This is a genomic window from Sphingobacterium sp. BIGb0116 (genome assembly GCF_024808035.1).
Lineage (GTDB): Bacteria > Bacteroidota > Bacteroidia > Sphingobacteriales > Sphingobacteriaceae > Sphingobacterium > Sphingobacterium paramultivorum.
This window is the reverse complement of record NZ_JANUDT010000005.1, coordinates 288,357-346,027: the sequence shown is the minus strand read 5'-3', so window position 1 is coordinate 346,027 and position 57,671 is coordinate 288,357. Positions and strand designations below refer to the sequence as shown.

Here is a 57,671-nt window from a genome sequence, read left to right as displayed (position 1 = left end):
CTTTATAAAACAGGTATTATTCAACAAACTGCTTATTGGTCTGCAGTAAAAAAAATGCAAGGTATACAATCCAAGGCATTTAATTTTAAATCCAAACAATCCGATCTGTATGTTGGGATCGACGACGATACCTATTTTATCGGCGATCTATTAATTATCATACAAGCCATAGATCAGGAACATAGCATTGCCTATGTACCTTATGGACCTGAGATTGAACCTTCAGATGAAAACCAGGGCTATTTTTTAGAACAGTTATCGGAGAGTTTACGTTCCCATCTGCCACCAAATTGTATAATGATACGCTATGATCTATCTTGGGAATCACATTGGGCTAAAGAGGATGATTGTTATGACCTTCATGGCAATTGGCTAGGGGTGCCGGAGAAACGTATTCAGGAAATGCGCTTTAATTTTAATACAGAAAACTGGAACTTTCATAAAGCCAATACAGATATACTGCCTTCCAATACTATTTTTATGGATCTTAGAAAGGGTGAGGATATGTTGCTTGGAAATATGAAATCTAAGACTCGATATAATATTAATTTAGCAGAGCGAAAAGGAGTACGTGTGCATTCGCTGGGACTTGAAAGTTTGGAGATTTGGTATGAGCTTTATCGGCAGACAGCTCTTCGAAACAACTTTTTCTTACATGATATAAGCTATTTTAAGATCGTTCTTTCTGCAAGGGCAAGTGATACATTATCTCCCGCAGATGTATATCTTTTAGTAGCCGAAGTGGATAGCAAGCCTTTGGCCGCTATGTTTTTGGTAATTGCGGCAAATCGGGGGACTTATCTATACGGAGCTTCTGCTTCCGAAAATCGTAATTATATGGCGACATACGCTTTGCAATGGCGTGCGATGCAGCTTGCGAAAGAAAAAGGTTGTACAGAATATGATTTCTTTGGAGTATCGCCACACGCAGATCCTTCACACCCTTTATATGGACTTTATCGTTTCAAAACAGGATTTGGTGGTGAAATCTACCACCGTATGGGCTGTTGGGATTATCCCTTGGACAATAGGAAATATCAGTACTATGCTTCAATGGAGTTTAAAAACCAGAGCTATCATTTGAGTTAGAAATTAGAAGACCTCACCCAAGGTGAGTCTAACGCCGCGGTGATTCTTACTGATACCATAGTCGATTCCAATGTTGGTGCCCGAGTTTTTGTTAAACTTAATTCGTGCACCAGCACCAGTGCCGACGTTCCAGTCTTCGAACATGGAATTCTTTGGCCCGTTTAATGTCGTAAAGTTCATAAATGCAACAAATCCAAATAAGCCATTTTGGGTGATATCACGACGATATTCCGTTTCTAAATAGTAAAGTGATTTGCCACGAAAACGGCTGACTGGAAAGCCTCTTCCCGAACTATTGTATGGATCCCATCCTAAATTAGGAAGATCAAGATAGGGCGCTTTACTATTAAATACGGTCCAGAAGAAACTTCTTATGGCAATCATATTTTGGCGGTTTCGGTCTTGGGTAAGCCTATGGTATCGTCTAACTTCAAGAAATAGCGATTTCCAATTCTGATCACTTCCTAAAAATGTCGGATTTACACGGAACTGTAAATTGGCATAGTTACCCGACCAAGTATTGATCGAATTGGCGCGTGTATCGTAAATTAAATTGAAGCTGACTCCTGAAGACATGGTATTGTCTTTTAAATCTGTTCCATAAGGGTAGGAAGTGTAGTCTTCGAGCTTGGTATTGCTCGTAGACTTAATATTCATTCTATAATCCAGGTCATAACCAATTCCCATAAAAAGGCCCCCATGAATTCTTTTTAATGCATGTTGGTATAAACGAAAGTAGGTGTAATCTAAATTAATCTGCTGGTCGCCATGATGCTCTTTGCCAATTCCCCAAGTTTCGTGCGGGTATTTTAGTAGGCGGATATCGCCATCAATCACCCATGCATTCTCTTTTAACCAAATGTAAGAACGGATTGGCAGACCAAATCGTTTGCCAAAATTTGTGTAGGGAGTAAATGTCATTTTGGACATATAGGTATCGGAACGATCTCCTAAATAAAATCCTGCGGTTGTACTTGTAATTAAAGCATGCCCTCCTCCAGGAACATTTGTCGAAAAGGGTAAAAAGGAAAAATAGATTTTCTTTCCTGTACTATCGACAGTTTGGGGTGGCTTGATATTTAATATTTCTTTTCCAATATCAATCAGGTCCCGTTGTTTACTTGTATCAGCGAGATGTTTGGTGGTTTCTATTTCATTGACGGGACGTTGTGCATATGCAGTATCGGCAAGTACAAGTAGAACCATCAAAATAGACCATTTAATATAAAAAAGGTATGCGCTATCGTAGTGTGTCATGAAAGAATGCAATCTAGCAGGAAATAGACAGAATAACAATATTCAAACCAATAATTTATTCATTCTGTCACGTTTTGGCTATAAAGAGAATTGATTGGAAATTTCATTCGCCTAGAAAAAAATATCATTTACCGATTTTAATGTAATGTTAATCTAAATGTAATGAAATCAATATATGAGTTGTCTTAACTTTGAATCAGAAAATAAATAAAAAAAGTACGCAACAAATTTATATAGTAAGCGACAATAAAATAAGAAAATATACTAATACATTATAAAATTGAAAAAGATATGAAAACTTTAGTAAAAACATTTGTAGCAGCGGCAATGATTGCAATCTCTACTTGCTCAATGGCTTCAGTTAAGCCAGAAGAACGCAATTTAATTACTGCTGATTTAGCCATCGATGAATACGTTGGTGCAATGACCGAAGGTCAAGTAGCTAATTTGGACAAGCTTTTTACAGCTGATTTTGACCAAAAAATTTGCGGTAAACAAGATTTGAAACATAGCCGTCATGAGATGATTGAATTTTTGAAAAAACAAAAAGGAATCAAGATGAACTGCAGAACAACAACACAGATCGTTGAAGAATTACCTGATTATGCAATAGCGAAAGTTACGATGCAATTTGATGGTTTTGCGAAAACAGATCTGATCACACTTGTTAAAGAAAACGGAACCTGGAAAATTTCTAAATCTGTAAACTCTTATAAATAAGAATTTGCCGTCAAAACTGGTCGATTAAAAATAAGAAAAGGGTATTTAGAATAGAGTAAGTACCCTTTTTTTGTGGAGCATATCAGATTCGAACTGATCACCTCTTCACTGCCAGCGAAGCGCTCTAGCCAAATGAGCTAATGCCCCAGCTTTATTTGGTGTCGCTAAGATAGTACTTTTTTGGATAAACAAAGCCTCTTTTTTATTTTTCTACATATTTTTCTACGCATGTTATTTAGTCGCTTTTTTTTATGGTGTAAATACTTTAGAATCAAGGATCTGTATGTTTGTCTGTTTCAAGATATTTCAATCCTATTGAAAAACAAGTACGTTTAACGAAGATATCTTAAGACCTACCTACTTACGCTCATCCAGATGTATTATTGTTTTTCTGTAAGAAGAGCTTCGGTTCGCTTTATCTGACCTTTATCTTTCCAGGCATCATGGCCAGGAATAACCATGTTAATTTTAGGATATTTTGCCAATAACCTCGCTAGGGATGGCTTCCAGGATTTTATATCCCCATCTGCCGTAAATCCTAGATCTTGGGCTTCGGAGCTTTTTATAAAACAACCACCATCTAGGATCTTATATTCGGGAAACCAGACAACAACATTGTCCATGGAGTGTCCGGCACCAAAAAAGTTCAAAACAAAAGACTGTCCGCCGACGCTGTAGGTTTTATTGGTGGAAACAAGATGAGTGGCCTGGGCTTTGTGATTTGCCTTTAGCAGGTCGTTCGTCATTTTTGTTGCATAGGTTGGAATTCCAATGCGGTTGTAATAAGCAAAGCCACCTGCCCGGTCTTCGTGCCAGTGTGTCGCGTAAACGGCAATGACGGGTAAATTATGTTTTTGTTTGATACTGTCCAATAAGGGTTGATATTGTGTGGAATCCCATGGTGTATCAAAGAGGATAATGCCTTTTTTCGTAATTAGATATACAGCATTAGCAGCATATTTGGTGCCTCCAAATGTATTAAAGGTCGTGTAAAGATACAGTTGCGGATTTATCTTCTCTATTAAAAGAGGTTTTTCTTGCGCTTGTAGAGATGGAGAAAGACCGAGTAAACCAATGCTCATGCACAAACCAACGAGTTTTGTGCGAATATAGGGTGAAAAAAGTGAGATCATATTTTTGAATGTTATAGCATTAACGTTAGAACAAAATGATTATTATTTTTTCAAGACCTTATTAATACATTTTTTAGGTAGACTGAACAAAGTCTTCGCGATAAGGAGTGAACGAATCGATCAGTTCTCCTTCTTCAAGACATTCACATCCATGAATCAATTGTGAATCAATGATACAAGAGTCGCCTGCAGTTAGGATGCTGTCGACACCATTAATATGGTATCGGAATTTTCCTGCACTAACATAAGAAATCTGTGTGTGGGGGTGTTGATGAAGGGCACCGATGGCTCCTTTTTTAAAACGAACTTTCATGAGCATGAGTTCATCATTAAAAACGAGTATTTTTCGCATAACGCCTTCGCCGAGGTCTGTCCATTGCTGCTCGCTGTCGTGTAAGAATATTTCGCTCATCTAATTATTGATTTATGGATGTTTCGATTGAAAAATGCTCTGTTTTTCAATTATAGCAAATAAATATGAATTTACGGCTAGATCCATTGCTTCTTTTGTAGAATATCAACTTGCTTTGCAAAATTTGATAAAAGATGTGGCGAATTAAAAACCAAAAGACTCAAATAAGTGAAAAAACAGTTATTTTGTGCCTGAGCAATATGTATATTACACGATGAATTATTTCGACGAGCTTATTACTTTATTACAAGAAGAGCAGCAATTTGATCGATTACAACATGAAAATTTGTTGTTGAAAAGTAGTTTGAATGAACGAAGAATGCAAGGTGTCACCTGGTTTCCGATTCAGATAACAGATACGGAGCTTGGAAGAGGAGACTATTTGTCCGTTAATTTAAATCGAACAAATCATTATGAGGTCGAACATAAGTTTCGCTTTGGTATGCCAGTTTGCCTGTTCTCAAATCACGATCCCGACCGAGATCGAATAGAGGGCATCATATCTGCGATCAATAGGGACGGGATGCGAATTTCATTTCGTGTCGATGAACTTCCAGAATGGAGCAGAAGAGGGAAGCTTGGTGTTGATTTGTTATTTGATGAGTATTCCTATCGGGAGATGTTCAATGCATTGGAGAAAGGAAAGGAATTGAGCCGTGATGCAAAGCAAGGTAGTTTTGTGAGAAGATTAATCGGTGAAGAGGTGATTCCAACTGAATCTATTGGAAAATTCTATGAGCATCCCAGTTTAAATACGGGGCAAAATAAAGCGATCCAACAGCTATTGGAAGCAAGTACTGTGGCTCTTTTGCATGGGCCGCCGGGGACAGGGAAAACAACAACATTGGTTCAGGCCGTGAGGGCATTGCTAAAACAATACAACAAGCAAGTATTGGTTGTTGCGCCGAGCAATACGGCCGTTGATCTGTTAACCGAACGTTTAGACGCTGCTGGAGTTGCAGTAACAAGAATAGGAAACCCCGTTAAGGTTTCGGAACATCTTCAAGAATTGACACTCGATGCAAAGATTGATCGACATCCCGCAAATAAGGATATTAAAACACTTCAAAAGCAAGTGCGGACGTATACAGAGATGGCTCAAAAATATAAGCGTAATTTTGGAAAGGCTGAGCGGGAGCAAAGAAAAGCATTGTTTGATGAAGCCCATCGAATCAGAAAAGATGTCGATAAGATTCAGGATTTTATCAGTGCAGATGTTTTGGATAAATCCCAGGTAATCACTGCAACTTTGGTTGGATCGAATCATGAGGTTATTCGCAATCGCAGCTATGAAACAGTCATTATTGATGAGGCCGCACAAGCATTGGAGCCTGCTTGCTGGATACCGATATTAAAGGCACATCGGCTTATTTTGGCCGGTGATCACAATCAATTACCTCCAACAGTAAAATCTAGTAGGGTATCTAACCATGGTCTGAGTCATACATTATTCGAAAAATTGGTGGACCATAATCCGCAATTAGTTTCTTTGTTAGATGTGCAGTATCGCATGAATGAACAAATTATGGAATACCCGTCCGCAGCCTTGTATAATGGTTTGTTGAGAGCAGATAGTACAGTGGCACAGTGGAGCTTAGCAGTGGATACCGAGCCGGTCTTATTTATCGATACAGCGGGAGCGGGGTTTGAAGAAACAGAAAGTGACGGCGCAATTTTCAATCTAGGAGAAGCTCATTTTATTAAAGCCCATCTGAACGACCATATTGGGGCTTGGAAAGCTTCCTTGAGCCTAAATGAAAGCCTGAGCATCGGGGTGATCGCACCTTATCGAAAGCAGGCCACTTTATTGAAGGAGGTATTGGATGGGGAAGACGCGCTACGACCTTTTAATGACTTGATTAAAATACAGACAATAGACAGTTTTCAAGGACAGGAGAAGGATGTTATTTATATCAGTTTGACAAGAAGTAACGCCGAACAGCAGATTGGTTTTTTGTCTGATGTTCGCCGGATGAATGTGGCAATGACGAGGGCTAAGAAGAAACTGCTTGTTATTGGAGATAGTGCTACAATAGGTTCACATCCGTTTTACCGAGAATTTATAGCCTATACCGAGTCGATAGGGCACTATCATAGTGTGTGGGAATGGGATATTTCAGCAATATAACGCGAGATGCCACTTCATAGGAAGTGGCATCTTGCTTTTATTGAAACTTACTGACTAGATTGATTCCTGTAATCTCTCCTTATTAAGAAGTGAATTTCATCCAATCTGTGTTTTCGTCGTAGTTCATAAGTGGTTCGGCATTATTATTATTCGATAATTGGCCTACCAACATATAAATATCCATGCTCACGTGTTGACGTGTTATTTCTGTCATCTTATCATTGAACCCGGCGTTGTTAATTTGTAAAACATACTGAAAACAAATGACGCGGGCGATTATCTTTCCAAGTGTAACCAGTTCGCGCTGTTTCGGCTGTAGCGGAAAGTCAAAATTCAAGATTGATGAGAAAAATGGTGCTGCAAATTCAGTTGAGCTATATTTTTTTAAGAAAGACAATAAGTTGCTTTCTTTGGTTTTGCGCATAAGTTTACCGATCGCTTCAGCAACTTGAGAATAAAGCATTTCATTTGACCCCTCAAAGATTTGAAAAGGTCTACTGTCTATGAGGCCACGACCGGCAACATGGTCTAACCTGTAACCATTTGCACCGGATAATTGCACACATATTTGCGCGGCTTCATGCATTAAGTCTGTCACAAATGCTTTCACACTATTGGCATCTACACCATAGGCTGAAAGGTCATTATGGATAGAACTGATCGAGACACTGTATGAACACATTGCAGAACATAATGTAAATGCAGCCTGTATGCGCGACAACTGAAATTTAACAGCGTCTAATTCATTTAAACTAATACCCGATACACGACGTTCGGAACAATGCTTCATGGCCTCATCCAACATACGTTTTATAAAACCCATGCCCATTCCAGGGAATTGTAATCTACTGCGATGGAGGGTGTCTAACATCAATTTAATTCCTGTACTTTCCGGATTTAGTTTGTGGTCCGTGGGAACATTGATGTCGATGTCGTTCACACCATAAGGAATCGCATAGAGACCAAGGCTATTGTATTTCTTTGTAACAACAATCTTTTGTTCTTCGACGGCGTTCTCTGTGACAAAGAAATCTATATCCCGCACCAGTTCTCCGCTTTCATTTTTCTTGCGTGCTGTCACGAGCCAAAAGTCTGCAGCTCCAGTAAGACCTTGCCAGTGTTTTTCACCTTTTATATAGTACTTATCGTCCTTTTGTTCGTAAGATGTTCGCATATTGAGTGCGTCGCTGCCGTAAGCTTGTTCGGTAATCATTAGTCCCCCCATAGCTTGGTTTTCCAAAAATTGAGGGAATACCTTCTCTTGAAGTAAGGTGTCGCCGTATTTGGCAAAAGGTTCCAAAAATAGCGCAATATTAATCCCGAAGATTAGCGATAAAGATAGTGATTCATAAGAAGCTGCTGCCAGTACACCCAAGCATTCTTTTACATGAAGGCCCCGACCACCGTGGTGTTCTGGAATAGCAACCGACAAGGGTTGCATTTTCATGATCTCTGCTAAAAACTCAGGCGGTAGCCCTCGCGTTAAACTGAGCGAGTTGTAATCATACTCTTTATTAAATAAGCTTGATAGCCTAGTTTTAAAATCCGCAATAAACAAATCGAAATCTTGGGTTATATTGTTGTGTTCTGAAACCTTAAGCATCTTTAAATATGTAATTAAATGATGGAACAATTTATTTGAAACATCGAGAATAAAGTGTACTACCGAACTGAAATTCTCTTTTTGCTTCAATCACTTACACAAAAATAACTGCAATCAATTTGATTCTCTTGTGTACTTCAGTATAAAAGATAGGACAAATCGTGCATATTGAAAACCTAAGTTGCTCTGTTTCGATAAGAAGTAGGAGAAACGCCAACTATTTTTTTGAAAAGCCGTGAGAAATAAGAAGGATCAGAAAAATCCAATTCATAACAGATATCTGCAATGCTTTTAGTGGATTCAAACAATAGAAATTGACTGTGCATAATCAGCACTTCAAGAATGAGTTCCTTCGACGATTTCTTGAATACAGAAAATACGCATCGATTAAGGTAGTTTGTAGATACTGCGAGTTTATCCGCGTAGAATGAAATATTTTTTTGCTTTTTGAAGTTTTTGTGCACAAGCTGTTTGAACATCATAGCAATTTCCTGTCTCCGATTGAGGGCTAGGTTGGATGAAGATAGCTTGATGATTTTTAGAATTGCCGATTTTAATAAATTTTCAAATAGTTCTCGATAAGGTAATTCCGAAAGCAGTTCATTATAAAGCAATCTAAAAAGCTCTTGAAGATCGCTGCTGTCTCGCGCAGTTAAGTTCAGTAAGGGCGAGATATTAAAGATATTCAAAATCTCCTGTTCCCTGAATATGGAAGTCATTGCATTGTCGTTGATCAAAACGCAATGTCCTTTCGCGGATTTATCGACCGACTTTATTGTTGAGATATTGCCGTAATTGCTGATAAGAATTGCCGGAGCTGTTACAACGTATTCCTTAGCTCCAATTTGATGTTTAAAATAACCTTCAGTTATATGAACGAGGAGGTTATAGCCCAAGAAAATAGGTGGGGTAGGGAATTTAATGTAAGGAGCGATTTCACTGAGCTGAAATATCTTGATCGGCGATTGCTGGTAGCGAAGATGCTCCAAACTACCTGTCATAAAACGATCTACAAATTCACCCGCATTTACCTGCTTTTCCATTATCAATTATTATTATAAAAATTTAGTATGCCACAGCTTCTGAATGTCATCTATTGTTTCATGTGTAAATCATGCTCCCAATAATACTCCAAAGGTAGCTGGATAAAACTTGTTTATCAATTTTAACAAATGATTTGCTAAAATAAAGCTTTATCCTTAGTTTAGTTTTTGCAATCGGATAAATAGCCTGATGCTCAGGGGCTATATTTTAATATTATAAACCAAATGAATATGAAACCAGTGCTCATTTTTATATTGACTCTATTCCTGTTCAGAAATGCAACAGCACAGATCTCGTTGAATTATTGTAATGATCGTATACAAACTGGAGCCGAGCAGACCGAGCGTTATCTTCCTTATTTAATGAATAAACGCATTGCAATATTGGGCAATCCATCTACGGTTATTAAAGGGAGACACCTTGTTGATAGTCTACTTGCACGCGGGGTTCAGATTGTGAGAATCTTTGGGCCTGAGCACGGATTTCGAGGCAATGCAAGTAATGGAACTAAAGTGGGGGACGAAATCGATCCGACAACTAAAATTCCTATTGTCTCTTTATATGGGAATAAGAAAAAGCCAACAGCGAAGGATCTAAAAGATATCGATCTGTTTATTTATGATGTGCAGGATATGGGGGTGAGATTTTATACCAACATTAATACCCTTCGGGATATTATGGAAGCCTGCGCAGAAAATGATAAGGAGCTCTTGATCTTAGACCGGCCCAATCCCAATGCCTACCTAATTGATGGTCCTATTTTGGAGACAAAACATAAGTCGGGTATCGGGCAATTCCCAGTTCCTATTGCACATGGGATGACTACAGCTGAATTCGCCCAGATGATCAATGGAGAAGGTTGGATGGATACTAAAAAGAAATGTAAATTGAAGATTATTCCTGTAGCAGATTATGATCATAGTATGCTTTATAAGTTACCAGTCAATCCTTCGCCCAATTTAAATACGGAACAAAGCATACTATTATATCCCAGTACCTGTCTCTTTGAAGGTGTGAAAGTGAATCATGGCAGAGGCACCGATTATCCCTTTGTTGTAATTGGTAGCCCAATCTATAAAGGTATATATGACTTCTCATTTGTCCCCGTCAGTAAAAAAGGGATGAGTGAATCGCCACTGTTTATGAATGAAGAATGTTATGGAATAGACCTGCGTAAATATGATCTGCAGCAGCTTGTAGATAGCAAAAAAATAAACCTATCCTGGATGATAGCGCTTTATCGGAATTCTCCGGAAAAAGACAAGTTTTTTGATCAATCATTTTCGAAACAGATTGGAAGTATCGAAAAGCTCGTGGGCGTAGATTTATTTCGCAAGCAAATCGAAGCCGGTGTTTCGGAAGAAGAAATCCGAAAAAGCTGGGAGCCGGGCATAAGTCATTATAGAAAGACTAGGGAAAAATACCTTATCTATCAATAATATAACCTGAATAAAAGTACATCGATGTTTGGACTAAAATATGATTGGCGCCCAATTATTATCCTATGTATTGCAGTGGGATGTTTTTGTCAATTACGGGCGCAGCACCTGGCTAGAGGCCTAGATCGTCAAAATTATACAGCACAATCCAACATTAGGTTAAATCCCGCGTTGAAATGGAAATTCAAAACAAAGGGAATGCTGTTTTCTTCGCCCGTCGTTTGGCAGGACATCGTTTTTGTCGGGTCTTGCGACAGTAATCTTTACGCATTGAATAAAACGAGCGGTAATATACTTTGGAAGTATAAAACTACAGGTGAAATTCGGTCAACTGTTGCTCTTGATGCCGGAACAGTGTATTTTTTAAGCACTGCTGGCTACTTGTATGCCCTGGATGCCCAAACAGGTCGAAAATTATGGCAGTTTTCAACAGATGGTGAAAAGAGTTATGATGTATGGGACTATTTCCTCTCATCTCCTGCGGTTGCAGATGGTGTAGTCTATTTTGGGTCTGGGGATCATCATGTCTATGCCGTAGATGCTAAATCGGGAAAACTTGTTTGGAAATTCCTAACTGGAGGTATTGTGCATGCAGCCCCAACGCTGACACAAGAGCGTGTTTTCATTGGTAGTTTTGATGGTTATTTTTATTGTTTGAAAAAAGATGGTACCCTTCATTGGAAGTTTAAAACGGTTGGCGAACGTTATTTTCCAAAAGGTGAGATTCAGTTCCATGCAGCAGTCGCCGACAGTACAGTCTATTTTGGTGCTCGTGACTTTAATGTATATGCGCTAAATGCCACGAATGGAAGTGGATTTTGGGTATATCATCAACCGGGAAGCTGGACAAGTGTTCCTAGTATTTTTGACGATAAGCTTGTTGTAACCATGTCGGATTCCTATAGTATACTTGTTTTAAATAGAATGGACGGCGTGAAAATAGTTGAACCTAAAGTACCTTTAAATACATTTAGCAGTGCCTCAATTGCTGGTAATGAGGCTTTTTTTGGAACGCTGGATGGTGTAATTTATAGATTGGATATAAAAAACGGAGAAGTTGTGCCTATTTTTCAAACGGAGTCGAGTAAAAAGAATAGGCAATTGTTTATAAATGATGAAAATATGCTCCGCGCCGATCTGCAACAAAAATATGAGGATAATATTACAAGACTCTTTGCAGACTACCTGCAGATGGGAAGTATCTTTTCAACAATATGGATTGATGGAAATCGGCTTTATTTTAGTTCCGCTGATGGTGCCATCTATGCATTGGAATAGTAAGTACGCGCTATTTACAAATCGTAGCAGGTCTTACTTTCTCAATATTTTTTCCATGGATCTACCTTTGGCCAGTTCATCAATTAACTTATCGAGATAACGAACTTTCTGAACTAGCGGATCTTCAATATCCTCAATGCGATAGCCACAGATTACACCAGAGATCTTTGAAACATTCGGGTTTAAGCAAGGTGCTTGTTTAAAGAAATGTTCAAAGTCGATTTTATCGTCAATCGTTTGCTGTAGGGATACCGGATTATAGCCGGTAAGCCAGAAAATGATTTCGTCAACCTCTTCTTTTGTGCGTCCTTTTCTTTCGGCCTTTTGTATATAAAGCGGGTATACACCAGCAAATGACATGCGATATATTCTTGTATTATCCATTTTTACACATTGATTTTATTAAAGGTATTCATTTTGAATGAAAATAAAAACAAAGGATAGTTGGCTAAATTAAGCAAAAACATCGCTAATTGGTGCTACGTAACTATAGAATTTACTTAGCAATTTCTTTAATAATAATATAAATTATAATTCTATTTTTATGTGATACAAAATTATTGAAAGATTATATATGGATTTGAGGTATATTCGAAATAACATACATATTAAAGAAGAGGATCAACAACGTATCAAAGACTTTCCTGTGCTGATAGGAGGTTGCGGAATAGGAAGTTACATTGCAGAGTGCTTATTGCGTATGGGTTTCGAAAATTTCACAATTGCCGATGGTGATATTGTCGAGTTGTCAAATCTAAATAGACAAAACTATACAAACAAGGATATTGGTGTAAAGAAAGTAATTGCTTTACAGGATCGCTTACAGACAATTAATCCGGAAGCCAAAATAACAGTATTTCCAGAATTTATTGACAAAGATAATCTATTTGATATCGGTATTAACCATAAGGTTGCTATCAATGCGCTGGATTTTTCTTCTGATATTCCTTTTGTTTTTGACCAGTATATGGCAAAAAGAAATATAACGGTAGTACATCCTTATAATTTGGGCTGGGCAGGATTTTTAACAGTTCTTCCACCTGAGGGTCTTAATCTACATTCATTGGAAAAGGCCCACAAGACATTTGAATTAAATGTCGGGAAATTCATTGTGGATAGTTTAAAAACAAAAGGTATAGAAACGAAATGGTTCGAGGAATTTTTGGAAGAATATGGTAAGATTGCGTTGACGTCACCTCCGCCGCAGCTATCCCTAGGTTTATACCTCCTATCTGGCATGGTAAGTCACGTCGTATTCAATTTGGCAACAGCAAAACCTGTGAAATTCTTTCCAGATTCCTATTATTTATCCATGATTCGCTGATTATAATATAAGATAAAGAATCGATTGTTTTATTACACTTTTGTGTAGTAATTTTAATGCTGCGGGAATTTAGGAGGAAAGTGCTTATTTTTATTGCTCTTGAATACCATCTACATGAATTGGACATCTGATAATTATTATTTCACTAAACTTAAAAAGGAAGAACTTTTTGAACTCATTCATTTTTATTTAAGGACGACAGCTGAATATTATAATTTGGATGATTCTCTTAATGAAGAATATACTCATCATTATAAGAATTTATTAGGCGAAGATTTAAGTTTTTTTGATACTTCAATTTATTATGTTCTGCGTGACCGAAAAATGCATAATATCCATGCATCAATTCGCATCACCTATTGGGATAGAGAAACAATATTACCCATTCAAAAATTATTTTCCGTATCAAAAGAAGAGCTTTTGTCGCAAAAAGTAAATCACTATTGGCATATCGGACGATTTATTATTTCGAAGAAGATTGAAGGTCAACGGATCAGCATTTTAAAAAAAATGCTCTTTGATGCATTTTTTCCACCTCATTTTTTGGATAACGGCTTAATCATCGCCGAGTGTGACAAAAAATTGGTTAATACGCTGCTAAAACTTGGCATACCTTCGTATGAGCTTGGCAGTCCAATCATCTATTTATATTCAGAAACCCTGCCTATTTATATTAGAACTGAATGGCTCGATTACTTCATTCAGAAAAATAAAGTCGCTCAATATTGTTTAGCTAATAGTGATGATTCGGATAGCTTTGCTATTAAAGCAAAACATATGGGTTTTAATGATAATAATGGCGGCAAAAATAGAGTATCTAATTAGAATAGAGATAGCTCAATAGCTAATGCTGTTGCTTCAGTAATACTCTTCACCTTTAATTTTGAGAATATTTGCTTTTTGTGAAACTTAATGGTATCAATTGAAACGTATAATTTATCGGCAATTTGTTCCATTGTGAATCCCTGAGCTGAAAAAAGAAGAATATCTTTCTCGCGTGGTTTTAGTTTGACATGAGGAGATTCTACCCAAAGATCAGTATCTAAATTATATTCAAATTGTTTGCCCGCATCGTCAGATTTAAACTTAATATTCCCCGCATTGGCATGTGAAGAAATGGAAACTACACATAGTGCAATCCAGGGGTTTGAAGATTTGTCTAAAAGAATAGGCTTCAGTTTATGGTTTATAAGAAGAGGTTTTCCTTTAGCTTGCTTCAAATGAAAATCATAGGATATTGAATGCGTTAATTTGTCTTCAGTCGGAAGATTTTCGAAAAATTCGAATCCGACTTCATTTATTTTCTTTAACAGCAGTAAGTCTCCTTCAGGTACATTATCCAAATAATGCTGATATCCTTTTTTTTGAACTTCAGAAGGAGTATTTCCACATAAAAATATAGGGTTATCAGACACGAACAGAAAGCTCTTTTTTGAATAATCAATTAAATATATGCTTTGGTAAGTTAATTTGCTGAGAGACTTTGCAAAATTAATATAGGCATCTACAATTTCGTAGTCATCCTTAGTAAAATTATCTTTAACATATACCGGCTTAAAAAAATCTTCAATCTCAACTTTCATATTGTAAACTACAAAAAGGATTTACTCTAGTATCTAAATAATAAATTAGCGTAAATTTTACGCTAATTTGTAAGGCAAAAATAATGACTTAAATTCAAATAAAATATTTAAAATAGCCGTTTGTTAAGTATTTATACGTGTTTTATGTTTTTCTAGAACTAAAAAATGACGTATTTCAACACTTTTTGTCTCTATTTTACTTGATAATAAATGTCCTACACAAATGTGTAGAATATTTATTAGATTATAAATCTAATAGTTTTACTGCTTACCTTTGCCCAATATTGCAATTAAATTATATAAATATAACCTATTGAAATCAATTTCCCAATAATAATTTTTAAATAAATAAGATATTTGACAAAGTTTGGAGCAAATATAATAACAATTCCCGCTAATTTCCTATAAAACTATTTCTCTGAGTAGCTATTCACTGGACTATATTTTGCCCTTTTTTGCAAAATACAGCTCTTTTCCATCTAAGAATCAAAACCTTTCATTTTCCCACGCTTGTGTCAATTAGATTCAGTTTATTTTTTTCTTTTTATATGTATATACATTTTGATTTTATTCGTTTGATATTTGTTTTTTTTGTAGTAATATTGTGCTTAAAGTTTTGCTTTTAAACGTTTTTTGTAGATTATTAATGTATGTACAATGTGATGTGTTTTGTGAATTGTTTCGTATAGTTTACGAGGAAAGCAACTGATGTAATTAAAAATTATAAAATCTGATACTTATGAAATTACGTTTCTCACTTTCTTTTGCCACCGGTCTGTTGTTCATGTGTGTGCAGTCTGTTGTTGGTCAGGAGCACGCAATTTGGCAATTGGGAAATTCAGACGGTTCAAGCAGCGAATTTGCCTTGTCTCCGAATGGATATAAGAAATTTTTGGAACATGATTTTGGTTATGAAGACAATGCGTTTATCATCGGTCAATCTTCTTTAACAAAGGATTTACCCTATGTATTGCCCGGTCCGGCCAATGAATGGGGGGGGACTGGAGGAACCTCTGGTCTGAGAACACATTTTTTAAATCTATACTATGTGTTAAACAATGGTATAAAAAATGGTCAGTGCACACTCCAGGTTAAATTAGCAAATAGTGACCCTAAAAATAGACCTACGCTACAGATCGCAATCAATGGCAAGCCCTATAATTTTGAGGTGGAGCGGGGAGCAGGAAATGGTGAGCCGCTAGAGAATCCTTTAAAATCTGGAAATTCTACGATAAATATACCATTACCAGCTAATCTCATTAAGAAAGGAGGAAATCAGATTACCATGACTGTCATAAAGGGAGGTTGGGTTGAATTTGATTCCTTTAAACTGCTGGGTTCACAGCAAGTAAAGTTAATAGCTAATCGCTCTGTAATTGTTAAAAATGTACAGCAAGCTGATTTTGAGATCCTAAGTGCAGGGAAACCCGTCCAAAATATGCTGGTTGATCTCTTGAAATTGAAAGATGATGAACAGTTGAAAGTAGTCTTAGATGGAAAGAAAATTTATGAGAAAACACTTGAAAAAGGTACAGCGAAACTTGAAATACCAATGCCTTATGTCGCTAAGGATATATGGAGTAAGTATGAAATTTATAGTAATGGGCAATTAATACAGTCATCAACAATCAAGCGGGGCCCAAAAAGACTAGGTGGAGTTTCAGATTATGTGAACACGATGATGGGTGCAGGACATTCCAGATGGATGATAGCCCCGGGACCGTGGATGCCTTTTGGCATGGTAAAGATAAGTCCAGATAACCAAAATATTGGCTGGCAGGCTGGTTATGAGCCTTCTATCGAATCTATTGGTACTTTTAGCCATATTCACGAATGGACAATGGCTGGATTGGGAACATTTCCGACAGCAGGTCAATTGAAAACTCGGGTCGGAGATCAGTATAGTACAAATTCAGGATATCGATCAGCAATAGATAAAACCAGCGAAAAGGCTCCATTGGGATATTATGCTGTTCATCTCCTTGATCACGATATCGATGTAAAATTGACGGCTGGTACACGTTCCAGCTTTCAACAATATACTTATCATAAGTCGGACACAGGACGTATTATGATTGATCTTAAGGTTAATGGAGAATATGATTATAAAATTAAAGATTTCTCGCTGAAAAAGGTTTCTGACTATAAGGTTGTGGGATACAGTAATCAATTATCTGAAAACGTTTGGTCCACGGATGCAAAACAGGATTATGTCGTATACTTTGTGATGGAGTTTGATAAACCGATAAAAAACTATGGTACATGGCATAATGATAAGATAACAGAACGGACCGATTTGGTCGCCGATAGTGCTCAATTTGCGGGAATGTACGTGGAATTTGATGTGCACAAAGATAAGGCTGTACAACTGCGCACGGGGATTTCCTATGTGAGCTTAGCCAATGCAGAGGAGAATTTAAAAACGGAACTGTCGGAGCCATTCGGATGGTCCATTGATCGGGTCGTGGAAAATCAACATAAAGTTTGGGATGAACTTTTAGGTAGATTGGAGATAAAGTCTTCAGACTATTTTGAAAAAGAGAAATTCTATACCAATATGTATCGCACTTTGGCAAGCCGAAACACATTTAGTGATGTGAATGGTCAATGGAGGTCTTCGGATGAAGTGATACGAACTTTAACCCATAAAGGGGATCTCGCCTTAGGCTGTGATGCTTTCTGGAATACCTTTTGGAATTTAAATCAGTTTTGGAATCTGGTTACACCGGAATGGTCCAGTAAATGGGTTAGATCGCAACTTGCGATGTATGACGCAAATGGCTGGCTGGCGAAAGGGCCGGCTGGAATGGAGTATATACCCGTCATGGTTGCTGAACATGAAATACCGTTAATTGTTGGGGCATACCAGATGGGGATTAGAGACTACGATACCGAAAAGGCATTTGAAGCTGTTAAAAAAATGCAGACAACGAGTCCATTGAAATTTGAAGGTGGTTTTGCGGGTAATAGGGATTTGGATGTCTATTTAAAATATAAGTACGTTCCCTATGATGTGGGGCGGTTTTCAAATTCAATGGAATATAGTTTTGACGATTGGACAGTTGGGCAGTTTGCAAAATCGCTAGGAAAAGAGCAGGAGTATCGCTATTTCAATGATCGCGGAAACTGGTGGAAAAATGCGATAGATGTCAGTAGCGGATATGCTCGGATGAAGGATTCAAAAGGAGAATGGTATAAAGATTTTGACCCTTTTAAATCGGGAGCTAACCATCATTATGTCGAGGGAAATGCATGGCAACTGACTTTTTTTGTGCCACAGGATATTCCTGGACTAGCTAAAATGATCGGCCAGGATGTGTTTTTAAAACGATTGGAATGGGGATTTCCAGAAAGTGAAAAATGGCGCTATAATGGCCCTAATGATCAATATTGGGATTATCCTGTTGTTCAGGGAAATCAGCAATCAATGCATTTTGCCTATATTTTTAATTGGTTGAGTAAGCCCTGGTTGACACAAAAATGGAGCCGCTCCATAGGTGAGCGCTATTATGGCCAAGGGGTTTCGAATGCTTATCTCGGCGATGAAGACCAGGGGCAAATGAGTGCTTGGTATATCATGAATGCTATTGGTTTATTTCAGATAGATGGCGGAACAAGGGTCAAACCAATTTATGAAATAGGAAGCCCACTCTTTGAGGAGGTTAAGATTAGATTGGATGGTAAATATGGAAGAGGTGAACAGTTTATTATCAAAGCGAAAAATGCAAATAAGAAAAATATGTATGTACAACGCGCAACATTAAATGGAAAACCCCTCAATACCTTTTACTTTGATGCTTCTGAACTTCTAAAGGGAGGAGAGCTCGTCTTAGAAATGGGAGCCAGCCCTAATAAGCAATGGGGATTGTACCAATAAAAGATATATTTTATTGCCGCACCATACTTAGGGCGAGTTGAAGTATAGTAAGGATGTGTTAAAGTTTGGTTAAACTAAGAGGTCTGATATAAGAAACTGCCTTCGGACGGCGTTATATCTGTAGTTTCATAATTTAGGTTAATAATTGGTTAGTTAGTAAAAGCCTGAAGTTCCCCACTTCAGGCTTTTGTTGTTATTGGTTATCATAAATCTCTTTGCTTAACATTTTTAGTTTTGCTAAATCCTATTAACAAACGTAAAATCATCGATATAACCACTTATAAGATTTGTAAATCTTTGCGATTATCTGTAGTATTGTAGGTACACGCTAAAATGCGCGGCCTATGGTGTTTGCTTGAATGAAAGCAATTAACAATGTCGTCTATCAAGATTATATGATCAAATCTATTCGTTTTTTACTTTTAGGATTATTTCTTTGGGAGAACGTTTCTGCCCAAAAGCTTCCTACAGACTATGTCAACCCGTTTATCGGTACCAGCAATTATGGAACAACTAATCCGGGAGCTCAGGTTCCCAACGGCTTGATGAATGTTTCTCCGTTTAATGTAATGGGATCATCACTTAATGCATTTGATAAGGATGCAAGATGGTGGTCTACTCCCTATGAACATAGCAACAGTTATTTTACAGGTTTTTCTCATGTTAATTTAAGTGGGGTAGGATGTCCAGACATGGGAAGTCTGTTGTTGATGCCAACCTCAGGGAAATTAGAGGTTGATTATCATCAATACGGAAGTACCTATACGCAGGAGGTTGCCCACCCCGGGTATTATAGCAATGTGTTAAAGAAATACGGTATCAAGACCGAAGTTTCAGCAACAACCCGTGTAGGTGTTTCGAAATTTACTTTTCCAAAAGGACAGGCAAATATCCTGCTTAATTTGGGCGAAGGTTTAACAAATGAAACGGGAGCAACAGTTCGTTATGTAAGTGATACCGAAATAGAAGGATCTAAGTTGTTGGGCTCTTTCTGTTACACGAATAATCAGGCTGTTTACCCAATCTTCTTTGTTATGCGGGTCAATAAAAAACCGTCAAAAAGAGGGTATTGGAAATTCCAGCGTGCCGGAGAAAAGTGGGAAAATGATTGGAATAAAGATGCCGGAAAATATAAAATTTTTACGGACTATACCGATCAGCTTTCCGGCGATGATCTTGGCGCATATTTTAGTTTTGATGTCAAAGAAAATGAAAGCTTAGAAGTACAGCTTGCCGTATCATTTGTGAGCATTGAGAACGCACGTAAAAATCTAAATGCTGAACAAGCAGATTTTAGCTTTGAAAAAACACAAAAGCACGCAGGTTCGCTTTGGAACAATGCATTGTCAAAGATACAGGTAGAAGGCGGTACCGAGGACCAAAAAACAGTGTTCTATACAGCATTATATCATGCTATGATTCATCCAAATATCTTGCAGGATGTAAACGGAGAGTATCCTGCCATGGAAAGTCGGAAGACACTTGTTGCAGATCACAATCGTTACACCGTGTTTTCGCTATGGGATACGTACCGAAATGTTCAGCCTTTAATGTCGCTGGTTTATCCCGATAAGCAGGTGGGTATGATACGTTCCATGATCGATATTTATAAGGAAAGTGGTTGGATGCCCAAATGGGAGTTGTATAGCCGAGAAAGCTATACCATGGATGGCGATCCGGCAGTTCCAGTGATCGTTGACGCATGGATGAAAGGCATTCGGGATTTTGACGTTAATACAGCTTATGAAGCGTTTCTGAAATCGGCAACGACTACGGATTCCACGAATAAAATTAGACCAGACAATGCGGACTATGTGAAGTTTGGGTATGTTCCACTGCGCGATTCATTCGATAATTCGGTATCTCATGCCATTGAATATTATGTTGCAGATTGGAACATAGCCCAATTGGCCGGTTCATTGGGGAAAACCAAAGACGCTCAGATTTTTGCTAAGCGAGCACAGGGATATAAACATTATTATTCTTCGGAGTATGGGACTTTCAGACCTATTCTTCCTAACGGCGAGTTTTTAAGTCCATTTAGCCCATTGATGGGCGCCAATTTTGAACCTAATCATGGTTTCCATGAAGGTAACGCTTGGAACTATAGTTTTGCCATACCATTTGATATACCTGGTTTGGTGAAATTGATGGGCGGAAAGCAAAAATTTGTGGATAGACTGCAGGCAACGTTTGATAAAGGGTATTTTGATGTTACCAACGAACCAGATATGCTGTATCCACATGTGTTTTCAGAAATCAAAGGAGAAGAATGGCGTACCCAAAAGCTGGTCAAAGAAATTTTAGAAAAGCATTTTACGAACAGCCCAGGGGGTATACCGGGAAATGACGATACGGGAACAATGTCTACATGGGCTTTAATGAACATGATTGGAATCTATCCTTTTTGTCCAGGTAGACCTGATTATACAGTTGTAACACCGGTATTCGACAAAGTGACCATCCAACTCGATAAGAAATATTATCCAAACGGGGACAAAGTGACGATAAGACGTCAAAAAGAGGATGCTGGTGATTATATCAAAAAGATCGTTATCGATGGAAAACTATTCAATGGATTTAAAATCAACCATCAGACTTTGGTCAATAGTAAGGATATTCTAATCGTTACTGGAAATAGATAATTAGGCAAACTAAACTGAAAAACTGATCTACACGATGAAATATATTAATTATGCGGTCTGTGCAGGCCTTTTGTCCTTAATTGGTTGCGCTTCACTAAAAAATTCCGATGAGACTTCTTATGCAGGGTATGTAAATCCTTTTATCGGAACGGATTTTACGGGCAATACATATCCTGGAGCACAATCACCTTTTGGGATGGTACAGCTCAGCCCAGATAATGGGCTGCCTGGCTGGGACCGTATTTCCGGATACTTTTATCCTGACAGTACGATTTCCGGATTTAGCCATACACATTTAAGTGGAACCGGGGCTGGCGACTTGTACGACATATCTTTTATGCCGGTTACCTTACCTTATCATGAAGCCGCGGCTCCCTTAGGTATACATTCCAAATTTTCGCATAAAGACGAGAAGGCTCACGCTGGATACTATCAGGTAAAACTTACTGATTATGATATAAATGTAGAGCTGACAGCAACAGCACGCTGCGGTATTCAACGTTATACGTTTCCAAAAGCCGAGTCTGCTGTATTTTTAGACTTAAAGAAAGCAATGAATTGGGATGCTACCACGGATTCACACATCGAAGTGGTTGATTCTGTCACTATTCGTGGTTATCGTTTTTCGGAGGGTTGGGCAAGAGGCCAACGCGTTTATTTTGAAACTCGGTTTTCTAAGCCTTTTATGGCCGTTCATATCGATAGTTCAGCAATATTATCCAGCGCTGATACAACGGCAAAAAGTGCAAAACGAATTGGTACTGCATTCAAAGCACGTTTTGATTTCAAGACAGCAGCTGGAGAACAAGTGACTTTAAGTACGGCCCTTTCGGGTGTAAGTATGGAAGGCGCTTCCAAGAACTTAAAAGTAGAAGTTCCAAAAGATGATTTTGATTATTATTTAAAGGAGGCAGAGCAAAATTGGAATCACGAATTGGGTAGGCTAGCAATCGAGACCAAAGACAAAGAGGAGCAAGTTAAGTTCTATACAGCGTTATATCATTCTATGCTGGCACCGACAATTTTCGGTGATGTTGATGGTGCTTACATGGGGGCTGACCGGAAGGTACATCAGGCCGAAGGTTGGACCAATTATAGTACATTCTCACTTTGGGATACCTATAGGGCTTCGCATCCATTATTTACCTATATCGACCCTAGTCGGGTAAATGATATGATTAAGTCCTTCATTGCCTTTTATGAACAGCACGGTCGATTGCCCGTATGGAATATTTATGGAAGTGAAACGGATATGATGATTGGAAATCATGCCATTCCTGTCATTGTAGATGCATATTTAAAAGGAATCGGTGATTTTGACGCATCAAAAGCATTGGAAGCCTGTGTTGCCACAGTTAATATTGACAACTATCGGGGTATAGGTCTGTATAAAAAACTAGGCTATGTGCCTTATGATGTCAAAGATGAATACAATGCCGAAAACTGGTCCCTATCAAGAACACTTGAATACGCCTATGACGATCATTGCATCGCAATGATGGCCGATAAGATGGGAAAGAAAGAGATTGCGGGAACATTTTTTGCAAGAGCTCAAAATTATAAAAATGTGTATAATCCGGCTACTTCATTTATGCAACCTCGAGATAGCCATGGTAAGTTTATCACCCTATTTGATGCGGAGGAATATAGCGCGCATATCTGTGAAAGTAATGCATGGCAATATTTTTGGTCTGTACAACATGATATCCCTGGATTGATTAAACTCGTTGGTGGACAAGAGCGCTTTGGACAGAAGTTAGATAGCATGTTTACATTTCATCCTTCTGACACCAGCAAACTGCCAATTTTTAGCACAGGAATGATTGGGCAGTATGCGCATGGTAACGAGCCAAGCCATCATGCACTCTATTTATTTAATGCGGTTGGACAGCCTTGGAAAACGCAGCAATATGCGGCAGAGGTAATGAACAAGCTTTACTTGAATACACCTTCGGGATTAAGTGGAAATGATGACTGCGGGCAGATGTCGGCTTGGTATGTATTCAGCTCATTAGGATTTTATCCTGTAGATCCCATAAGTGGAAAATACGAAATCGGTACACCTTTATTTGAAAAAGCTGAATTGAAGTTGTCCAATGGAAAGAAATTTACCGTGAAAGCTAACCATGTCAGTAAATCCAATATTTATATACAAGCCATTACGATCGATGGTAAGCCTCTTGAAACAAGTTATATCACACATGAACAAATTATGTCTGGAGCGACATTGGTGCTAGAAATGGGCGAAAAACCGGGACCGGTATGGTACAAAAATAGATAGGGTCTATAGGTATATGGAGTTTCTTATGTGAAACTCCCAAATAATTAAGAGAAGCCTCCAAATGAATATTTAATTATTTTGGGGGCTTTTTTATTTTGCCGGCAGAATTAAGCTTTTGTAAAAGTATGTCGTGCTACACCATGTTCCATTCGGGAAGAGCGCATAATTTGGGATATCTCCGACTATCGTCCAGCCACATTTTTGATACATAATATAAGCCGGGCTATCGGTTACAGTATCTAGTACCAGTAGTTTCTTATTTAGATCAATGGCTATATTTTCAATGTGTTGAAGTAAATTTTGTGCAATACCCATTCTTCGAAAGTCGGTATGGACTAACATTTTGGCTACATCTGCACGATGTGTCTGATTTGATGGGAGGTCGATTTGCAGTTGAACAGTCCCCGCGATTCGATGCGTAAAGGCATCTCTTGCAATAATCAATATTGTTTTCTGCTGTTTGACCTTGTTCAGTACGTCAGTCCAAAATTTTTTTGCCTGCTCAACTGTTAGATCTTCCATGAAACCTACGGAGGCACCTCCTTGGACAATATTAAAAGTCAGGTCTACTAGTTCAGAAATTAAGTTAATGCTAGATTCTTTGACTTCTTCAATGACAAAATCTGTATGGGAAATAGGTGAGGAACTCATGTGTTTGATTGGGGACGAGATATAGAAAAGGTATTGATCGCGATGTTATGTAAGAAAAGACATTCTGGTAATGATCGGCTTGGCTCTTCTGGTGAGAATCATATTTAAGAATCGTTACTCGTTGCGGGTGAAGGCATAATAGATGACGTATAACCAACCTAGTATTCCATGAATTAAAGCCCAAAGTATAGATTTGTTGCGATCCCATGAGGTGACAACGGCAATCACGGAACCGAGTCCAATACCCGATTGTGTGATCGTCTGTGTCGTTGATTTACTGATCTCTTGACCAAATACGATATCCGCGAGTAAAATAAAGAATACGAATAATGAGAAGTGTTTCATGATGACTTTATTGAGCTCCTCTTATTTTGAGTTCTTCATTGATTTCTTTTATTCTTTTAAAATTCAGAATAACAATGGGAGATAAGGCGAAAGGAATGGCCATCAGTGCACTGAATCCTTTGCTAATTGAGGTATAAATTCCCATGCCTAATAGGATAAAAAGCATGGTTGTGAGCATCCAAGTAATTACCAGAGCAGTTTTTTTGTTGGTTTGAAGCTCTTCGTCAGTCATTCCGTTTAAAGGTCTATTATTCATATTTCGGTGGTTTATAGTCTCTAAGTTCCGTAATTCTTTTTAAGAAACAAAGTTTTCTGCGTTAAATGATGTGTGAATCTTGTTAAATATAGTCTTTTTCTTGTTTTTTTTAAAAAAGGATTAATTAAATGGCAAAAATAGTCGGTTTCGAAGGACCTTTTTCTTAATAATACAGCATAAGGTGATTTTTATGGATTCCGTTTTTTTAAAGAGCAACCTTTTCATCTTTCATGGTAACGAACAGTTTGTGCAAAGTAGGTATAAGCGTATTGTTTTGAGCAAGTAGATTGTGCGGAAAATAACGAATCTTAAAACAAAGACCACGAATATTAAACGAGGCGGAAAGACTGTTTTAAAAAGCTGTTATTTGTAAAAAAAATCAAGAAATGAGAATGCTAGCTTTAATCTTTATGATATTTACCATGTGTTCCTGTAGGGGTAATTTGGAGTCGGGGTACAACGAGAAAATGGCGAAGCTCTTTCATAGCTGTCGAGAAAAAATGGATGAGAGCTATGGAAAATTGCTGGAAGGGGAATATGATGTCGATAAATCAGACTATTCCTATCACATGAAATTGAATGAGGCACGCGCTTTGAGTAGCTACATAAAGGGAATAAAATGCGAAGCCTCTCAATTGAAATACAGTAAAACTGCCGAAAGTTTTCACATCGCTACAGTTGGTTATATGACCGAGATCGTTGATGGATATGGTGTTTTATTAATTAAATATATTGATGAACAGAAAAAGGGGGATCGAAAAAGTCTGTTGCGGGAGATTACTGATGAAAAAGAAAAAATTGCCGCCTTAGCTGAGTCATGTTTAGGATATCAAATAGCCTTCTTGAATCAAGCTGGAATAAAAGTAGATAGTCAAACAGGAAAGTAGTTGAAATATATTTTAATTTTATAAAAATGTTAACACTAAAAAATAAGTGGTATTTGCTTATCATTTTACCTATGATGGCATTGTCCTGTAAGAGCAAAATAGCTGCACATCAGTCAATACCCCCGTATTCATTAGCTGATACTGTGAAACCCGATTGGTATCGCGAATACTATGGTCAGGTTGTGATGATCGACAATGATTTTGTGACTCAGAAAAATGGCAGTTACTTAATAGATCTTCCTTTGCAGATCGTTCCAGATTCCACTTACGTTTTCTTTTTGAGTACTAGAATTCCAGTGGAGTTACTAAAAAGGTCAACTGAATTCTATCCCGATCTTCAACATTTTGTACTGATTGTCCCCGATTGGAGGTATTATGATGAGGTTGCCAAAGAAGCCTCGAAAAACGGAATGTGTATAGAACCTGCGACGACCAATTTTTATTATTCCATAAAAAGAGAGGATGGTGCGGTTAAAGTCGACAGCATCCGGCTTTCTGGTGAAGATAACGCGAGGTTCGATTTTGTTAAACCAATTTCCCCAAAAGACATGCTTACCGTTTATCGAAAAGAAAGTTACGGATCGGTTTGTTGCCCGCGTGACCCCAAATGGGATAACGTCGATAAAGATGAGCTCTTTCTACGTGATTTTGAACACCGCAGTCACCTGAATGTGACCAAAGGGAGGTATGTGCAGATGGAAGGGAAAGAAGGCGAAAAAAGTATCTATTATACCTTACCAGGATTATCTTCAGCACAGCGATTACAATTTTTAGTAGATAAATATGCGCAAAGGATTGTCAATAAAGATATGGAGGCAAGGACGTATTTGCCACAGTTATTTACACCGCAAATTGTCCCTATGGTAACCGAAGGTTTTAACAAAATGAAAGAATTACCATAAAGTTAGCGATACCGCAATTTGGATGTTTCCGGAACAATACGTTGTTTTTTTGATGGAGATAAAGCTATTCTGTTAGCTTTATCTCGAACATTTTATCCCAGTTTTTACCGGTAACAAAGAAAGTGTTTGATCTTTTATTGTAGGCGATACCATTTAATACATCTAAATCCACATGTTGTGTTACATGTTCACGTAATTTAGATAGATCAACTAAAGCTTCCACTGTACCAGTTTTAGGGTCGATCCGTCCAATGACATCCTCCATAAAGAAATTTGCATAGATTTTTCCTTTTACCCATTCCATTTCATTGATTTGATCCACCATGGCTGTGTTCGTTGCTGCACGGATATAGTCCATTTTTGAGAAGTCATTTGGATTTAGCGTATAGATATAATCAGAACCATTGGACATGTATAAGTTTTTACCGTCAGAAGTTAAACCCCAGCCTTCCATTGGCTGAAAGTAAGGAAGTGTCTTAATAACAGAAAGGCTGTTTATATCGTATAGGTAGGCTAGATTATTTTTATAAGTCAATTGATATAATTTTCCATTTAGTACGGTGGCACCTTCGCCAAAAATTGAATCATCCAATTCAATTTTTTTGGTGGGCTGACCCGTTTTAGGATTAACAATGCGAACACTCGATTTACCCTTATTTCCGCTAGGACCAACCCCATTCCCGGTACTTTCGATCAAATTATCCCCGTAAAACTCCAATCCTTGTGTGAAAGCTTTAATATCATGGGGGTAAATATTCACAATGCTATAGCTTAGCAAAAGTGGAGGGGTGGAAGCGAATAGATCTATATTGACTGAATTTTCTTCTCGTTTTCCATTGCTAAATATGACAGCTTTAATAATTTGCTTGCCAAATTTCTCCTGTTTTAATGAGTAATTGAAAGGTTCATTTCCGATTACTTGACCAATCTTTTTATCGTTTATAGCGTAAATAACAGAGTCTATTTTGGACGTTTTTTCGCTACCCATCTTTAAGATCAGATCCTCGCCCTGCGTATAGCTCTGTTTAATGTTGTCAAAGGTAAATGTCGGATTTTTATCGGCATATTCGGGCTGGGAGCTTGAAGTTGTATTGTTACTTTTATTTCCGGTACAACTGCCCAAAATGGTGCCAATTACGAAACAAATGAGGTAAGATTTTTTGTGCATTGAGAGGGTGTGCTTGATTAATTATCCGCTAATAAACTAGAAAACGAGTTGCTTAAAAATAGCTATTACTGTAATACTCGTTTCTCAAACTTAGATAAATTGTTTTTTATATGCAATTCAATTGCTGATCAATACAAAAGATAATTCGTCTGTGAAAGAAAAAAATGAACAATTATATGCTAGCCGATTGTTATAAAGGTATGGAAAAATCATATTTTACTGGAACGAGCGGTATCCTTTTGCCTTACAAGAATAAAAGTTACTATCCTGAGGAGTTTCAGGATAAAAGTCGATTGGCTGTATATAGCTTATTATTTAATTCATTGGAAGTAAACAGTTCTTTTTATAAAATCCCCAGAGAAGAAACCGTCAGAAGATGGTCCGAAGAAACGACCGATAATTTTCGTTTTACGTTTAAACTATGGAAAGGAATTACACATCAAAAAGAACTCAAATTTGATCCACAGGATGTCGCCAGATTTCTATCCGTTATTGACGCTGTCGGCCAAAAGAAAGGGTGTTTGCTCATACAATTACCACCATCTTTTAAATTTGCTTCTATTGGATTGCTTGCTGAATTGCTAGATTGTATTGCTCAGGACAAGAGAAGTGAAGGATGGGCGATCTGTGTAGAATTTAGGCATCCCGTTTGGTATAGGGAAGAAACTTCTGAACTTTTAAAATCATATAATATGAATCTGGTTATTCATGATAAGAATATGCAAGGTATGCGTCTTCAATACGCAGATGCAAATGCAAACATAATCTATATGCGATTCCATGGCCCAAATGGTGACTATAAAGGAAGCTATACGGACGACATATTGTTTGAATACAGCACCTATATTAACGACTGGATTGCAGAGGGAAAAGAAGTCTATACTTATTTTAATAATACAATTGGAGCGGCACTTTCTAATCTGAATACATTAGCCAAGTATATCACAGCGAGCAAAATATTTCCTGCTTAAAAAGTGTCTTTTTTAAAGTGCACTGCCACGGATATATTCAGTTCCCATGTAACCGTCCCAGCCTTCATGTTCACGCATAATCCGCTGATAAGCTGCGGTCAATGCCCCAACCTTCGTAAATAAGGGAATACCTCTCCGGACGCAGTCGTGATCAGCGTAAGTCCCGGCGTTATCGTACCATTGTAGCCACGCAAGTAATTCTTGTCTCTTCATAAGCGTTAATCTATCGAATAGCGTCTTATCTTTTAAGCTCATAAGCTGATAACGCCAATCCTTGCGATGCGATTCCATGGCTAGAATTTTTGGAAGCTGATGCGCTATGATCTGTTTAATAAGAGATTCCATAATTTGAAATTTTAGTTGTTAAAGATGAGTTGTGCATGCGTATTCGAAAAGTCATTATAGCTTCTTTTCATGTGGATGCGCAGGATTTCTTTATGTATATACGCGACAGCCTTTAATTTGGAAAGCTGCTGCACGCCATTTTCAATACATTTGCGATCTGTATAGTTTCCTTTTGGATCATGCCATTGCAGCCAATCAAGGAGTATTTCTCTTTCTAGTTTCTCGAGTCTCTGATGTAAGCCGACTAATTCACTTTCCCGAAGTTGTTCGCGCCAGTCAGACCAGATCGGACCTGACACTATACCTCGCTTCTCTTTAAATTTGTTTTCCATGTTTTACGTCGAATTTGAAGATCTAAAATTTGTTAGATGACTAGCTTACTGATAATAGCATTACCAAGTTTACTTTTCATAAATAGCTCAATTTGTTTCAGCAATTTTGGACTTACTTCGGGAACTCTTTCTAAATCTCGTATAAACCACTTCTGAATAACAGGCGTTTGTTTGGAACTTTGGTCAAATTTAACTAGTTCAGCCCGTGAGGATTTTCCAGCAGGATCGTAATATGACCACAGTACAATGAAAATCGTATTCGGATCTTCATCGGGATAGGGGGTATGAAAGCGAACGATGTCACCTACATGTAAATCCTTATTGTCATATGCTGCGCTGTGTTCCATAAAAAGCGTTGTCTAAAACTGATATTCAAATATACTAAAAATATTAGTATTAAAAATTTTTTGCTAAAAATTTTATACTTTATCTAAGATGCCGTTGTTTTTTATAGTTGGGGGCATGTCTTAGTGATTTGTGCTTTTACTTCGATTTTATTGTTTTTATGGGATTGAATTTCAATGTCTTATCTTGTGGGTAGAAAAGGTAGACAAATATAAAGGGGAACTATTCGAAGGGAATTTTGTTAAGGCTGCGCATGGGGATAATACCTAGGTAAAAAGTAGATGCGTTAGCGTGAGTTTTATGCTTCAGAACTTCACTTGTTGTAACATTCTTCTCAAAATTTCGGTAATTTGACCTTAAAGACATAATATGGCAACTTTACCTTATCAACTCCCTTATTCCATTGTTGGTCTTTAAAGAGCTGTGCACAAGAGAAATAAAGGTATCCATCTCCGCTGATGCCCATAGAATCGGGCCATAGTATTCGGGAGTCCCGTACCAGGGTATTCACATTTCCATCAGGATTTAAATATTTAATACTATAGTCTATTGACGATGTTAGGTAAATATTTCCATCAATGTCTGCTAGTAAGCCATGCGTGATTCCGACTTCTCCTTTGTCTTTCACTTTTGCCTCCAATTCTTGATCCGTCAGCCTTTTGTTTGCTAAAAATTCTGTTGCAATACAATACAGATGGGTTTGATTGATCGGTTTGAAATATAAATATTTAAAGTCGTGACTCAATGCTATGCTATTCACGTTGGAAGAAAAAGGCTTTCCATTTTCATTGCGCATTTCAATTCCATTATAGCTTAATATTACATCAGGATTAGCCAGCGTAAAACGGCTTCCAGTTAAAGCCTTTCTAGTCTGTCCAGTTTTAAGGTCTAAAATAATGATGGCCGCTTGGCCGGGATCGGAGAGATAGGCTAAATTTCGCTTGTGGTCAATGCGCATATCATTTAAACCTGATTTGGTTTTATCAAGGTCGTCGAAACGATAAATATGCTCAATTTTATTTTTTTTTGTATCGATTTTTAACAATTTAAATTGGCCTTGAGTTGATTTTTCATCTTTTCCAAAAATTGATCCGGCCGAAGATGGTTTAGAATCCAATACCCAGAGATTGTCCTCGGTATCGACAAATATATCCTGAACATTTACAAAGTGGGAATTCTCTTTTCCTTTTAAATTCCATTCTTCATTTGGATAAGGAACAGGTTTTCCATTGATGATTTCAGTAAGTGCATACTGATAATTTTTCGCTTGTTTTGGGAAGGAAACAAATAATCGATTGTTGGAGGTAACGCTCACACCGATCGGACGGTACGGACCTAAGGCTGCTGCGACTTCCAGTTTCGAGGCTGTAGTATTATTGACTTGTGCCAGCATAGTGAGAAAAAAGATGTGACAGAATAAAAAACTTAATATGAGCCGTGTTCGCATATTCTTGTTATAATTTAACCTAACTATATTGCTTTTGACTGTTCCCACTAAGTAATAAAGGGGGATTTTTAGCTTCATAGAGAGACCGCGCTCTCATAGAAGAACCTTCTATTCTCAATTATTGTTTGTCCTTTTCTCCAAATAATACTTTTTTACACTGCTCAGCATATCGTACGACTAATGCCGATACGAATCCACTTGGATTTAATTTTCTGAGCGACTAGAAAAGTTGGGATTGGTCTCGGTGATTAAAAAGGGGGGGATTTACGAACAAATTTCTTGCAAGAGCTTTTCAATCTCCTGTGCATGTGTAACTGTCATAAAATGTCCCGCACCCTTAATGATAAAGTTGGGCTTTACATTTTTGATGGGGATAATACGATCGCTACTACCGTGTATATGAATTAAATTGTCCGGAACCGAATTGTTTTTCCATTGTAGAATTTGATGTATTGCCCAGGCTATAAAGATTGGATCTGTATCCTTTAGGATTTGTTTCAGCAGTAAAGAATCTTCTTTGCAGCGTATACCGAAAAAATAATCCGACAGAAAGCTATGGGTCTTGAGCAATGAATTAGGGACAAATACGTTCAGCTTGAGTCTGCCCGCTAATCGATACAGTACGGGTAATTCATACCTTCCTTTGGCCGAAGCTAGCAGAATAACTCGTTGAACAGTTATAATTTTGGCAATTTCCATTGCAAGCATTCCTCCGAAAGAAAGCCCAATGAGTATGGGTTGCTCTGCGGTAATTTTAGTCGATATTCTTTTTGCATAAATAGATAGTGGTTCATTGGAGCTTGGTGTAATCCAATCCAGATAGGTTATATCAAGCGAGCCAAAGTCTATCTTGCTGAATACACGTTGATCTACACCCAAACCGCTGATGACATATATTTTGGTTGCGGTGATTTTCATTTAATCAAGTGTTTGTATCCATTTGTGGAGACAAGTTACTGAATTATCGCTATAAAACAGGGGCAAAAAATTGATTCGAAAATCAATTTTTTGCCCCTGTTTTATACTATTGAATAACGTAATTTTAATCCACCTAATCGCGCGAGCTTACTAAGATAAGCTCGCCAAGCTCTTAGCTTCAAAAGTCGATAATTCGTTGTATTTTTCGGCCTTTACTTTCTTCACCCAATTCGGGTCTTGCAAGATCGCCCTGCCTACAGCTACAAGGTCAAAATCGCCACGTTCATAACGACGGACAAGTTCGTCCAGTGAAGCGGGAGAGGACTTGAACTCAGAATTTGTAAATACTTCACCAAAGTCTTTGTCAAGACCTACAGATCCAACCGTGATTGTGGGCTGTCCTGAGATCTTTTTGAGCCATCCAGCAAAATTTAAGTCACTGCCTTCAAATTCCGGCTCCCAATAACGACGTTGGCTTCCATGAAAAATGTCGACACCGGCATCCGTCAATGGTAGGATCCAATCTTCCATCGCTGCAGGGGTAGGGGCAAGCTTGGCTGTATAGTCCTGCTGTTTCCATTGTGATAAACGTAGAATAATCACAAAATCAGGTCCGACCGCTTTTCGCATTGCTTTAACGACCTCAACAGCGAATTTAGAACGCTCCTTAATTGTTTTTCCACCAAATTCGTCTGTTCTGTGGTTCATCCCTTCCCAGAAAAATTGGTCGATCAGATAACCATGTGCCCCATGGATTTCAAAAGCATCAAAACCGAGGTCTTTTGCAGATTTAGCAGCGTCGGCGTAAGCCTGTATTGTGGCCTCTATATCTGCTAATGTCATTGTATCTGGGCTTTCAAACGCAGCGGGCGGAGTCCATTGCATAGGGGTATAACCAACATGCCATAGTTGAGGGGCTATTTTTCCTCCTTTTTCGTGCACAGCATCGACGATATTTTTCCAGCCGTCCAATGCTTGGTCACCGTAAAAGTTTGGAATATCCTTTAAATTCTTTGATGAAGGTCTTTCAATAACTGTACCTTCCGTCAAAATTAAACCGACATCCCCCGCGGCACGACGCTCGTAATAACCCGCTACAGCGCTGTCGGGAACCCCATCCTTAGAAAATGCTCGCGTCATTGGCGCCATTACAAAGCGGTTTTTGAGTGTTAAATTTTTGTGCTCAAATGGATTAAAAAGTGTTTGTATGCTCATTTTTCTTGTTTTAAATTGTGAATCTTCACAAAGATATTTTAAATAGTGTATATTTGTAACTATTATTGGTATAAACTAGTTACCTTTGCGTAACTATTTTGAATATATTCAAATGAAAAGGACTGAATTTAAAAGTTGTTCCTGCGCCATGCAGCGTTCTATGGCAATTTTAGGTACCCGATGGAAGCCTGTGATTATCTATACTTTGCGCGATCGAAAAGCCCGATTTGGTCAATTGGATGCGCTTATCGAAAACATTTCTCGGAAAGTCCTGACCAGTTCATTAAAAGAATTGGAAGAGGATGGTGTAATTTTGAGAGAAGAGTACAGGGAGCTTCCACCACGTGTAGAGTATTCTTTGACAGAAAAAGGCAAGGCATTAATACCTATTATGTGCCAATTGGCAAAATGGAATGAAGCCTACTATCAAGAGCCTGTGTCAACAGAATTGATCGCGTAGAAATTACAATCTAAATACATAGATCTTGCGTAGCATTTACGCCAATCGCTGCCGGATGGAATAGTATCGTGCAACCGGTTTGGCCTGTACGTTTTCTATCGCTTGCCAGCGCGGGATTGTTGATCACAATAAATGAAATTTTCATATTTATTTAAAATTTAAGTAATATTGAATTGTGAAAAACAAGGTAAACCAAGAATTTAGCAAGCAAGATTTTTTAAAATCTTTTCGAGAGGGCAGAAGGGATGGTTTACAGTTTTTGTACAAAACTTTCTATAGTCCAATGTGCTATTTTTTAGAAAAGATGAACCTCGATAAAGGTACCATCGAAGAAATAGTGCAGGATGTATTTTTAAAGCTTTGGGAGCGCCGGATTGATTTTGATCATGTTGAATCAATCCGTGGTTTTCTCTATACAAGTTGTAGAAACACCGCTTTAAACAGGATTCAACAAGAGAATAGGATTCAACAAAAAACCAATTTTTATACGTCACAAGTTGATCTGGTCGATTTACCGATCAGCCATCAAATGATCTATATGGAAACGCTTCGAACGATCCATGATGCCATTGATACGCTGCCTGAGCAGTGTAAGCAAGTGATGCGTAAGTTGATTGTTGAAGATCTAAGCCCACAGGAAGCAGCAATCTCCTTAGGACTAACCACTAGTACGATCTACAATCAAAAGAAAAGGGGAATTGAACTTTTGAGATTAAGACTCAAGCCTGACCAGTTTTTTTGCCTACTTTTGCTTTTACTCTATTATTAGAAAATTTATACTTCTGATACATAGGTTTTTGTAAAAATATCTACCATCTTTTTAGAGAAACGAAATCAAAATATTGTTTTAAGGATATAGAGCAATATGGAACAAATACCCCAACATATCATTTATTTACTGAGCAAATCCAAGCTGGAAGGATTGCGCGATGACGAAAAATTGCAGTTGGACTTATGGAGGTCCGAAAAGGCTGCAAATAAGGGGCTATGTGATCTTATTGACAACAAAGATCAAATGCAAGCGGATTTAGATGGGATAGCCCGTTATGATTGGGAGGAGTCATTTGCCCTCTTTGAACAAGATTACCTCAATACATCATACACTAAACCTTTTTATAAACGCTTGTGGTCTTACGGTATTGCAGCAGTACTGATTGGATTATTGGTGTTATTTTTTATCCATAATCTTTCGGATATGGTATATCAGGAGACTCCGGATAAAGATATTCAACCCGCTCAAATGACGGGGGTAGTTCGTCTGGGAGATGGACATTCAATTTCGATGGTTCCCGGAGATACTTTATTATCGTTTGCTGCTCCCATGAAAAATAAATCCAGCCAGACGGATAGCTTATTCGCGACAACACCCAAAGGGGGAAAAATGACCATGGTATTACCTGATGGAACCAAAGTATGGATGAATGCCAAAACGCAGTTAGATTACTATGAAGTAGATAGCATGCGAGAAGTTCGTTTAGTGGGAGAGGCTTACTTCGAAGTTGCCAAGAAACATTTGCCGTGGGGAGGTGAGGTCCCAAAACTGAAACCTTTCGTGGTACAAGCAGGGAAGATCAATATCTCCGTATTGGGGACTCATTTTTATGTGAAATCAACCAAGAATCTAGAAGACTTTAGAGCGACATTATACGAAGGTAAAGTTCGGGTTCGACAAGGCGACAGGCAAATTATACTGTTGCCAGGAGAAGAATCTTATATCAAACTTGGTCAGATCGAACGACGGATAATTGATCTCGACCTGCGTAATGCATTGAAAGACGGATATTTTGTGTTCAATTCGGAGACTTTAGGGGTTATTATGGATGAGTTGGCGTCTTGGTATAACGTGGATGTCGTCTATCTCGATAACCAAATAAAATCGGAAAAATTTGAAGCGATGTTGTCGCGTAACAGCAGCCTGAAAGATATCATCAATGTACTGGAGAGTACAAGGAAAATTAAATTTAAATTTAAAGGAAAGACCATTTATGTAGACAAAACAACCTAAATGAAAAGAAGAAACCCTAAACGCTTGCAACATTTAGGGCTTCAGATCAAGTAATTCTAACTGTAACAGAATTTTAATTCTTAACCTAAAACAAATGTATAAAAATTATGCACAACTTGGTCGTGCCCTACACGATCAAACGCAACAAATGAAAAACAGCGATCGCCCAGATATTTGGGGTAGGCCGCAATGGAGGGGAAACATTATGCGCATATCGCTTACAACCATACTAATGTCTTGTTGTCTGCTTCATGTTGGAGCTAAAACGTATGGACAGGACATATCGATACATGAGAAATCAGTGTCGTTGAGAAAGATTTTTTCAGAGATCAATAAGCAGACTGGCTATTCTTATGTATGGGCGGCCACAACTATTGATCCAGATACAAAGGTTAACTTAACTGTTAAAAAAGAATCGTTGGGAAATGCACTTGGGAAGTTATTGGACGATTTGGATCTCGATTTTGAGATCAAGGGGAAGATTATTGTCGTACATGAGAAATCTCAACAAACACAACGTTCGATCGCTAATCAGTTAATGACGGTCAAAGGTTTTATTGTCGATTATAACAACAGACCGCTTCAAGGTGCAACCATTCGTGTTAAAGGTGTTCCAAAAGGGACCGTTACAGATCAAAATGGACATTTTGAAATTAACGGTGTTAGTTCAAATAGCTTTTTGGACATTACAATGGTCGGATTTGCTCCGCTTACGATTGCAGCTAAGTCCGATTTGGGTCCGATCACCTTAAGGGCCCTGGATGAGCAATTGCAGGAAGTGAACATTACGGTCAATACAGGATACCAAAAAATAAGCAAAGAAAGAGCAGCAGGTTCAATTGCGCAGGTCACTGCCAAAGACATGGAAGGACGGCTCCAGCCTAATTTGCTGGACCGGATCGATGGATTGTTGCCAGGACTAAATTTGGTGCGAAATACCTCAAGTCCGCAGAATAATAAAAATAATCTGGGTATCGAGGTTCGCGGACGATCTACAATCAATGCGCAGGCTGCGCCTCTGATCGTCGTTGACGGTATGCCTTTTGAAGGCGATTTAACAGCAATCAATCCCAATGATATCGCTGCTATAACCGTTTTAAAAGATGCGTCGGCAGCCTCTATCTACGGCGTACGTTCCTCCAATGGTGTCATTGTGATCACAACAAAAATAGGCTCCGCAGGTAAAACAAAGATCGACTATAGCAATACACTTTCTTTTAGGGGACTTTCAAGCCGTAGCTATCTTAATCAGATGAGCAGTGCTGAACTGGTCAACTTTCAAAAAGAAATGTTTAATTATCGTTCGGGCGATTATGCTGTTATTGATCCTAGAAAAGCAATGAATGATGTGTATCGGATTTTGTACGATCGTAAAGGTGGCGTGATTTCGGAAGAAGAGATGGAAAAACGTTTGGATGTATACCGAAATCGTGACCGCTTCAGTCAAATGGATAAGTTTCTGAACACTACTCGATTCGATCAGCAACATAACCTCGCTGTTTCGGGAGGCTCCGATCGTTATACCTATCATTATTCCCTCAATTATACCCAACCAGGAGATTATAATAAAGGCCGTGCAACAAATAAGGAACTGGGATTCAGTCTGAAAAATAATTTTAAGTTTACCGATTGGTTTAGTTTACGCGCAAACGTATTAGGGAAAAATCAAAATAGAGAAGGCGATATCGGCTTCAATTTCTACGATAACTATATGGGAGGCAAGGCATCCTATTATCTTCTTGAAAATGAAGACGGTTCTCCGGCTCAATGGTATAATTCAAAATCGCAATTTGAGATTGATCGTTTGAATGCCTTGGGACTGGAAGATGAAACTTATATTCCTTTAAAGCACGTAGCAGCGATTCATGAAAAGTTTTATAATAAATACCTTAATTTAAATTTTGCTGCCAACTTTAAGCTACTTAAAGGGTTGGACTTCGATCTATCCTATCAAAGTGAAAGAACAGAAGGATACAATGGAACTTTAAATCGGAAAAATTCCCAGTCCGTTGTAGGTATGGTCAATGACGCGACCCAAATTGGAAAGGACGGGTCAATCAAGCGCAATATTCCGCAGGGGGGACAATTTGCCGAACAACGTAACGATGTCAACAGCTATACCTTACGTGGTCAATTCAATTATCAATATAACAGTCGGGATAAACATGAAATTATAGCTATTGCAGGTGCTGAGCGCAGGCAAATTAACAATCGTTATACAAATATTTATAAATACGGGTACGATGAAAGCAGTTTAGTCTATAAGGGGATTAATGAAGAGCTTTTTGGTATTCAGATCCAAAATACACAGGCACTTTTTAATAGCTATACTATTTCGAAAAAAGAGACTGGATTTAAGGATCTAGTCGATAGATTTGTTTCCTTCTATGCCAATGGATCTTATACCTATGATCGTAAGTTGACTTTGAGTGGAAGCATCCGGATGGATCAATCTAATTTGTTTGGCACAAATATCAAAAATCAATACAAACCTCTTTGGTCCATAGGCGCTTTATATCATCTGCCAAAAATTGATTGGGAACCATTAGATCGTTGGTCGGTGCGTGCGACTTATGGCGTAAATGGAAATGTGCCAAAGGATAATGGACCATATTTGATTTCAAGGGTGAATAACAATCTGAACTACTTTAACGGTGAAATGCAAGCCTACATTGATTCTCCGCCTAATCCATTGTTGCGATGGGAGCGAACAAAAGTATTCAATGTTGGCTTTGATTTCTCACTATTTAAAGATAGACTTACAGCTACCCTTGATATTTACAATAAGAAAACTTCTGATTTATTGGGGAATACGCCGTTGGATCCAACCTTGGGATGGGATATGGTGTTGCTTAATTATGCGGATATGCAGAATAGAGGGATCGAGTTGGGGCTGAATGGTAAGGTGATTCAACGTGAAAACTTCAGTTGGAACAGCACAATAAATTTTAGCTACAACAAAAACAAGATCACAGACCTCTACGTTGAGCAGAATACACCGTATTACTACTATTATGCTCCTCAAAATCGTGTTGGAATCCCAATGGGTAGTTTATATAGCATAGATTATGCGGGATTAAATGATAAGGGACGACCTTTGGCACGAAAGGCTGATGGTAGTCTGGTCGAGACCACGCAAAAATTGACTGTCGATGATTTAATCTATGAAGGTACAACAGTACCTCCCTACACTGTTTCTTTCAGAAATGGATTTCGATATAAAGATTTGACGCTTTCCTTTATGTTCATTTTCAATGGTGGTCATGTGATGCGGGGAGTTCATCCAGAGTTCCTGAGTAAATACGCGGAGCTTAACTACAATAGTAACTTCGACAAATTATGGTTGAATTATTGGAAGAACCCTGGTGATGAAAGTAACCCTGATATTGCTCCTGCATTTGTTTCTGCTGCTTCAGGCAATATTTCCGATATTTTCAATGCTGCACATAAATTTGTTCAGAAGGCTGACTATATTAAATTGCGCGATATTTCATTATCCTACAACCTGCCTGCACAATGGATTGCACCGACAAAACTTTCTTATGTGCGTCTAACAGGACAGATATTGAATGCATGGCGTTGGGTCGCTAACAAGGATAATCTCGATCCCGAGGTTTGGGCTGGGTATAGTACGGTAACGAGTCCAAGTAGAGGTATACAAGCACCAATAATTTACAATTTAGGTGTATCTGTAGGATTTTAATAAGAAAATATCATGAGAAAAATATATATAGGATTGCTATTCGGTTTATTGACATTGAATAGCTGTAGTAAATATCTGGATATCAAGCCAAAAGGTTTTACAATTCCAGAGAATCTGAATGATTACAAATTGCTGCTAAACGATCAATCTTTAGTAAGAGCTTCCGCTGTTTATCCGAACTATTTAGTAGATAACTTACAGTCCGGAGACCCTCAGGATGTACAATCAGCAGCAAGCTATGACTATTATGACTATGTGAAAAAACAACTCTATAGCTTTGCCCACGGTGCTATATTTGAAGATGGCCAGTATGATCCATACTGGGAATCGGCTTATAGCCATATATTCACTTACAATGTTGTGATTAATAATGTATTGGCAGCAACAGAGGGCTCCGAGGCAGAAAAGAAAAGGGTTTGGGCTGAGGCTAAGGTCGGTCGTGCATTTGAATACCTTAGTCTAGTGAATATCTATGCCGCGCATTATAATCCTGCAAGTGCAACAAAAGATCTAGGGGTACCTTTGGTGCTGAAAGAGGATATCAATCAAAAATATGAGCGCGTGTCTGTTCAGGCGATCTATGATCAGGTAATTAGCGATCTTAATGATGCGCTGCCAAATTTGAGTACAGTGCAGTCAAATAGATTTCAAGCAGTGCGTTCAGTCGGCTTCTCTTTTCTAAGCCGTGTTTACCTCTATCAGGGAAAATACAAAGAGGCCCTTGAGAATGCAAAACAAGCACTTGCTGTCAATAAAACGCTCATCGATTATAGTTTATATACCAATAAGGATAAGACAACTTGGGGACGTGTTTGTTTAAAAACAGATAATTCGGTCCAATTTCCCGACTCCAGAACGAATATGGAGGCCGTATGGTCTCGATTGGGAACAAGTTCCTTAGGTAGCCCCAATGCCGAGTTTTATGCCTCTAAAGAGCTGATTGACACTTATGCCAAAGATTTGCCTGCAGGTGCAAAGGACAAACGTTATGAATTATTTTTCTGTCGCGATCAGGCTTCTTTAGGCGCTACTATTGTAAAATTTCCAGGGCGGGTTCTTTTTGCTCCATACGTCGAATTTAGTACTGGATTTAATACGCCTGAATTGTTTTTGATTGCTGCAGAAGCAGCTGTTCGAACAGGTAATGCGACAGAAGCACTAAGTTTCTTGAATACATTACGAAATAGTCGAATAGAGAATAACAAAGCGTTAACCTCAACGGATCCAAAAGTTATTTTACAGACGGTACTTGACGAAAGACGTCGCGAAATGCCATTTATGGCATCCGATAGGCTGATTGATTTGAAACGACTCGCTATAGCAGACAATTTTAAAAAGTCAATCCAACATCCATTGGCAGGGAAAATTTTCGAAATGGAATCAACGGATGCCCGGATGATACTTCCAGTTCCGCCCAAGGTACTTTCGTTGAATCCCGGAATTCCTCAATACGAACGATAACAAAATTAGATGTAGACCGCTCATCCTAATCAACTTCTATCAGCATAGAAATTGATTAGGATCTTAATAAAAAAAAATGAAAAAGATACTATTGACAGCACTGGCTTTTTCGCAGTCGATGCTATTGCTTGCGCAAGAACATATACAGTTTCAGAAGATCACTTTTGGTCAGGCAAAGGAATTGGCCAAGCAGGAAAATAAGCTGATTTTTCTGGATGGATTTACCTCCTGGTGTGCTCCTTGTAAATGGATGGAAGGGAATGTGTTTTCACAGCCTGAAGTGGCTCGTTATTTTAACAGCAGGTTTATCAATACTAAATTTGACTGTGAGATAGGAGAAGGTGTAGATATTGCTAAATTATACCAAATCAAAAGTTTTCCTACTTATTTATTTTTAGATGGACAGGGGACATTGATCTATAGAACCCAGTCTCGCATGGAAGCTGATCTTTTCCTGAAACAGGCACAGCAAGCTAATGACTCTAATTTTCAGATCCCCAATTTGCGTAAATCGTATGATTTGGGTATGCGGGAGTCGAATTTCCTGATCCGGTATATTAAAGTGATGGAACAAACCGATAATCAAGCAGCAAATGCAGCAAAAAAGGCATTGGACAGTGTGGCTACCGATGAATTCTTGAAGAGCCCAAATGGATGGGAGACCATAAAAATGATGGCACAGAGCCTGGATGATCGCTACGGTAAATTTTTTGAGTCGAACAAAGCTTATTTTAAAAGCATAGCCGCACCAGCAGATTTTGCGAAAAAAGAAGCGCAACTGCTGCGTTATGCCATGTATGGCTATATTAGAGAGCATAAAGTAGATGAATTTAATGCTGGCGTAGCCTATTTTGAAGGGTTAAAAGATCCAGAACAAAAAATTGAAGCAGCATTGTATAAAGTAGAGTGGACCGCAGCACATGGAACCGATAAGGAGTTTGTTGTCCTTACGAATACATTGAGAAAAGGCCTGCTCAAGAATGAAGATGAACGGTTGAGTTTTATTGCCCGCCGCAATGCCAATGCGAAGGGAACTGTTGCAAATCCAGTTATCCTAAAACAATGCTATGTGCTGGCTAAACAGGCCGTTGTATTGAATCCATCAAGTTATTCCAATCAAGGAACATTGGCTGATATTTGTATCGCATTAAATAAAAAGAAAGAAGCCGTCCAAGCGGCAGAAGCTGCGCGTGGCTTGGCTGAACTGGAAACTTCAAAAATTATTAAACTGGCCGATGCTCTTGTGGCGCGTGCTAAAGCACTGTAATTATCAACATGAAAAAAATAGCTACATCGTTATTCTTGGTTTTAAGTTGTCTCGGGACAGTATTGGCTCAAGGACAGCGTTTTCAATTAACAATAAAGGGGAAACAATTTCCCGCAAAATCTAAAGCATTTGTTCGCTACATCGTGGACAGAAAATTGACAATTGACTCTATTAATTTTGGTCCCAATGATGTTATCTATAAAGGGGAAATCATGGAACCAACGCAAGTCATGTTATTTTATTCCAAAGATGGAGCTTCCTTCTTTAATCGCAAAGGTGGACCGATGGAGCGTCTCACATTTTATGTAGACCCTCAGGAACCCAATACGCAAATCACTGTTCAAAGTCCTTTCGAGTCTTCACAGGTACAAGGCGGGAAACTGCAGGTAGCCTATAAGCAGTATCAAGACTATCTAAGCACCTATGAGAAGAAGCTCATGGTTCAGCAATCTAAAAGAGCTGATCTGTATCAAGCAAAAAATCGTGATGAAAATGCACTCAACCAAATTGGGCTAGAAATAGATAAGATCGAAACAGAGCGTAAGAAAGCGCAGCGAAATTTTATAGTCAATAATCCAGACAATTACTTCAGTTTATTGGCCTTACAGGAAGTTGCTGGCTACGATGATAATGTGGTTACCACTGAACCTTTGTTTTTCAATTTGTCATCAAGGTTAAGGCAGACAGCAATCGGGAAAAAATTAGAAGCAGATATTCAACTAGCAAAAAAGCTAGGAATTGGACAGCCAGCTTTAGATTTTGCACAAGTAACTCCTGAAGGTAAAGAGTTAAAACTCTCAGATTTTAAAGGTAAATACCTGCTATTGGATTTTTGGGCGTCATGGTGTGGTCCTTGCCGTGCTGAGAACCCTAATTTGGTTAAAGCCTATCAAAAGTTTAAGGGATCAAAATTTGAGATACTGGGTGTTTCACTAGATAAACCCGGGAAGAAAGATAACTGGATGAAAGCGATTGAACAGGATGGATTAACCTGGCCCCAGGTGTCGGATCTGAATGGCTGGCAAAATCAAGCCGCTCAATTATACGGTATTCAGGCTATCCCGCAAAATTACCTCATCTCTCCCGAAGGTAAGATTGTTGGAATCAACTTAAAAGGAGTAAAGTTGATAGAGAAACTCGAAGAGCTACTTAAATAAATTTTAAGGAGGGGCAAATCGCCCCTCCTTAATTATGAACCTTTAATAGATGCTATCGCTATGGGGTCAGTTTTCTGTTATAGCGCTGCTCTTTGGGGGGCTAAGGTAAGGGCTGCAGCTTATTCGCCATTTCTCTGCTATTCCGTTGCTGTTTCTCTGCTATTCCTCTGCTATTTCTTTGGTGTTTCTCTGCTGTTTCTTCGCTATTCCTTTGGGATTGCTAGGGGGCTGATTCGCTTCTTCTTTGCTATTTCTTTGTCGTTTTATTGGTGTTTTATTGGTGTTTCTTTGCTTTCAAAGCAAAGAAAAGGTAAGCAAAAAGTCAATAATATGCAAAGTAATATGTACTTAGTACATCGGCATAAGTTATGCAGAATGTACAAAAAGGCAAATAGATTTTTAGCGGAATGCCACTAGGAGGAAATTTGTTGCTTAAAGTCTGCTATTTTTTCCTTCAGACTATTGAGGTGTTCAGGACTGATTACGCCATTATCCTGATCAAAATTTTCGTAAAATTTGGGAAGCGAAAATGTTTCTTTAATGATTGCTCCAAACTGCGGGAAAAATTTCTGCGCTTCGGCCATCACATTTCCACCACCATAACCTCCTGGTGAAGTTGTCATAAGCAACATGGGTTTATCCTGGAAAACTTTAACATTTATTCTAGATGCCCAGTCGAATACATTTTTAAATGCTACGCTATAGGAGCGATTATTCTCTGCGAGGGAGCAAATGATCATGTCACTGGAGGCTATATGATCTAGGAAAAGCTGTGCTTCCTGTGGGAACCCATTCTTTTCTAGGTCTACAGAAAAGACAGGCATGTTATAGTCATTCAGGTCGATCAAATTAATCTCGTGCCCCTCGAAGCTTTTGAGTACAAATTTGACCAATTGTTTGTTAATTGATGTGGAAGAATTACTCCCAGCGAATGCAAATATTTTCATGTTTTATCCTTTATGATTATCGGTTGTTTAAATTTAGTCAATTTTATAATGAAAAATCCAATTCAAGAAATAGAAACCACTCACCATTATTTTAATTTCGCGACTCCATTCCGATCCTGAGGTAACACATCGAGTTGCAAGAAAGAAAGGGGGGATAGGTATCAATTGTATTGTTCGCGGAAAAAACTATTTGCGCTGTCTACTTTTAAGGGATTTGTCATAAACCAATTTGTAAAATCAGTCCATTTTTCTTCATTATTTGCTAGCCATTTTTCGAAACGGTCTTCATCTCCTTTCATCAATATCCAATGATTGTATGCTTCACTATAACCTAGATCGATGATTTTCTTTTGATAATTGAATAGAACATTTGGAAATATCTTGTCGTGTTTATTTTTGAAGTAGTTGTTTATGAAGTTGGTCCTTATCGTGTCAAGCGTATTGATATTTATTGAATTTAAACCAATCATTGACAACGCTAATGTCGTCTCGTAAACTCCAATACCAAAAGGTAACTTTATTTGGTTGGGATCGGCTGCTGGCCCTTCGTGGATAAACGCATTTTTACTGAAGCTGACTGAAATTCCAGTGTCGCCTTTAAATTTAATCTGGTTATTGTACTGATTATAAATAAGCTCACTTATTTCGGCTGTTCTTTTGCTATTTCTTTCTAAATTCATAAATATCTCACCGTAAATCATTCCCCAAACTTTTTCATCCGAAATACAGAATAACTTTGATGCCCAATAGTAATTGGAAGAAAATCCCGGATCCACCTGAATACCCTTTTCATAAAAGTCTAATGCCTTTTCCAAATCTCCTTTTACTCTTTGGATTGCCCCCATCTCCAAATAGAGGTGACCTGATTTAGGAAACAATTTTAATCCACTCTCGTAGATGCCCACTGCGCTATCACTTTCGCCAAGCATATCATAGGCATTTCCCAGCAGTTGATATACCCTATCATTAACAGTCTTCTCATTTTTAATGTTTTCCAGGAACTTTATTGTGCTTTTATAATCTTTTTTTAGATAATAGGCATAACCAAGCTCATAAGGGTATGTGATATTGGCTGGATCGAGATTTTGGGCTTCCTTCAGTAATAGGATACTTTCATCCACTTTTCCGCTGTCCATGAGTTGAATGGCTTCCTTTCCCTTTGAAGAAGCTTTTTCACGATTTTTTTCTTGCCCAAAAACGGTTTGCCCAATGAAAAAGAAGAAAACGAAGCTAATATATCCAATATTGTTTTTCATTTTTATTATTGAGTTAAAGGATTGAATTTTTATTTCAGAACGTATTTTTGTAATAATGGAGCTATAGATCTTAAAAAACTAAACCAATTCCGTTCTAAAAATAGCGTATAATGGAATATCGTAATACCGGCCGTCTTTCTTTAGATGTTGTTTTAACAGTGCCTCTTTTTTCATTCCTATTTTTTCCATGACTTTTCCCGATGCTGGATTATGGGGGAAGTAGGTCGCAAAGATTTTGTTAAAGTTTAATTCTTTAAACCCAAAATTAATGATTGCTTTTGCAGCTTCAGTGACATAACCTTTATTCCAGTAAGGAATAGCAATCCAGTATCCCAACTCAGCCTTATCCGAGCCTTCATCATGCAGACCAATAGCTCCGATCAGTTTTTTATCTTTATTTCGAATAGCAAAGGTGAATCCTTTACGATTGACAAATGCTTCTTCCGCTAATTTAAGCCAGTATTCAGCATCCTCCTTTCGGTAGGGATAGGGGATATTTGATGTGAAGTCAGAATAGACCTTGTCTTGCAGATAGTCTACAATCTGTGGAATATCAGTCGGGTCTATTGCGTTAAGAATAAGTCGTTCTGTCTCTAATTGTGGGAAATCTTTCATCTGATTAAGTCTTCAGTATGGCTAAAATGAAATTAGGGGTTATTTAGTTTTTATAAATGTAGGAAAGTTTTATGAGATTCTTTTCCTTATATTTTTTCGGGTGTAATAACTATAAATTCCAGTAATAGTGATTAAGATCAAAGTTATCAATAAGCCTATATATACATTGAAGAACATATGGACCAGTGTAAAACCAATGAGTCCAATTAGGATTTCTAAAAAAGCTTCCTTTATACGGGACGGAGGATTTGAGTTCTCAAGGTATTTGGTATACTCTTCTACAATTGGTCGATCGGTATCGGTCCAATCAAAATGCGATAGTTCTGCCGAGGGGACCCATATTGCTTGGACATATTCTAGCATGGCAACTTCGCCAGAAGAAAAGTTGCAGAGAACTGGATAGCGGCAAAGTGCCGGACTTTTATGGCCTTGTTGCGTCATTTCTAAGGGCCTTCCGACAAGAATATCTATACTTAGCTCCTCCCTGATTTTGAGCGACAGATTTGCTTTCGTTGGCAGGTGGGACTCGGTTATGCGACCAGGAAATTCCCACTTTAAGGCATGTGTCACCGATGGCGGGCGCTGACAAATGAGTACCTTATCGTCCTTCCTTATAATCGCACAAGTCAAATAATGCATAACGGTTAAAAGATAGACATCAGGAACTAGATTCTTTACTTTCAATCTGATGACTTTCAAATAGCTCAATGCGGCCTTCAATAATCAACAAATAAAAGTTTTCAAAACAATCCTGATAGATCTTTTGTTCCAATGATTTTATTTCTTCAAAGAGATGTTCCTTCGCTACTTCAGCGTAACATAGCTCATTTTTTGATGTTGTTATCTTTTCTTGGCAGGGTGTATCGTGAAGTTGTTTGTACAGGTCGCCTAAATCTGAAATGTCTTCACTACGGTGGTAGGAGGGATGAAACCATACCCAAAAGTCTTCTTGATTTTTATAGGGATGAGGTAATAATTGAACAGACGTATTTCTGAATAGATCTCCCGGATGCTTTTTATAACGGAAATGAGTGGCTGTGGTCTTTAAACTATTCATAAAGTTAATTTGTTTGTAGGTTTACAAAAAATAATTAAAGAATAAAGATGTCATCTTAAATATAGGTATTTTTTTTAGTATTAAAAATTTACAGTTGACGTTAGCACTAATTAGATCGCGATAGGATACAGAATACCACAGTCACAAAGCTGCACTTGAGCTGTTCCGCTAAAAAATGTAAATCGTATTCATTTTATGTTATAATCCCCAGAGCATTTTGATGAGAACGGATATTGTGAATACGAATAATCCGATATAGAATATGTTTGTCCCATGTTTTCTGTCATGATCCGAATAGGACAATATCCGTTCGCCATTCGGTAGGCTCTTTTTGGAACTAAACAGCATATACCCGATTGCAATTCCTAAAAGTCCACCTAGAAATGCTGAAATATAGCCGAAAATAACCCAATACTTCTGCTGCGGTTCCGGTTCCCGTAGTTGCATGAGCCGCTTCTGTTTCAAAAGATCAAGCTTTTCCTGATCCATCTCTTTCCCTCTTTTTAATAAAATTTCTCTAGCCAGTGCGTAGTCTAATTTGTTCCATTCATCGGGTTTTTGAAGAATTTCTAAGAGCTCTTCGTCGGAAAACTGATACAGGTAATGGTCGTCTTCAACCAAAGGGAGAGACTGCATTTCCTGCTCTTCTAAAATAGATTCTGCATTTGCGAAATTGGCAGGATCTATTTGAACCTCATATTGATATCCAACCGTGTTTCCGGAAAATGTAATATCCACAGGGGGTACATTATCTGCCAACCGCGTTGTTACACCTTTTTCCGAAAGTAGTTTATGACATTCTTGCGCTTCTTCTAAACTAGAGAACCTTTTTAACACGATATATGTATCCATGTGATCAATTATTTTTTAATCCCTGTATTTATGATCATTTGACAGTCCAATGTTGTATGCAATCTTGGCTATTTGCCCTAACACCGCAAAATCGGACGTGAATGTGTAAATAATGGATTAATTATGTAGTGTCTTTTTTGAATAAAGTTAATAAAGCCGGTTTGATACTTTTCAGCTTAAAGATAGTAAAATCAAATTCTATTTTATAGAAACAACAATAGAATCCCAGCTATAAGATGAAGAAACATTTGATTCATCACATTTTTGGTGGTATTCGTCACATTTTTCTGTTTTATGTTTTCATTTCAATTAATATTGCCTCATCAAAACCAATAACATGAAACTGAAAGACGTAAGAAAAATAGAATTTTGGATGGCAACTATCGTATTTGTTGCTGTTGTTTATGCTTTGCTTGTTGATACAAACAATCGGGATGATAGCGGTATGCATAACTATTTCCTTCACCAAAAAATAAGCTACTCCTATTTCTTTAACTTTTTTGTGCCGAATTTTATCATTGATTTGCTTCTATATGTGATGTTTCTCCTTTTAAATTTTGTCCTTATTCCTTCCCTCATCAACAGAAAACGGGAGCTGCTGAATTATTCATTACTAGCTGCTCTGATCTTGACATCCGGACTGATTTTAGGTGTATGCCGGACCTATAGCCACGCCTACGAATTGAAGGATTATGACAGTATTCAAAGAAGCTATAATAGTATGTTTTTTAAGGCTTTTGCGCAAGCTATTTTATTAACAATTATAATTTCTTTATACACCTGCGCGCAATATCTGATCAGCTATTTGCTTAAAAGCAAGGCAGAAAATCTGACCCTGCAAAAGCAGCTAAAAATGGATTTATCCTTTGGAATAGGTTTCTGGTTTATTGGATTGTTTTTTTTGATTACATCGCGATCCCATTTACAACTTTCGGTATTATGGACTTTGGTCGTATTGTCTGCGGTCGGTATTGTAATCTATTCCTTATACTATTTGTTGCCAAAATTACAGGAAAAACAGAAGAAATTCCGTGATTTCTTCTGGACTATCTTTGCTATTAGCTTGGTTTCAGTCCTGCCATTAAGTGTGCCCGCGTTATTTTTCTTTAATCAGACAAACGAAGTGATCTTTATCGTTGCGATGTTTCATTTACCCACGCAATTATTGGTTAGCACGCCGCTGTCCTGGTTTCTCTTTAAAAAACGTCTAATGCGTCAAAACGAAATAGCCTCCCTACGTACAGAGCTCGGACAGTCGGACGCGAATCTGACCTTTCTAAAATCTCAAATAAATCCACATTTTTTATTTAATGCCTTAAATACATTGTATGGCACTGCATTGCAGGAAAATGCAGAACGGACGGGGGAGGGAATTCAACGCTTGGGTGATATGATGCGGTTTATGCTACATGAAAATACACAAGATAAAATTTCGTTGATGCGTGAAGTTGAATATTTGAATAATTACATCGCCTTACAAACGCTCCGGACTTCAATGTCAGACAAGATTACCCTTATAACCGAAATAGAGGAACAGTTTGAAAATTACCACATTACACCTATGTTGCTTATACCTTTCGTTGAGAATGCATTTAAGCATGGTATAAGCCTTCAGAACTCGTCTTATATTAAAATCTCTTTGCAAGTGCGGGACCAAGTCCTGTTTTTCGATGTGAGCAATAGCATTAATCCAAAAAGTGATAACGATCCCGAAAAACTAAAAAGCGGCGTAGGCTTGGAAAATGTAAGACAACGCCTGTCATTACTGTATCGAGATCGGCATGAATTGATGATACATGAAAATGCCAATGAGTTTTTTGTCCATTTAACATTACATCTTTAGATCAAGATAGTTCCACTATTTTTCAATCCATTATTCACCTGATTTATCGGTTTCTTAATTAACAGCAATGAAAAAAATACTTGTTTTTTTGCTTGTGACCTTGTTTTGTCTAAGCAGTCATGCTCAGTTTAAATTGAGCGGTAAGGTTTGGAATTATGATCCAAACAAGACCTTGGAAATCAATATTCCTCTTGTTTTCGGTTTTTATAAAGAAAATTCGCAACGGATAACCGTTGCCGGCGATGGTACATTTGAGGTCGCGCTGCCAGTAACAGCTCGAAAATCCGCGACACTAATTTACAGCGGTGTATTTCAAACCTTGTTATTAAGCCCCGGTAAGGATCTTATCGCGAATTTAACTGATAGTACGATCGTATTTACATACGGTAGTGCTTTAACAGAAAATAGAACTATTCAGCAAATAAAACTGGATGAAGTGCCGTTTTTATGAAAGCCCCAGCCTTAAACAATCTTGCCAAACGCTCTTTGGCTGAATTGAGACAGCAGCTGTTAATTCCCTTTTTAGCAGATTGCAATCAAACGAATGAAGTGATCCAAACTACTTCATTGCCCAGCCAACTAAAAGGCTATATCTGTGCTGAGCTTTACGCACAAAGAATTAACCATCTGAACGATTTTGCCCGTGTAGCTGAATTGCCAAAGCCGACCTCAGATAGTTTAGTGCTAGAACTGTTTGGAAAAGCATCGATTAATTTACAGGATAACTTTGGAGGCCCCTCTTTCTATTCTTTCCTTGACAATTACCTGCGTTATTTGGAAACGAAAGCATTTGTTAAGATTTGGTCGGAGAAGATCCCTTCAAGCGAGCCGATCCCTTATTTCGGGATAAGCCTAGACAGTGCAAATAGATTAATGAATAGCTATAGTAAAGATTATTGGCGGTTTATTGGTGCTTTAAATAATTTTCCCAAGCCTATCGTAGAAAAATACAATTTTCAGCAACTGGTCAATCTATATCATGACAGGGACTTACCACATTTAAAAGCATTGGCAGGAGCGCATTGGAAGATATTTCCAACGGATAAGCATAGGCCGCTCGTTGAACGCTATATTGCCGATCTTGACTCTCTTTTGATAGCGAATAAACAGAACAAACAGATCCGGTTGATTGAGGATGATCGACCTATTTCATCGATCTACGACCTGATTGCTGAATTGAAGGGAAAAGTGGTCTATTTGGATGTTTGGGGTACCTAGTGTGGTTCTTGTAAATTTGAATTGAAATATACACCTGAACTGAAGAAAAGATACATGGATAAAGATATTGCCTTCGTTTATTTGGATATGGATGAAGACCATCGCGATCAGGACTGGAAAGACTTTATACGTGTCAACAATTTAACCGGAATCCATTTACGTAAAAATAGGAAACAGATTGAGCCCTTTTGGAGGGAATTACTGCTAAATGCAAAAGACAAAGCGGAATATTATCCGCAATATTTTATATTTGATAAAACAGGGAAATTAGTTGTAGAAAAGGCTCTTCGACCAAGTAATGGAAAACAACTGTATGACCAAATAGATCAGATTTTAAATCAATAATTGTTATGATAGCCATCGCGATAGATGATGAACCTGTGGCATTGCAGGTTATTGAACACCATATAGCTAAAGTCTCTTTTATTGAATTAAAAAGTACATTTACGGATGCGTTTATGGCGATTGATTATCTCCAGAAGGAGCAGGTGGACCTTATTTTTTTAGATATAAAAATGCCCGATATTTCAGGCATAGAGTTTCTGCGGAGTTTGAATACTTCGCCAATGGTGATTTTTACGACGGCTTATTCTGAGCATGCGCTATTGAGTTTCGAGCTCGATGCCATCGATTACTTGCTTAAACCATTTTCTATGAGCAGGTTTTTGAAAGCCTGCAACAAGGCGAGCGAATTGTATAGCCTTCGGGCAAAAAAGCTACAGCATAACAAAGACTATCTGTTCGTCAAAGATGGCTATGAACATGTTAAAGTTGAAATTGATCGTATCCAGTATATTGAAGCATCAGGTAATTACACCCAGATACATTTGGGCGATAAATGTGTTAGCTCCAGAATTACCATTAGCGAGCTGCTGGAACTGCTCCCGAAGAACGAATTTGTTCGTTGCCATAGAGCATTTATCGTCGCACGAAGTAAAATGATTAAGTTCGACAAAACCCAAATTTGGGTAGCAGACCGGGTTATTCCCATTGGAACAACGTATACTGAATTGAAATTATATTAATGCTAAATACGCAGTTTTTGATAAGTCAGGGCTGATTAGAAAGTAGGGAAAGGGGCTGCGCTGTCAAAAGGTTAAGGGAGCGTGTTTATGTTTTTAAGATAAATTTAATACTTTTGTAGCAATAGATCATTAGTGTTGTCAATTTTTAAAATTTAAAGTCATGTAATGCATTGTCGATATTTAGGAAGAAAGTAAACAACGGGATTTACCCGATTTGTTTACCATATACCTATGTCTTCAATTTTTTAGTATGGATTTAAATTTTAAAAATGGAATCAACAAAATATGGTCGTACCTATCATTTCCCATTTTCGCCAGGGACAAGCAGCGACGATCGTTTTAATCAACATTATTGGAAGGATATACAATCTTTCCATAAACTGTTATTTACAGAAAAATTAGATGGTGAAAATAATTGCCTTTCACGGCGTGGAGTATTTGCACGATCCCATGCGGCTCCAACCACGTCGCCATGGACGGCTCAGCTTCGGGAGCATTGGTCTAGATTAAATAACGATCTGGATGATTTAGAGTTTTTTGGTGAAAATCTTTATGCTGTGCATTCTATCGAATATGTGCAACTTGAGCACTATTATTATGTTTTTGCTGCTCGAATTAAAGATCAGTGGCTTTCATGGGAAGAAGTTACTTTTTATGCCAGTTTATTTGATTTGCCTACTGTACCTGTTTTAAAACTCGAAATTGTAAAGGATTTGACTGAGTTAGAACTTCGGCGTTCAGTCGAAAATTTGGCCATGCAGTCTTCTATATTTGGATCGGTTGACCCTAAAACTGAAGAAGCATGTACGATGGAGGGCTTGGTCTGCAGGAATGTTGATGCATATGCCGTCAGCGAATTTCAGCACAATGTTTTTAAATATGTTAGAAAAGGACATGTGCAGACCGACGAGCATTGGACAAAATCATGGCGAAGAACAAAAATGATTTGGGAAAGGAGGGATTTCTAATGGAATGGACAATAGCAGTAAATAAGAATTGGTCGGCTTTAGAGAAGCAATTTTCTTGGGTCAGGGATATGGAACAGGTACAACAAGATCCTTTACATCATGCCGAAGGGAATGTCGCGATTCATACTCAAATGGTATTACAGCAGCTGGAAGCATTGCCTGAATACTGGAATCTAGATTACCAAAAGCAGGAGCTCCTCTGGGCTTCCGCTTTATTGCATGATGTAGAGAAGAGATCGACGACAATTGTCGCTGCAGATGGTCGTATCAGCTCTCCAAATCATGCCAAAAGAGGAGCACAGACCGCACGGGAGATTTTATTTCGTGATGTGGAGACCCCTTTTGCATTACGGGAGGAAATTGTCGCATTGGTACGCTATCATGGATTGCCATTGTGGTTGATGGAAAAAGTCGATCCAATGAAGAGCGCCTTGGAGGCGTCACTGAGTGTCAATATGGGCCAACTTAAGTTGTTGTCCGAAGCAGATGCTAAAGGAAGGTACTGTGCCGATTTGGATGCTTTGCTCTACGTATTGGATATGTTCGAACTGTATAGTAAAGAGATTGGCTGCTGGGATGCCTCGCGTTCTTTTTTGTCTGAAAATGCACGATTTACATATTTTAATGGAAACAATAGCTATGTTGATTATGTGCCTTTTGATACATTCAAATCCACGGTGACTGTACTTTCAGGTTTGCCGGGAATGGGCAAAGATTATCAGATTTTAGCAATGAATACCGACCTTCCTGTTATTAGTTTGGATGACATCAGACGCAAATATCGCATTGATCCTACTGATAAAAAGAGAAACGGATGGGTTGTACAGGAAGCAAAAGAGCAGGCAAAAAAATACTTACGCTGTGGACAGGATTTTATCTGGAATGCCACCAACATAACTTCCCAGATGCGAAAACAATTGATCGATCTCTTCGTAAGCTATCAAGCCTATGTGAAATTGTTGTACGTTGAAAAACCCTATAAGATTTGGCGCGCGCAGAATAGCGATAGGGAGTACCCACTGCCGGAAGTTGTCCTGGATAAAATGCTTCATAATTTGGAAGTTCCGCAGTTGACCGAGGCGCATGAGGTTCACTACATTACGGCATAGCGGATGCTTTTAAGTAGGGGATATTTAAGCAGGACTGCGCTGCATCTTCGATTGATTTTGCGAATCAGCCCACTTATATGGATAGGGGGCTGATTTTTTATATAATACCTTTTTTCGGAGAGAGATACAATTTTTAGCTACTTTTTCAATCGCTCTAGCAACTTAGATAAAAGCTCCTTTTCCTTGATATCGATGACATCCATGTCGATCCAAAAAGATGCAGGTTTTGTTGATAGATTGCGGTCAATAAAGCTTAATAAATGAATTAGACGACTTGTTTTTTCTTTTTTTAGCGATGAAAAGTCATTTAATTTTATAAAAATAGAATTTGTCCGATATAAATCAGTAACAAAATAATCGATATCCGTCCAAGGGATTTGCTGCGGCTTCAATACGCTGTTGTTTAGTAATGTATGCTCATCTATCGTGAGTGCGGCCTCTCCTTTTCGATAGCGGTTCAACTGTTGTAGTCGAAGATAAAAAACCGTTGCGGCCACGAGTACCCATATCGTGGAGGCTAGTTTAAAAATAAGATCATAGTATAACCAAGCATACAACCCAATGACTGCTGGAAGAAAACATAGCAGCATGCTGATGATAATTTTTCCTTTGCTAAAATTAATTTTGATCATTGCTTTCTCTTTTTTCAAAAAGTACAAACTCTGCAAAAAATGGAGCCTGCCATTTTCATCATAGCTCCAATCTGTTAATCATATTATTGGAGCACCTGTTATAAAGATAAGGGGTAAAAGCCATTGAAACTATTCCGATTTATGATTCGTGCTTGTTGAATGATTATTCGTATTACTTGAATTTATCTTGCCATCCCTTCCGTATTGAGCTTATTTGAAATGGGACCGCGTGTCTTTTTTTTGATAAAAGGAATGAGTAGCTTTGTTTGTATAATAAATTGGTGGACTGTTGGAAAAACTTAAAGAACATTTAAAGAAATTTATCGATGTCGATCCGATCGAATTAGAAGAAATATTGCTTTACTTTAAGACGAAAACGGTCGCGAAAAAAGAAAATATACTGGAGGAGGGCCAAGTGTGCAGATACCATTTTTTTGTATTGAAAGGTATTCTCCGTAAATTCTTTGTTAATGAAAAGGGAGTCGAACAAACGACTGAATTCGCAATAGAAAATTGGTGGATTACAGACAATATGGCTTTCGAACATAAGCTTATTACGTCATTTTACATTCAGGCAGTAGAGACGTCAGATTTAGTTTATATCAGTCAAGAAAATCAAGAAAAATTGGTTGCTGCATTTCCGATCATGGAGCGTTATTTTCGCTTTGTTTATCAAAGGGCTTATGCAGCTGCGCAAATGCGGGTTAAATATCTATTCTCTAAATCTAAAGAGGAATTCTACCATGATATGCTCCGTAAATATCCTCAGTTTGTACAACGTGTTCCGCAATACTTAATTGCTTCATATCTGGGATTTACTCCAGAATATTTAAGTGAAATCCGTAAAAAAATACTTCCCTGAATCTGCTGCTATAATCTCGTTGCAATTGAAGGCTAGTAGCATTGGTCCGAATCTGCAATGCGAAAGGGGCTAATTTGAAATTGAAGCTTGTGTTCTTTTGCATAGTCTTGTGCCAATTTTTCGAATTTTTCCATTGCCTTTTCCTCAGAAGCAGCAAAACAGTGCAGGTTTAATTCCAAAGGTTTCTCTGAGGTGGCAGGATCGATACGCAATTGTTCAACTTCGGAGAGGACAACGGCAAAAGAAGTTTTACAGATCTCAACTTCTAAATGTGGCCCCATTAATTGAGATGAAATGCTATAATAAGAATCGTTATTTTGGATTTCTTCCTGAAAGGGGTCTAAATAGGTTGTAACAATAGATCGATAACCATATTTAGCATTACCAAAAAAGTGATCAATATATTCCTGTGCTTTTTCATATGTTGAGAAGACACCTTCCAGATTGGTGAATAAATCTGGATCTTCTTTTACTTCTTTTGAAACTACTGTATATACCTTAATGGGGTTGGTTGTCATATTTTGTATGCTACTGTTTGTACATTAAGTAAAAGTAAGTTTTTCTGCAAAAAAACTAATTTAGACTTTTGTCTATGAGCGATTCTAAGATAAAATCCTCGTTTTAAAATAAAAAATTTCCTTTGTTAACTTGTAGCCTGTTTAGAGCAGGTGTTTGTGCTTTAAAGTTGTATATAATTTTCGTATTCTCCAAATTTTTTACTGATTGTTTTTATTTGCTTTTCTAAAATAATACGGATTGAACATATAATCCTATTGTCGAGCTCGCTTTATTACCAACGTATTACCAAGCTCCTCCTGCAAGTAGTCTGGGCGCAGGTTGAGTCTACTTTTTTAGCTGATTTCAATGTGGAGCCACCTTGTTTACACGGTTGGGGCAGGGCGATGTAGGACATGGGCAATAAACCAATTGCCTCTGACGACGAATGATGGAAATCTGTTTTGGCTAACTCATCAGAAATATGGTGTTGTTCCCAAGTCATTTTTTCATTTGACCGGGCATAGAAAATGCATGCGATCTTTGCTTCTCTTGCTGAGGAAAACTTCTCGGTCATTTCGGTCTTGTGTTTAGTTAAGTGTGTGTTATTTGTTTCGTTAAATTTAATTTATTTAAATTTGTTTTAATTTAAAATATAGTGAAATTATAATTGAAAAAGATGTCATTTTTTATCAAAACTATGCTCTTTTGTCTCAATTTATTTTTAAATTTTATTTGCTTTAAAGCCTGTTTAGGGCTTTTTTATGTTCTCATAATGTTGTTTTTGGACTTAAGTAGCACCTGTTCTCTTTCTCTTGTCGGAATCCAGTAATTTGTTTTTTATAGTCATTCAAACGTTTTCGTAAATAAATGGATTAAAAAGGTTTGATTGTGTTTTCTTAATTAATACTATTGTTTTGTGTTGATTAAATAATAACCAATTGATATTAATGACTAAGAGGTCTTATTTTTGGGCTTTTTATAGTTCTATTTATTAACAACCAATAAATCTTAATCTATGAGAAAATTTAATCGTTTGATTTCCGTTAGTTTTTCTTTTTTGTGTATGCTATTGCTGTCTACAGGAATTGTTTATTCACAAGGAACTGGAAAAGAACTAAAGGGTATCGTCAAAACAAATGAT

The 57,671-nt window shown here is 37.9% G+C and carries 55 protein-coding genes and 1 tRNA gene (2 of these 56 cut by a window edge); 29 read left to right on the top strand and 27 right to left on the bottom strand.

Annotation, left to right across the window (positions count from 1 at the left end; translation table 11 throughout):
* A protein-coding gene (locus M2419_RS14395; protein ID WP_159728990.1) for a peptidoglycan bridge formation glycyltransferase FemA/FemB family protein crosses the window boundary here: on the top strand, window positions 1-1,089 show its 3' portion. 36 nt of this gene lie to the left of the window's left edge; only the last 1,089 of its 1,125 coding nucleotides appear in the window; its start codon lies beyond the left edge, outside the window; its stop codon occupies window positions 1,087-1,089.
* Between the two features lie 3 nt (window positions 1,090-1,092).
* Here M2419_RS14395 and M2419_RS14390 read toward each other — a convergent pair whose 3' ends face one another.
* On the bottom strand, window positions 1,093-2,295 hold the full coding sequence (locus M2419_RS14390; RefSeq protein WP_228280351.1) for a hypothetical protein: 1,203 nt from the start codon (window positions 2,293-2,295) through the stop codon (window positions 1,093-1,095).
* A 342-nt stretch (window positions 2,296-2,637) separates the two neighbouring features.
* Between M2419_RS14390 and M2419_RS14385 the strand changes: the two genes are divergently transcribed.
* Window positions 2,638-3,066, top strand: a complete 429-nt coding sequence (locus M2419_RS14385; protein WP_083663549.1) for a nuclear transport factor 2 family protein — start codon at window positions 2,638-2,640, stop codon at window positions 3,064-3,066.
* Window positions 3,067-3,139: 73 nt separating this feature from the next.
* Here M2419_RS14385 and M2419_RS14380 read toward each other — a convergent pair.
* The 3 genes from M2419_RS14380 to M2419_RS14370 form a co-directional block, all read right to left on the bottom strand.
* Window positions 3,140-3,213: transfer RNA gene (locus tag M2419_RS14380), tRNA-Ala, on the bottom strand.
* 233 nt (window positions 3,214-3,446) lie between these two features.
* Window positions 3,447-4,148, bottom strand: coding sequence for a BlaB/IND/MUS family subclass B1 metallo-beta-lactamase (bla, locus tag M2419_RS14375; RefSeq protein ID WP_159729137.1), 702 nt, complete (start codon window positions 4,146-4,148; stop codon window positions 3,447-3,449).
* Window positions 4,149-4,272: 124 nt separating this feature from the next.
* Window positions 4,273-4,611, bottom strand: coding sequence for a cupin domain-containing protein (locus tag M2419_RS14370; RefSeq protein ID WP_159728988.1), 339 nt, complete (start codon window positions 4,609-4,611; stop codon window positions 4,273-4,275).
* A 187-nt stretch (window positions 4,612-4,798) separates the two neighbouring features.
* On the opposite strand from M2419_RS14370, the gene M2419_RS14365 reads away from it, so the two are divergent.
* Window positions 4,799-6,739: an AAA domain-containing protein gene (locus M2419_RS14365; RefSeq protein ID WP_235032906.1), complete on the top strand. Its 1,941-nt coding sequence runs from the start codon at window positions 4,799-4,801 to the stop codon at window positions 6,737-6,739.
* A gap of 82 nt (window positions 6,740-6,821) precedes the next feature.
* Here the strand turns inward: M2419_RS14365 and M2419_RS14360 are convergent, their stop codons facing one another.
* Together M2419_RS14360 and M2419_RS14355 are read right to left on the bottom strand one after the other, a co-directional pair.
* Complete coding sequence (locus tag M2419_RS14360; RefSeq protein ID WP_159728986.1) at window positions 6,822-8,342, bottom strand: acyl-CoA dehydrogenase family protein; 1,521 nt, start codon at window positions 8,340-8,342, stop codon at window positions 6,822-6,824.
* 176 nt (window positions 8,343-8,518) lie between these two features.
* Entirely contained in the window at window positions 8,519-9,385 is an 867-nt protein-coding gene (locus M2419_RS14355; RefSeq protein WP_182332881.1) for an AraC family transcriptional regulator, read from the bottom strand.
* A 225-nt stretch (window positions 9,386-9,610) separates the two neighbouring features.
* On the opposite strand from M2419_RS14355, the gene M2419_RS14350 reads away from it, so the two are divergent.
* Window positions 9,611-10,825: a DUF1343 domain-containing protein gene (locus M2419_RS14350; RefSeq protein ID WP_259255288.1), complete on the top strand. Its 1,215-nt coding sequence runs from the start codon at window positions 9,611-9,613 to the stop codon at window positions 10,823-10,825.
* 24 nt (window positions 10,826-10,849) lie between these two features.
* Window positions 10,850-12,103: a PQQ-binding-like beta-propeller repeat protein gene (locus M2419_RS14345; protein WP_153846188.1), complete on the top strand. Its 1,254-nt coding sequence runs from the start codon at window positions 10,850-10,852 to the stop codon at window positions 12,101-12,103.
* A 33-nt stretch (window positions 12,104-12,136) separates the two neighbouring features.
* Here the strand turns inward: M2419_RS14345 and M2419_RS14340 are convergent, their stop codons facing one another.
* On the bottom strand, window positions 12,137-12,487 hold the full coding sequence (locus M2419_RS14340) for a DUF2200 domain-containing protein (protein WP_159728982.1): 351 nt from the start codon (window positions 12,485-12,487) through the stop codon (window positions 12,137-12,139).
* Window positions 12,488-12,677: 190 nt separating this feature from the next.
* Here M2419_RS14340 and M2419_RS14335 point away from each other — a divergent pair, with 190 nt between their 5' ends.
* Together M2419_RS14335 and M2419_RS14330 are read left to right on the top strand one after the other, a co-directional pair.
* Window positions 12,678-13,427, top strand: coding sequence for a ThiF family adenylyltransferase (locus tag M2419_RS14335; protein WP_259255287.1), 750 nt, complete (start codon window positions 12,678-12,680; stop codon window positions 13,425-13,427).
* 114 nt (window positions 13,428-13,541) lie between these two features.
* A complete protein-coding gene (locus M2419_RS14330; protein WP_182332875.1) occupies window positions 13,542-14,252 on the top strand; it encodes a hypothetical protein in 711 nt (236 codons plus the stop codon).
* On the opposite strand, the gene M2419_RS14325 is transcribed toward M2419_RS14330, so the two are convergent.
* Window positions 14,249-15,010, bottom strand: a complete 762-nt coding sequence (locus tag M2419_RS14325) for a response regulator transcription factor (RefSeq protein ID WP_159728976.1) — start codon at window positions 15,008-15,010, stop codon at window positions 14,249-14,251. The genes M2419_RS14330 and M2419_RS14325 overlap by 4 nt on opposite strands.
* A gap of 739 nt (window positions 15,011-15,749) precedes the next feature.
* Here M2419_RS14325 and M2419_RS14320 point away from each other — a divergent pair.
* The 3 genes from M2419_RS14320 (at window position 15,750) to M2419_RS14310 (ending at window position 23,813) form a co-directional block, all read left to right on the top strand.
* Window positions 15,750-18,887: a GH92 family glycosyl hydrolase gene (locus M2419_RS14320; protein WP_159728974.1), complete on the top strand. Its 3,138-nt coding sequence runs from the start codon at window positions 15,750-15,752 to the stop codon at window positions 18,885-18,887.
* Between the two features lie 359 nt (window positions 18,888-19,246).
* Complete coding sequence (locus tag M2419_RS14315) at window positions 19,247-21,532, top strand: GH92 family glycosyl hydrolase (RefSeq protein ID WP_202883790.1); 2,286 nt, start codon at window positions 19,247-19,249, stop codon at window positions 21,530-21,532.
* 34 nt (window positions 21,533-21,566) lie between these two features.
* Window positions 21,567-23,813 (top strand): GH92 family glycosyl hydrolase, encoded by a 2,247-nt coding sequence (locus tag M2419_RS14310; protein WP_259255285.1) that lies wholly within the window; start codon window positions 21,567-21,569, stop codon window positions 23,811-23,813.
* A gap of 90 nt (window positions 23,814-23,903) precedes the next feature.
* On the opposite strand, the gene M2419_RS14305 is transcribed toward M2419_RS14310, so the two are convergent.
* The 3 genes from M2419_RS14305 to M2419_RS14295 form a co-directional block, all read right to left on the bottom strand.
* Window positions 23,904-24,464: an N-acetyltransferase gene (locus tag M2419_RS14305; RefSeq protein ID WP_153848351.1), complete on the bottom strand. Its 561-nt coding sequence runs from the start codon at window positions 24,462-24,464 to the stop codon at window positions 23,904-23,906.
* 114 nt (window positions 24,465-24,578) lie between these two features.
* Window positions 24,579-24,809: a hypothetical protein gene (locus M2419_RS14300; protein WP_227550352.1), complete on the bottom strand. Its 231-nt coding sequence runs from the start codon at window positions 24,807-24,809 to the stop codon at window positions 24,579-24,581.
* Between the two features lie 7 nt (window positions 24,810-24,816).
* Window positions 24,817-25,065, bottom strand: a complete 249-nt coding sequence (locus tag M2419_RS14295) for a redox-active disulfide protein 2 (RefSeq protein WP_088160902.1) — start codon at window positions 25,063-25,065, stop codon at window positions 24,817-24,819.
* A gap of 386 nt (window positions 25,066-25,451) precedes the next feature.
* On the opposite strand from M2419_RS14295, the gene M2419_RS14290 reads away from it, so the two are divergent.
* Together M2419_RS14290 and M2419_RS14285 are read left to right on the top strand one after the other, a co-directional pair.
* Complete coding sequence (locus M2419_RS14290) at window positions 25,452-25,952, top strand: hypothetical protein (protein ID WP_153848350.1); 501 nt, start codon at window positions 25,452-25,454, stop codon at window positions 25,950-25,952.
* A gap of 26 nt (window positions 25,953-25,978) precedes the next feature.
* Window positions 25,979-26,854 carry a hypothetical protein gene (locus M2419_RS14285; protein ID WP_153848349.1) on the top strand — a complete coding sequence of 292 codons (876 nt, stop codon included), beginning with the start codon at window positions 25,979-25,981 and terminating at the stop codon, window positions 26,852-26,854.
* A 64-nt stretch (window positions 26,855-26,918) separates the two neighbouring features.
* Here M2419_RS14285 and M2419_RS14280 read toward each other — a convergent pair whose 3' ends face one another.
* Window positions 26,919-28,022 carry a glutaminyl-peptide cyclotransferase gene (locus tag M2419_RS14280; protein WP_153848348.1) on the bottom strand — a complete coding sequence of 368 codons (1,104 nt, stop codon included), beginning with the start codon at window positions 28,020-28,022 and terminating at the stop codon, window positions 26,919-26,921.
* Window positions 28,023-28,222: 200 nt separating this feature from the next.
* On the opposite strand from M2419_RS14280, the gene M2419_RS14275 reads away from it, so the two are divergent.
* The gene (locus M2419_RS14275; protein ID WP_153848358.1) at window positions 28,223-28,993 is read left to right on the top strand and encodes a DUF72 domain-containing protein; all 771 of its coding nucleotides are present in this window, start codon (window positions 28,223-28,225) and stop codon (window positions 28,991-28,993) included.
* A 12-nt stretch (window positions 28,994-29,005) separates the two neighbouring features.
* Here M2419_RS14275 and M2419_RS14270 read toward each other — a convergent pair whose 3' ends face one another.
* The 6 genes from M2419_RS14270 to M2419_RS14245 all read right to left on the bottom strand — a co-directional run bounded on the left by M2419_RS14270 (window position 29,006) and on the right by M2419_RS14245 (window position 33,595).
* Entirely contained in the window at window positions 29,006-29,338 is a 333-nt protein-coding gene (locus M2419_RS14270; protein WP_259255284.1) for a hypothetical protein, read from the bottom strand.
* A gap of 11 nt (window positions 29,339-29,349) precedes the next feature.
* On the bottom strand, window positions 29,350-29,670 hold the full coding sequence (locus M2419_RS14265; RefSeq protein WP_153848346.1) for a hypothetical protein: 321 nt from the start codon (window positions 29,668-29,670) through the stop codon (window positions 29,350-29,352).
* A 32-nt stretch (window positions 29,671-29,702) separates the two neighbouring features.
* Entirely contained in the window at window positions 29,703-30,017 is a 315-nt protein-coding gene (locus tag M2419_RS14260; protein ID WP_159728960.1) for a hypothetical protein, read from the bottom strand.
* A 332-nt stretch (window positions 30,018-30,349) separates the two neighbouring features.
* Window positions 30,350-31,408 carry an SMP-30/gluconolactonase/LRE family protein gene (locus M2419_RS14255; protein ID WP_235032904.1) on the bottom strand — a complete coding sequence of 353 codons (1,059 nt, stop codon included), beginning with the start codon at window positions 31,406-31,408 and terminating at the stop codon, window positions 30,350-30,352.
* A gap of 318 nt (window positions 31,409-31,726) precedes the next feature.
* Complete coding sequence (locus tag M2419_RS14250; RefSeq protein ID WP_159728956.1) at window positions 31,727-32,380, bottom strand: alpha/beta hydrolase; 654 nt, start codon at window positions 32,378-32,380, stop codon at window positions 31,727-31,729.
* A 150-nt stretch (window positions 32,381-32,530) separates the two neighbouring features.
* Window positions 32,531-33,595 carry an NADH:flavin oxidoreductase gene (locus M2419_RS14245; RefSeq protein ID WP_153848342.1) on the bottom strand — a complete coding sequence of 355 codons (1,065 nt, stop codon included), beginning with the start codon at window positions 33,593-33,595 and terminating at the stop codon, window positions 32,531-32,533.
* 112 nt (window positions 33,596-33,707) lie between these two features.
* On the opposite strand from M2419_RS14245, the gene M2419_RS14240 reads away from it, so the two are divergent.
* Window positions 33,708-34,055 (top strand): helix-turn-helix domain-containing protein, encoded by a 348-nt coding sequence (locus M2419_RS14240; RefSeq protein ID WP_075991827.1) that lies wholly within the window; start codon window positions 33,708-33,710, stop codon window positions 34,053-34,055.
* A 10-nt stretch (window positions 34,056-34,065) separates the two neighbouring features.
* Here M2419_RS14240 and M2419_RS14235 read toward each other — a convergent pair whose 3' ends face one another.
* Window positions 34,066-34,200, bottom strand: coding sequence for a hypothetical protein (locus M2419_RS14235; protein WP_259255283.1), 135 nt, complete (start codon window positions 34,198-34,200; stop codon window positions 34,066-34,068).
* Window positions 34,201-34,230: 30 nt separating this feature from the next.
* Between M2419_RS14235 and M2419_RS14230 the strand changes: the two genes are divergently transcribed.
* From M2419_RS14230 to M2419_RS14205, 6 genes are all read left to right on the top strand, one after another.
* Window positions 34,231-34,824, top strand: coding sequence for an RNA polymerase sigma factor (locus M2419_RS14230; RefSeq protein WP_227550350.1), 594 nt, complete (start codon window positions 34,231-34,233; stop codon window positions 34,822-34,824).
* A 96-nt stretch (window positions 34,825-34,920) separates the two neighbouring features.
* Window positions 34,921-36,060, top strand: a complete 1,140-nt coding sequence (locus tag M2419_RS14225) for a FecR family protein (RefSeq protein WP_182332852.1) — start codon at window positions 34,921-34,923, stop codon at window positions 36,058-36,060.
* A gap of 94 nt (window positions 36,061-36,154) precedes the next feature.
* Entirely contained in the window at window positions 36,155-39,763 is a 3,609-nt protein-coding gene (locus M2419_RS14220; protein ID WP_259255282.1) for a SusC/RagA family TonB-linked outer membrane protein, read from the top strand.
* A gap of 12 nt (window positions 39,764-39,775) precedes the next feature.
* Window positions 39,776-41,224 (top strand): RagB/SusD family nutrient uptake outer membrane protein, encoded by a 1,449-nt coding sequence (locus M2419_RS14215; protein ID WP_259255281.1) that lies wholly within the window; start codon window positions 39,776-39,778, stop codon window positions 41,222-41,224.
* A gap of 76 nt (window positions 41,225-41,300) precedes the next feature.
* Window positions 41,301-42,491, top strand: coding sequence for a DUF255 domain-containing protein (locus M2419_RS14210; protein ID WP_182332846.1), 1,191 nt, complete (start codon window positions 41,301-41,303; stop codon window positions 42,489-42,491).
* A gap of 8 nt (window positions 42,492-42,499) precedes the next feature.
* Complete coding sequence (locus tag M2419_RS14205) at window positions 42,500-43,648, top strand: peroxiredoxin (protein ID WP_153848336.1); 1,149 nt, start codon at window positions 42,500-42,502, stop codon at window positions 43,646-43,648.
* A 413-nt stretch (window positions 43,649-44,061) separates the two neighbouring features.
* Here M2419_RS14205 and M2419_RS14200 read toward each other — a convergent pair whose 3' ends face one another.
* The 6 genes from M2419_RS14200 to M2419_RS14175 all read right to left on the bottom strand — a co-directional run bounded on the left by M2419_RS14200 (window position 44,062) and on the right by M2419_RS14175 (window position 48,375).
* A complete protein-coding gene (locus M2419_RS14200) occupies window positions 44,062-44,595 on the bottom strand; it encodes an NADPH-dependent FMN reductase (protein WP_075991829.1) in 534 nt (177 codons plus the stop codon).
* A gap of 161 nt (window positions 44,596-44,756) precedes the next feature.
* Window positions 44,757-45,851 carry a lipopolysaccharide assembly protein LapB gene (locus M2419_RS14195; protein WP_182332844.1) on the bottom strand — a complete coding sequence of 365 codons (1,095 nt, stop codon included), beginning with the start codon at window positions 45,849-45,851 and terminating at the stop codon, window positions 44,757-44,759.
* A 78-nt stretch (window positions 45,852-45,929) separates the two neighbouring features.
* Entirely contained in the window at window positions 45,930-46,466 is a 537-nt protein-coding gene (locus tag M2419_RS14190; protein ID WP_153848334.1) for a GNAT family N-acetyltransferase, read from the bottom strand.
* Window positions 46,467-46,535: 69 nt separating this feature from the next.
* A complete protein-coding gene (locus tag M2419_RS14185) occupies window positions 46,536-47,150 on the bottom strand; it encodes a hypothetical protein (RefSeq protein ID WP_153848333.1) in 615 nt (204 codons plus the stop codon).
* Complete coding sequence (locus M2419_RS14180; RefSeq protein WP_153848332.1) at window positions 47,125-47,523, bottom strand: hypothetical protein; 399 nt, start codon at window positions 47,521-47,523, stop codon at window positions 47,125-47,127. Before M2419_RS14180 ends, M2419_RS14185 begins: the two co-directional genes overlap by 26 nt.
* A gap of 198 nt (window positions 47,524-47,721) precedes the next feature.
* The gene (locus tag M2419_RS14175; RefSeq protein ID WP_153848331.1) at window positions 47,722-48,375 is read right to left on the bottom strand and encodes a hypothetical protein; all 654 of its coding nucleotides are present in this window, start codon (window positions 48,373-48,375) and stop codon (window positions 47,722-47,724) included.
* A gap of 337 nt (window positions 48,376-48,712) precedes the next feature.
* Between M2419_RS14175 and M2419_RS14170 the strand changes: the two genes are divergently transcribed.
* From M2419_RS14170 to M2419_RS14140, 7 genes are all read left to right on the top strand, one after another.
* Entirely contained in the window at window positions 48,713-50,218 is a 1,506-nt protein-coding gene (locus M2419_RS14170; RefSeq protein ID WP_153848330.1) for a sensor histidine kinase, read from the top strand.
* 67 nt (window positions 50,219-50,285) lie between these two features.
* Complete coding sequence (locus tag M2419_RS14165) at window positions 50,286-50,669, top strand: hypothetical protein (RefSeq protein ID WP_153848329.1); 384 nt, start codon at window positions 50,286-50,288, stop codon at window positions 50,667-50,669.
* A complete protein-coding gene (locus M2419_RS14160; protein ID WP_153848328.1) occupies window positions 50,666-51,436 on the top strand; it encodes a hypothetical protein in 771 nt (256 codons plus the stop codon). The genes M2419_RS14165 and M2419_RS14160 overlap by 4 nt, the downstream gene beginning before the upstream one ends.
* A 54-nt stretch (window positions 51,437-51,490) precedes the next feature.
* The gene (locus M2419_RS14155; protein WP_153848327.1) at window positions 51,491-51,781 is read left to right on the top strand and encodes a hypothetical protein; all 291 of its coding nucleotides are present in this window, start codon (window positions 51,491-51,493) and stop codon (window positions 51,779-51,781) included.
* 5 nt (window positions 51,782-51,786) lie between these two features.
* A complete protein-coding gene (locus tag M2419_RS14150; RefSeq protein WP_153848326.1) occupies window positions 51,787-52,461 on the top strand; it encodes a LytTR family DNA-binding domain-containing protein in 675 nt (224 codons plus the stop codon).
* Between the two features lie 269 nt (window positions 52,462-52,730).
* Window positions 52,731-53,429 (top strand): RNA ligase family protein, encoded by a 699-nt coding sequence (locus tag M2419_RS14145; RefSeq protein ID WP_153848325.1) that lies wholly within the window; start codon window positions 52,731-52,733, stop codon window positions 53,427-53,429.
* Complete coding sequence (locus M2419_RS14140) at window positions 53,387-54,538, top strand: AAA family ATPase (RefSeq protein WP_227550349.1); 1,152 nt, start codon at window positions 53,387-53,389, stop codon at window positions 54,536-54,538. Before M2419_RS14145 ends, M2419_RS14140 begins: the two co-directional genes overlap by 43 nt.
* A gap of 137 nt (window positions 54,539-54,675) precedes the next feature.
* Here the strand turns inward: M2419_RS14140 and M2419_RS14135 are convergent, their stop codons facing one another.
* Window positions 54,676-55,170, bottom strand: a complete 495-nt coding sequence (locus tag M2419_RS14135) for an STM3941 family protein (protein ID WP_153848324.1) — start codon at window positions 55,168-55,170, stop codon at window positions 54,676-54,678.
* A gap of 289 nt (window positions 55,171-55,459) precedes the next feature.
* Between M2419_RS14135 and M2419_RS14130 the strand changes: the two genes are divergently transcribed.
* Window positions 55,460-56,032, top strand: coding sequence for a Crp/Fnr family transcriptional regulator (locus M2419_RS14130; RefSeq protein WP_227550348.1), 573 nt, complete (start codon window positions 55,460-55,462; stop codon window positions 56,030-56,032).
* Between the two features lie 32 nt (window positions 56,033-56,064).
* On the opposite strand, the gene M2419_RS14125 is transcribed toward M2419_RS14130, so the two are convergent.
* Window positions 56,065-56,550 carry a hypothetical protein gene (locus M2419_RS14125; protein ID WP_153848322.1) on the bottom strand — a complete coding sequence of 162 codons (486 nt, stop codon included), beginning with the start codon at window positions 56,548-56,550 and terminating at the stop codon, window positions 56,065-56,067.
* A gap of 995 nt (window positions 56,551-57,545) precedes the next feature.
* Between M2419_RS14125 and M2419_RS14120 the strand changes: the two genes are divergently transcribed.
* On the top strand, window positions 57,546-57,671 hold the 5' portion of the coding sequence (locus tag M2419_RS14120; protein ID WP_227550347.1) for a SusC/RagA family TonB-linked outer membrane protein. It continues 3,015 nt past the right edge of the window; only the first 126 of its 3,141 coding nucleotides appear in the window; the start codon lies at window positions 57,546-57,548; the stop codon falls past the right edge of the window.

What these genes read in the sequence shown, in the direction of transcription:
- M2419_RS14250 (WP_159728956.1), bottom strand. Translation starts at nt 32,380, where the DNA reads ATGAAAATCACCGCAACCAAAATATATGTCATCAGCGGTTTGGGTGTA.
- M2419_RS14260 (WP_159728960.1), bottom strand. Translation starts at nt 30,017, where the DNA reads ATGGAACACAGCGCAGCATATGACAATAAGGATTTACATGTAGGTGAC.
- M2419_RS14350 (WP_259255288.1), top strand. Translation starts at nt 9,611, where the DNA reads ATGAATATGAAACCAGTGCTCATTTTTATATTGACTCTATTCCTGTTC.
- M2419_RS14255 (WP_235032904.1), bottom strand. Translation starts at nt 31,408, where the DNA reads ATGCTGGCACAAGTCAATAATACTACAGCCTCGAAACTGGAAGTCGCA.
- M2419_RS14145 (WP_153848325.1), top strand. Translation starts at nt 52,731, where the DNA reads ATGGAATCAACAAAATATGGTCGTACCTATCATTTCCCATTTTCGCCA.
- M2419_RS14225 (WP_182332852.1), top strand. Translation starts at nt 34,921, where the DNA reads ATGGAACAAATACCCCAACATATCATTTATTTACTGAGCAAATCCAAG.
- M2419_RS14355 (WP_182332881.1), bottom strand. Translation starts at nt 9,385, where the DNA reads ATGGAAAAGCAGGTAAATGCGGGTGAATTTGTAGATCGTTTTATGACA.
- M2419_RS14270 (WP_259255284.1), bottom strand. Translation starts at nt 29,338, where the DNA reads ATGGAATCTCTTATTAAACAGATCATAGCGCATCAGCTTCCAAAAATT.
- M2419_RS14315 (WP_202883790.1), top strand. Translation starts at nt 19,247, where the DNA reads ATGAAAGCAATTAACAATGTCGTCTATCAAGATTATATGATCAAATCT.
- M2419_RS14340 (WP_159728982.1), bottom strand. Translation starts at nt 12,487, where the DNA reads ATGGATAATACAAGAATATATCGCATGTCATTTGCTGGTGTATACCCG.
- M2419_RS14165 (WP_153848329.1), top strand. Translation starts at nt 50,286, where the DNA reads ATGAAAAAAATACTTGTTTTTTTGCTTGTGACCTTGTTTTGTCTAAGC.
- M2419_RS14195 (WP_182332844.1), bottom strand. Translation starts at nt 45,851, where the DNA reads ATGAAAAACAATATTGGATATATTAGCTTCGTTTTCTTCTTTTTCATT.
- M2419_RS14205 (WP_153848336.1), top strand. Translation starts at nt 42,500, where the DNA reads ATGAAAAAAATAGCTACATCGTTATTCTTGGTTTTAAGTTGTCTCGGG.
- M2419_RS14390 (WP_228280351.1), bottom strand. Translation starts at nt 2,295, where the DNA reads ATGGTTCTACTTGTACTTGCCGATACTGCATATGCACAACGTCCCGTC.
- M2419_RS14180 (WP_153848332.1), bottom strand. Translation starts at nt 47,523, where the DNA reads ATGAATAGTTTAAAGACCACAGCCACTCATTTCCGTTATAAAAAGCAT.
- M2419_RS14275 (WP_153848358.1), top strand. Translation starts at nt 28,223, where the DNA reads ATGGAAAAATCATATTTTACTGGAACGAGCGGTATCCTTTTGCCTTAC.
- M2419_RS14285 (WP_153848349.1), top strand. Translation starts at nt 25,979, where the DNA reads ATGTTAACACTAAAAAATAAGTGGTATTTGCTTATCATTTTACCTATG.
- M2419_RS14245 (WP_153848342.1), bottom strand. Translation starts at nt 33,595, where the DNA reads ATGAGCATACAAACACTTTTTAATCCATTTGAGCACAAAAATTTAACA.
- M2419_RS14150 (WP_153848326.1), top strand. Translation starts at nt 51,787, where the DNA reads ATGATAGCCATCGCGATAGATGATGAACCTGTGGCATTGCAGGTTATT.
- bla (WP_159729137.1), bottom strand. Translation starts at nt 4,148, where the DNA reads ATGAGCATTGGTTTACTCGGTCTTTCTCCATCTCTACAAGCGCAAGAA.
- M2419_RS14210 (WP_182332846.1), top strand. Translation starts at nt 41,301, where the DNA reads ATGAAAAAGATACTATTGACAGCACTGGCTTTTTCGCAGTCGATGCTA.
- M2419_RS14310 (WP_259255285.1), top strand. Translation starts at nt 21,567, where the DNA reads ATGAAATATATTAATTATGCGGTCTGTGCAGGCCTTTTGTCCTTAATT.
- M2419_RS14265 (WP_153848346.1), bottom strand. Translation starts at nt 29,670, where the DNA reads ATGGAAAACAAATTTAAAGAGAAGCGAGGTATAGTGTCAGGTCCGATC.
- M2419_RS14175 (WP_153848331.1), bottom strand. Translation starts at nt 48,375, where the DNA reads ATGGATACATATATCGTGTTAAAAAGGTTCTCTAGTTTAGAAGAAGCG.
- M2419_RS14235 (WP_259255283.1), bottom strand. Translation starts at nt 34,200, where the DNA reads ATGAAAATTTCATTTATTGTGATCAACAATCCCGCGCTGGCAAGCGAT.
- M2419_RS14190 (WP_153848334.1), bottom strand. Translation starts at nt 46,466, where the DNA reads ATGAAAGATTTCCCACAATTAGAGACAGAACGACTTATTCTTAACGCA.
- M2419_RS14300 (WP_227550352.1), bottom strand. Translation starts at nt 24,809, where the DNA reads ATGAAACACTTCTCATTATTCGTATTCTTTATTTTACTCGCGGATATC.
- M2419_RS14170 (WP_153848330.1), top strand. Translation starts at nt 48,713, where the DNA reads ATGAAACTGAAAGACGTAAGAAAAATAGAATTTTGGATGGCAACTATC.
- M2419_RS14290 (WP_153848350.1), top strand. Translation starts at nt 25,452, where the DNA reads ATGAGAATGCTAGCTTTAATCTTTATGATATTTACCATGTGTTCCTGT.
- M2419_RS14320 (WP_159728974.1), top strand. Translation starts at nt 15,750, where the DNA reads ATGAAATTACGTTTCTCACTTTCTTTTGCCACCGGTCTGTTGTTCATG.
- M2419_RS14200 (WP_075991829.1), bottom strand. Translation starts at nt 44,595, where the DNA reads ATGAAAATATTTGCATTCGCTGGGAGTAATTCTTCCACATCAATTAAC.
- M2419_RS14125 (WP_153848322.1), bottom strand. Translation starts at nt 56,550, where the DNA reads ATGACAACCAACCCCATTAAGGTATATACAGTAGTTTCAAAAGAAGTA.
- M2419_RS14240 (WP_075991827.1), top strand. Translation starts at nt 33,708, where the DNA reads ATGAAAAGGACTGAATTTAAAAGTTGTTCCTGCGCCATGCAGCGTTCT.
- M2419_RS14220 (WP_259255282.1), top strand. Translation starts at nt 36,155, where the DNA reads ATGTATAAAAATTATGCACAACTTGGTCGTGCCCTACACGATCAAACG.
- M2419_RS14360 (WP_159728986.1), bottom strand. Translation starts at nt 8,342, where the DNA reads ATGCTTAAGGTTTCAGAACACAACAATATAACCCAAGATTTCGATTTG.
- M2419_RS14295 (WP_088160902.1), bottom strand. Translation starts at nt 25,065, where the DNA reads ATGAATAATAGACCTTTAAACGGAATGACTGACGAAGAGCTTCAAACC.
- M2419_RS14325 (WP_159728976.1), bottom strand. Translation starts at nt 15,010, where the DNA reads ATGAAAGTTGAGATTGAAGATTTTTTTAAGCCGGTATATGTTAAAGAT.
- M2419_RS14215 (WP_259255281.1), top strand. Translation starts at nt 39,776, where the DNA reads ATGAGAAAAATATATATAGGATTGCTATTCGGTTTATTGACATTGAAT.
- M2419_RS14140 (WP_227550349.1), top strand. Translation starts at nt 53,387, where the DNA reads ATGGCGAAGAACAAAAATGATTTGGGAAAGGAGGGATTTCTAATGGAA.
- M2419_RS14160 (WP_153848328.1), top strand. Translation starts at nt 50,666, where the DNA reads ATGAAAGCCCCAGCCTTAAACAATCTTGCCAAACGCTCTTTGGCTGAA.
- M2419_RS14305 (WP_153848351.1), bottom strand. Translation starts at nt 24,464, where the DNA reads ATGAGTTCCTCACCTATTTCCCATACAGATTTTGTCATTGAAGAAGTC.
- M2419_RS14370 (WP_159728988.1), bottom strand. Translation starts at nt 4,611, where the DNA reads ATGAGCGAAATATTCTTACACGACAGCGAGCAGCAATGGACAGACCTC.
- M2419_RS14280 (WP_153848348.1), bottom strand. Translation starts at nt 28,022, where the DNA reads ATGCACAAAAAATCTTACCTCATTTGTTTCGTAATTGGCACCATTTTG.
- M2419_RS14135 (WP_153848324.1), bottom strand. Translation starts at nt 55,170, where the DNA reads ATGATCAAAATTAATTTTAGCAAAGGAAAAATTATCATCAGCATGCTG.
- M2419_RS14330 (WP_182332875.1), top strand. Translation starts at nt 13,542, where the DNA reads ATGAATTGGACATCTGATAATTATTATTTCACTAAACTTAAAAAGGAA.
- M2419_RS14335 (WP_259255287.1), top strand. Translation starts at nt 12,678, where the DNA reads ATGGATTTGAGGTATATTCGAAATAACATACATATTAAAGAAGAGGAT.
- M2419_RS14345 (WP_153846188.1), top strand. Translation starts at nt 10,850, where the DNA reads ATGTTTGGACTAAAATATGATTGGCGCCCAATTATTATCCTATGTATT.
- M2419_RS14155 (WP_153848327.1), top strand. Translation starts at nt 51,491, where the DNA reads ATGGATAAAGATATTGCCTTCGTTTATTTGGATATGGATGAAGACCAT.
- M2419_RS14385 (WP_083663549.1), top strand. Translation starts at nt 2,638, where the DNA reads ATGAAAACTTTAGTAAAAACATTTGTAGCAGCGGCAATGATTGCAATC.